The sequence below is a fragment of the Burkholderia pseudomultivorans genome (assembly GCF_902499075.1).
GTDB classification, from domain to species: domain Bacteria; phylum Pseudomonadota; class Gammaproteobacteria; order Burkholderiales; family Burkholderiaceae; genus Burkholderia; species Burkholderia pseudomultivorans.
In genome coordinates this window covers 166,878-223,640 of the sequence record NZ_CABVPP010000002.1, presented here as the reverse complement: position 1 = coordinate 223,640, position 56,763 = coordinate 166,878, and the positions used below count along the sequence as shown (strand labels likewise).

Annotated in this window: 50 protein-coding genes and 1 pseudogene (2 of these 51 running past the window's edge); 36 read left to right on the top strand and 15 right to left on the bottom strand. The window is 67.5% G+C overall.

The genetic code is table 11. The features are described 5' to 3' along the window. Positions 1-1,269, bottom strand: the 5' portion of a protein-coding gene (locus tag BST28156_RS03425; protein WP_174901487.1) for an ATP-binding cassette domain-containing protein. Its footprint begins 663 nt before the window's first position; only the first 1,269 of its 1,932 coding nucleotides appear in the window; its start codon is at positions 1,267-1,269; its stop codon lies beyond the left edge, outside the window. A gap of 135 nt (positions 1,270-1,404) precedes the next feature. Here BST28156_RS03425 and BST28156_RS03420 point away from each other — a divergent pair, with 135 nt between their 5' ends. Beyond that, on the top strand, positions 1,405-1,884 hold the full coding sequence (locus BST28156_RS03420; protein ID WP_060239975.1) for a glutathione peroxidase: 480 nt from the start codon (positions 1,405-1,407) through the stop codon (positions 1,882-1,884). Positions 1,885-1,929: 45 nt separating this feature from the next. On the opposite strand, the gene cls is transcribed toward BST28156_RS03420, so the two are convergent. The 6 genes from cls to dapC form a co-directional block, all read right to left on the bottom strand. Further along, the gene (gene cls, locus BST28156_RS03415; protein WP_174901486.1) at positions 1,930-3,369 is read right to left on the bottom strand and encodes a cardiolipin synthase; all 1,440 of its coding nucleotides are present in this window, start codon (positions 3,367-3,369) and stop codon (positions 1,930-1,932) included. 112 nt (positions 3,370-3,481) lie between these two features. Then, positions 3,482-4,390, bottom strand: coding sequence for a 50S ribosomal protein L3 N(5)-glutamine methyltransferase (gene prmB, locus BST28156_RS03410; RefSeq protein ID WP_060239981.1), 909 nt, complete (start codon positions 4,388-4,390; stop codon positions 3,482-3,484). A gap of 11 nt (positions 4,391-4,401) precedes the next feature. Next, positions 4,402-5,541 carry a succinyl-diaminopimelate desuccinylase gene (gene dapE, locus BST28156_RS03405; protein ID WP_009695702.1) on the bottom strand — a complete coding sequence of 380 codons (1,140 nt, stop codon included), beginning with the start codon at positions 5,539-5,541 and terminating at the stop codon, positions 4,402-4,404. Positions 5,542-5,638: 97 nt separating this feature from the next. Continuing rightward, the gene (locus BST28156_RS03400; RefSeq protein WP_009695701.1) at positions 5,639-6,007 is read right to left on the bottom strand and encodes an ArsC family reductase; all 369 of its coding nucleotides are present in this window, start codon (positions 6,005-6,007) and stop codon (positions 5,639-5,641) included. Beyond that, a complete protein-coding gene (gene dapD / locus BST28156_RS03395) occupies positions 6,007-6,834 on the bottom strand; it encodes a 2,3,4,5-tetrahydropyridine-2,6-dicarboxylate N-succinyltransferase (RefSeq protein WP_174901485.1) in 828 nt (275 codons plus the stop codon). The genes BST28156_RS03400 and dapD overlap by 1 nt, the downstream gene beginning before the upstream one ends. Positions 6,835-6,878: 44 nt before the next feature. Continuing rightward, positions 6,879-8,111, bottom strand: coding sequence for a succinyldiaminopimelate transaminase (dapC, locus tag BST28156_RS03390; RefSeq protein ID WP_174901484.1), 1,233 nt, complete (start codon positions 8,109-8,111; stop codon positions 6,879-6,881). Positions 8,112-8,268: 157 nt separating this feature from the next. Between dapC and BST28156_RS03385 the strand changes: the two genes are divergently transcribed. The 5 genes from BST28156_RS03385 to def all read left to right on the top strand — a co-directional run bounded on the left by BST28156_RS03385 (position 8,269) and on the right by def (position 17,044). Beyond that, entirely contained in the window at positions 8,269-9,210 is a 942-nt protein-coding gene (locus BST28156_RS03385; protein ID WP_059481221.1) for a DMT family transporter, read from the top strand. 139 nt (positions 9,211-9,349) lie between these two features. Further along, positions 9,350-12,862, top strand: coding sequence for a chromosome segregation protein SMC (gene smc, locus BST28156_RS03380; protein WP_174901483.1), 3,513 nt, complete (start codon positions 9,350-9,352; stop codon positions 12,860-12,862). 84 nt (positions 12,863-12,946) lie between these two features. Next, positions 12,947-14,272, top strand: a complete 1,326-nt coding sequence (locus BST28156_RS03375; protein WP_174901482.1) for a cell division protein ZipA C-terminal FtsZ-binding domain-containing protein — start codon at positions 12,947-12,949, stop codon at positions 14,270-14,272. Between the two features lie 166 nt (positions 14,273-14,438). After that, positions 14,439-16,514 (top strand): NAD-dependent DNA ligase LigA, encoded by a 2,076-nt coding sequence (gene ligA / locus BST28156_RS03370; RefSeq protein WP_060239991.1) that lies wholly within the window; start codon positions 14,439-14,441, stop codon positions 16,512-16,514. Next, positions 16,511-17,044, top strand: a complete 534-nt coding sequence (gene def / locus BST28156_RS03365) for a peptide deformylase (RefSeq protein ID WP_044847933.1) — start codon at positions 16,511-16,513, stop codon at positions 17,042-17,044. The genes ligA and def overlap by 4 nt, the downstream gene beginning before the upstream one ends. Positions 17,045-17,109: 65 nt before the next feature. Here the strand turns inward: def and BST28156_RS03360 are convergent, their stop codons facing one another. Genes BST28156_RS03360 through map form a run of 3 tightly spaced genes read right to left on the bottom strand, consistent with a single transcriptional unit; the run spans position 17,110 to position 22,503 of the window. Beyond that, entirely contained in the window at positions 17,110-19,050 is a 1,941-nt protein-coding gene (locus BST28156_RS03360) for a pseudouridine synthase (protein WP_174901481.1), read from the bottom strand. 16 nt (positions 19,051-19,066) lie between these two features. Beyond that, a complete protein-coding gene (locus BST28156_RS03355) occupies positions 19,067-21,643 on the bottom strand; it encodes a [protein-PII] uridylyltransferase (protein WP_174901480.1) in 2,577 nt (858 codons plus the stop codon). 44 nt (positions 21,644-21,687) lie between these two features. Continuing rightward, entirely contained in the window at positions 21,688-22,503 is an 816-nt protein-coding gene (map, locus tag BST28156_RS03350) for a type I methionyl aminopeptidase (RefSeq protein ID WP_060239995.1), read from the bottom strand. A 377-nt stretch (positions 22,504-22,880) separates the two neighbouring features. Here map and rpsB point away from each other — a divergent pair, with 377 nt between their 5' ends. The 16 genes from rpsB (at position 22,881) to BST28156_RS03270 (ending at position 38,563) form a co-directional block, all read left to right on the top strand. Next, positions 22,881-23,621 (top strand): 30S ribosomal protein S2, encoded by a 741-nt coding sequence (gene rpsB, locus BST28156_RS03345; RefSeq protein ID WP_174901479.1) that lies wholly within the window; start codon positions 22,881-22,883, stop codon positions 23,619-23,621. Positions 23,622-23,782: 161 nt separating this feature from the next. Next, a complete protein-coding gene (gene tsf / locus BST28156_RS03340; protein WP_060240118.1) occupies positions 23,783-24,664 on the top strand; it encodes a translation elongation factor Ts in 882 nt (293 codons plus the stop codon). A 156-nt stretch (positions 24,665-24,820) separates the two neighbouring features. Then, positions 24,821-25,534: a UMP kinase gene (gene pyrH, locus BST28156_RS03335; RefSeq protein WP_006402648.1), complete on the top strand. Its 714-nt coding sequence runs from the start codon at positions 24,821-24,823 to the stop codon at positions 25,532-25,534. 100 nt (positions 25,535-25,634) lie between these two features. Continuing rightward, the gene (gene frr, locus BST28156_RS03330; protein WP_009694978.1) at positions 25,635-26,195 is read left to right on the top strand and encodes a ribosome recycling factor; all 561 of its coding nucleotides are present in this window, start codon (positions 25,635-25,637) and stop codon (positions 26,193-26,195) included. A 49-nt stretch (positions 26,196-26,244) separates the two neighbouring features. Beyond that, positions 26,245-27,027, top strand: coding sequence for a polyprenyl diphosphate synthase (gene uppS / locus BST28156_RS03325; RefSeq protein ID WP_174901478.1), 783 nt, complete (start codon positions 26,245-26,247; stop codon positions 27,025-27,027). Next, entirely contained in the window at positions 27,021-27,842 is an 822-nt protein-coding gene (locus BST28156_RS03320; RefSeq protein ID WP_060239999.1) for a phosphatidate cytidylyltransferase, read from the top strand. The genes uppS and BST28156_RS03320 overlap by 7 nt, the downstream gene beginning before the upstream one ends. Positions 27,843-27,857: 15 nt before the next feature. Next, a complete protein-coding gene (locus BST28156_RS03315; protein WP_174901477.1) occupies positions 27,858-29,054 on the top strand; it encodes a 1-deoxy-D-xylulose-5-phosphate reductoisomerase in 1,197 nt (398 codons plus the stop codon). Between the two features lie 11 nt (positions 29,055-29,065). Continuing rightward, positions 29,066-30,436: an RIP metalloprotease RseP gene (rseP, locus tag BST28156_RS03310; protein ID WP_060240004.1), complete on the top strand. Its 1,371-nt coding sequence runs from the start codon at positions 29,066-29,068 to the stop codon at positions 30,434-30,436. Between the two features lie 61 nt (positions 30,437-30,497). Beyond that, the gene (bamA, locus tag BST28156_RS03305) at positions 30,498-32,807 is read left to right on the top strand and encodes an outer membrane protein assembly factor BamA (RefSeq protein ID WP_060240006.1); all 2,310 of its coding nucleotides are present in this window, start codon (positions 30,498-30,500) and stop codon (positions 32,805-32,807) included. A 34-nt stretch (positions 32,808-32,841) separates the two neighbouring features. Next, positions 32,842-33,369, top strand: a complete 528-nt coding sequence (locus BST28156_RS03300) for an OmpH/Skp family outer membrane protein (protein WP_040127705.1) — start codon at positions 32,842-32,844, stop codon at positions 33,367-33,369. Between the two features lie 16 nt (positions 33,370-33,385). Then, a complete protein-coding gene (lpxD, locus tag BST28156_RS03295; protein ID WP_174901476.1) occupies positions 33,386-34,531 on the top strand; it encodes a UDP-3-O-(3-hydroxymyristoyl)glucosamine N-acyltransferase in 1,146 nt (381 codons plus the stop codon). 129 nt (positions 34,532-34,660) lie between these two features. After that, on the top strand, positions 34,661-35,128 hold the full coding sequence (gene fabZ / locus BST28156_RS03290) for a 3-hydroxyacyl-ACP dehydratase FabZ (RefSeq protein ID WP_006402657.1): 468 nt from the start codon (positions 34,661-34,663) through the stop codon (positions 35,126-35,128). A gap of 53 nt (positions 35,129-35,181) precedes the next feature. After that, on the top strand, positions 35,182-35,970 hold the full coding sequence (lpxA, locus tag BST28156_RS03285; RefSeq protein WP_060240010.1) for an acyl-ACP--UDP-N-acetylglucosamine O-acyltransferase: 789 nt from the start codon (positions 35,182-35,184) through the stop codon (positions 35,968-35,970). Positions 35,971-35,973: 3 nt separating this feature from the next. Continuing rightward, positions 35,974-37,143 carry a lipid-A-disaccharide synthase gene (gene lpxB, locus BST28156_RS03280; protein WP_060240012.1) on the top strand — a complete coding sequence of 390 codons (1,170 nt, stop codon included), beginning with the start codon at positions 35,974-35,976 and terminating at the stop codon, positions 37,141-37,143. Continuing rightward, positions 37,140-37,784 (top strand): ribonuclease HII, encoded by a 645-nt coding sequence (rnhB, locus tag BST28156_RS03275; protein WP_060240014.1) that lies wholly within the window; start codon positions 37,140-37,142, stop codon positions 37,782-37,784. Before lpxB ends, rnhB begins: the two co-directional genes overlap by 4 nt. Continuing rightward, positions 37,781-38,563 carry a TrmH family RNA methyltransferase gene (locus BST28156_RS03270; RefSeq protein ID WP_174901475.1) on the top strand — a complete coding sequence of 261 codons (783 nt, stop codon included), beginning with the start codon at positions 37,781-37,783 and terminating at the stop codon, positions 38,561-38,563. Before rnhB ends, BST28156_RS03270 begins: the two co-directional genes overlap by 4 nt. Before the next feature lie 91 nt (positions 38,564-38,654). Here the strand turns inward: BST28156_RS03270 and ppsR are convergent, their stop codons facing one another. Then, a complete protein-coding gene (ppsR, locus tag BST28156_RS03265; RefSeq protein WP_040127701.1) occupies positions 38,655-39,470 on the bottom strand; it encodes a posphoenolpyruvate synthetase regulatory kinase/phosphorylase PpsR in 816 nt (271 codons plus the stop codon). 375 nt (positions 39,471-39,845) lie between these two features. On the opposite strand from ppsR, the gene ppsA reads away from it, so the two are divergent. The 3 genes from ppsA (at position 39,846) to BST28156_RS03250 (ending at position 43,783) form a co-directional block, all read left to right on the top strand. Continuing rightward, on the top strand, positions 39,846-42,245 hold the full coding sequence (gene ppsA, locus BST28156_RS03260) for a phosphoenolpyruvate synthase (RefSeq protein ID WP_060240020.1): 2,400 nt from the start codon (positions 39,846-39,848) through the stop codon (positions 42,243-42,245). A gap of 122 nt (positions 42,246-42,367) precedes the next feature. Further along, complete coding sequence (locus BST28156_RS03255; RefSeq protein ID WP_009688259.1) at positions 42,368-42,802, top strand: NfeD family protein; 435 nt, start codon at positions 42,368-42,370, stop codon at positions 42,800-42,802. Between the two features lie 33 nt (positions 42,803-42,835). Next, the gene (locus tag BST28156_RS03250; RefSeq protein WP_174901474.1) at positions 42,836-43,783 is read left to right on the top strand and encodes an SPFH domain-containing protein; all 948 of its coding nucleotides are present in this window, start codon (positions 42,836-42,838) and stop codon (positions 43,781-43,783) included. A 90-nt stretch (positions 43,784-43,873) separates the two neighbouring features. On the opposite strand, the gene smpB is transcribed toward BST28156_RS03250, so the two are convergent. Next, the gene (gene smpB, locus BST28156_RS03245) at positions 43,874-44,320 is read right to left on the bottom strand and encodes an SsrA-binding protein SmpB (RefSeq protein ID WP_009688257.1); all 447 of its coding nucleotides are present in this window, start codon (positions 44,318-44,320) and stop codon (positions 43,874-43,876) included. 98 nt (positions 44,321-44,418) lie between these two features. Here smpB and BST28156_RS03240 point away from each other — a divergent pair, with 98 nt between their 5' ends. Both BST28156_RS03240 and BST28156_RS03235 read left to right on the top strand, forming a co-directional pair. Beyond that, a complete protein-coding gene (locus BST28156_RS03240; protein ID WP_009688256.1) occupies positions 44,419-44,856 on the top strand; it encodes a type II toxin-antitoxin system RatA family toxin in 438 nt (145 codons plus the stop codon). 4 nt (positions 44,857-44,860) lie between these two features. Further along, on the top strand, positions 44,861-45,184 hold the full coding sequence (locus tag BST28156_RS03235) for an RnfH family protein (RefSeq protein WP_009688255.1): 324 nt from the start codon (positions 44,861-44,863) through the stop codon (positions 45,182-45,184). 58 nt (positions 45,185-45,242) lie between these two features. On the opposite strand, the gene BST28156_RS03230 is transcribed toward BST28156_RS03235, so the two are convergent. From BST28156_RS03230 to BST28156_RS03220, 3 genes are all read right to left on the bottom strand, one after another. After that, the gene (locus BST28156_RS03230) at positions 45,243-46,217 is read right to left on the bottom strand and encodes a DMT family transporter (RefSeq protein ID WP_174901473.1); all 975 of its coding nucleotides are present in this window, start codon (positions 46,215-46,217) and stop codon (positions 45,243-45,245) included. Between the two features lie 97 nt (positions 46,218-46,314). After that, the gene (locus tag BST28156_RS03225) at positions 46,315-47,001 is read right to left on the bottom strand and encodes a Vgb family protein (RefSeq protein ID WP_174901472.1); all 687 of its coding nucleotides are present in this window, start codon (positions 46,999-47,001) and stop codon (positions 46,315-46,317) included. A 58-nt stretch (positions 47,002-47,059) separates the two neighbouring features. Then, positions 47,060-48,280 (bottom strand): helix-turn-helix domain-containing protein, encoded by a 1,221-nt coding sequence (locus BST28156_RS03220; RefSeq protein ID WP_174901471.1) that lies wholly within the window; start codon positions 48,278-48,280, stop codon positions 47,060-47,062. A 114-nt stretch (positions 48,281-48,394) separates the two neighbouring features. On the opposite strand from BST28156_RS03220, the gene BST28156_RS03215 reads away from it, so the two are divergent. The 9 genes and pseudogenes from BST28156_RS03215 to BST28156_RS03175 form a co-directional block, all read left to right on the top strand. Further along, positions 48,395-49,159, top strand: a complete 765-nt coding sequence (locus BST28156_RS03215; protein ID WP_174901470.1) for a DUF899 domain-containing protein — start codon at positions 48,395-48,397, stop codon at positions 49,157-49,159. A 31-nt stretch (positions 49,160-49,190) separates the two neighbouring features. Beyond that, complete coding sequence (locus tag BST28156_RS03210) at positions 49,191-50,000, top strand: DUF2182 domain-containing protein (protein ID WP_174901469.1); 810 nt, start codon at positions 49,191-49,193, stop codon at positions 49,998-50,000. 347 nt (positions 50,001-50,347) lie between these two features. After that, on the top strand, positions 50,348-51,808 hold the full coding sequence (guaB, locus tag BST28156_RS03205; protein WP_060240035.1) for an IMP dehydrogenase: 1,461 nt from the start codon (positions 50,348-50,350) through the stop codon (positions 51,806-51,808). Positions 51,809-51,814: 6 nt separating this feature from the next. After that, positions 51,815-52,417, top strand: a complete 603-nt coding sequence (locus tag BST28156_RS03200) for a hypothetical protein (protein ID WP_174901468.1) — start codon at positions 51,815-51,817, stop codon at positions 52,415-52,417. A gap of 107 nt (positions 52,418-52,524) precedes the next feature. Continuing rightward, positions 52,525-54,144, top strand: a complete 1,620-nt coding sequence (guaA, locus tag BST28156_RS03195) for a glutamine-hydrolyzing GMP synthase (protein ID WP_060240037.1) — start codon at positions 52,525-52,527, stop codon at positions 54,142-54,144. Between the two features lie 133 nt (positions 54,145-54,277). Beyond that, positions 54,278-54,939, top strand: a pseudogene (locus tag BST28156_RS03190) (transposase family protein); the annotation flags it as partial. A 189-nt stretch (positions 54,940-55,128) separates the two neighbouring features. Beyond that, the gene (locus BST28156_RS03185) at positions 55,129-55,665 is read left to right on the top strand and encodes an ATP-binding protein (RefSeq protein ID WP_174901467.1); all 537 of its coding nucleotides are present in this window, start codon (positions 55,129-55,131) and stop codon (positions 55,663-55,665) included. A 222-nt stretch (positions 55,666-55,887) separates the two neighbouring features. Next, positions 55,888-56,226, top strand: a complete 339-nt coding sequence (locus tag BST28156_RS03180; RefSeq protein ID WP_174901466.1) for a helix-turn-helix domain-containing protein — start codon at positions 55,888-55,890, stop codon at positions 56,224-56,226. Continuing rightward, positions 56,219-56,763, top strand: partial view of a type II toxin-antitoxin system HipA family toxin gene (locus BST28156_RS03175; RefSeq protein ID WP_174901465.1) — the beginning only. 703 nt of this gene lie beyond the right edge of the window; the window shows 545 of its 1,248 coding nt (coding positions 1-545); it begins with the start codon at positions 56,219-56,221; its stop codon lies beyond the right edge, outside the window. Before BST28156_RS03180 ends, BST28156_RS03175 begins: the two co-directional genes overlap by 8 nt.

Below are 56,763 nucleotides of genomic sequence, written 5' to 3'. Positions count from 1 at the left end.
GTTGAAGCCGCCGAGGAAGTCGCGCAGCTCCTGCTCGCGCGTGTCGGGCGCGAGCCGCGCGAGATGCGCGAGCGGCGAATCGTCCTCGCGCAGCGTCTCGAGCTGATGCTGCGCGAAATAGCCGATCGTCAGCCCCTTGCCTTCGCGCACCTGCCCCGACAGCGGCGCGAGCGTGCCGGCCAGCGTCTTGATCAGCGTCGACTTGCCCTGGCCGTTCGCGCCGAGCAGGCCGATGCGCTGCCCGTTCTGGATCGACAGCGCGACGCGCTCGACGATCGGGATTTCCGCGCCGTCGTCGGCACGGTAGCCGCAGCGGACGTCTTCCATCACCATCATCGGGTTCGGCGCGGCGTCGGGCGTGCGGAACTCGAACGTGAACGGCGACGCGACGTGCGCGGGCGCGATCAGCTCCATCTTCTCGAGCGCCTTCATCCGGCTCTGCGCCTGCCGGGCCTTGGTCGCCTTGGCCTTGAAGCGGTCGATGAAGCTCTGCAGGTGCGCGACCGTCTTCTGCTGCTTTTCGTAGGCGCTTTGCTGCAGCGCGAGCTGCTGCGCGCGCAGCACTTCGAACTGCGAGTAGTTGCCGCCGTAGCGCTTCACCTGGCGGTTCTCGAGATGCAGCGTGACGTTGCAGATCGAGTCGAGGAATTCGCGATCGTGCGAGATCACGACGAGCGTGCCGGGGTAGCGGTGCAGCCAGTCTTCCAGCCAGACGATCGCGTCGAGGTCGAGGTGGTTGGTCGGTTCGTCGAGCAGCAGCAGGTCGGAGCGGCACATCAGCGCCTGCGCGAGGTTCAGGCGCATGCGCCAGCCGCCGGAGAAGCTCGCGACGCTCTCGCGCGTCTGCGCGAGCGTGAAGCCGAGGCCGAGCAGCAGCGCCTCGCCGCGCGCGGGCGCGGTGTAGCCGTCGGCGTCGGCGAATGCCGCGTGCGCTTCGGCCTCGGCCGCGCCGTCATGGGCGGCCGACGCGGCGGCGATGCGCGCCTCGATCTCGCGCAGCGCGGCGTCGCCGTCGAGCGTGTAGTCGAGCGCGGAGCGATCGACGGCCGGCGTTTCCTGCGACACATGGGCGATCCGCCACGACGGCGGCATCGAGAAATCGCCGGCGTCGGCGTGCAGCTCGCCGCGCAGGACCGCGAACAGCGTCGACTTGCCGGCGCCGTTCGCGCCGATCAGGCCGGCCTTCTCGCCGGGATTGAGCACGAACGACGCCGAGTCGAACAGCGGCTTGGTGCCGCGCGCAAGGCTGAACTGATTGAAACGGATCACGGCGGAAATGACTGGCCAAAACCGCTATTCTAGACCGCGCGCCGTGCGCGCACGCATCGGCCGTCCGGCAGATGCCGCACCGGCGCGATTTCGCCTAGACTCCCCGTCGATCCGGTTTCGAAAAAGGAGTATCCGATGTCCACCCTGTATTCGTTCAGCGCGCAGACGCTCGCCGGTGCGCCGGCGTCGCTCGATGCCTATCGCGGCAAGGTGCTGCTGATCGTCAATACCGCGAGCGAGTGCGGTTTCACGCCGCAGTACGCGGGGCTGCAGAAGCTGTACGACCAGTACGCGACGCGCGGCTTCTTCGTGCTCGGTTTTCCGTGCAACCAGTTCGGCAAGCAGGAACCCGGCGACGCCGCGCAGATCGGCGCGTTCTGCGAGCGCAATTACGGCGTCACGTTTCCGATGTTCGCGAAGATCGACGTGAAGGGCGAGCACGCGCATCCGCTGTACCGCTACCTGACCGACGAGGCGCCCGGCATCCTCGGCCTGAAGGCGATCAAATGGAATTTCACGAAGTTCCTGATCGACCGCGACGGGCGCATCGTCAAGCGCTATGCGCCGTCGACCAAGCCCGAGGAGATCGCCGCGGATATCGAAAAGCTGCTGTGACGGCGGGGCCGGGCGCCATCGCGCGGCCCGCGTCGCCACCCGCCGCTACAGAATCGGCGCAAATAACCGCGCGACGTGCATCGCGATCCGGCGCCACGCGGGCGATTGCCGGTATTCGTTCATGTCGACCTCGTACGCCTGCGCGAAGTCGGCGTCGAGCATTGCTTCGACTTCGTCGGCGAACGCGCGGTCGACGGTCAGCACCATGATCTCGAAGTTGAGCCGGAACGACCGGTTGTCGAGGTTCGCGCTGCCGATCGCGGCCGCGATACGGTCGACCAGCACGACTTTCTGGTGCAGGAAGCCCGGCCGGTAGCGGAACACCTTGACGCCGGCCTCGACGAGGTCGCGCGCGTAGAGCTTCGACGCCTCGAACACGACGTAGTGATCGCGCCGGCTCGGGATCAGGATGCGCACGTCGACACCGCGCATCACCGCGAGCTTCAGCGCCGCGATCACGGCTTCGTCCGGTACCAGATACGGCGTGGTGATCCATACCCGCTCGCGCGCCGCATTGATCGCCTCGACGAAGAACAGCGAGCCGGTCTCCTGCTTGTCGGCCGGCCCCATCGGCACCGCGAGGCAGTGCATGCCGTCGCCGGGCAGCGCGGCCGGCGGCGGGGCGAGTGGCGGCAGGTTCTGGGTCGCCCAGTGCCAGTCTTCCGCGAACACGTACTGGATGCTCGCGACGACGGGCCCGCGTATCTCGATGTGGGTGTCGCGCCACGGCGACAGGCGCGGCTTCGCGCCGAGATACTCGACGCCGACGTTGTGGCCGCCGACGAACGCGCGGTTGCCGTCGACGACGACGATCTTGCGGTGATTGCGGAAATTGAGCTGGAAGCGGTTGACGAACTTGCGGTTGGTCGCGAACGGATGGACTTCCACGCCGCCCCGGCGCAGCGTGTCGACGTAGCTGTGCGGCAGATCGAAGCTGCCGATGCTGTCGTACAGCAGATAGCAGCGCACGCCGGCCGCCGCGCGCGCGAGCAGCGCGTCACGCAGCATCTGGCCGAGCGCGTCGTCGCGCACGATGAAGAACTGGACGATCACGTAGTCGCGCGCGGCGTCGATCGCCGACAGGATCGCCGAGAACGTCGCGTCGCCGTTGACGAGCGTGCGCACCGCGTTGCCGCCGACGAACGGCATGCCGCCGAGCCGCGTGAGCGCAAGCACCGCCGACCGGCCGAGTGCGTCGCCGGCCGGCCCGTCGGTTGCGTCCGCATCGAGCCACGGCGCACGCGGCGTGTGCGTGCGCAGCGCTTCCGTCTCGTGGCGGCGCGCGTCGACGTAGCCGGAGAACTTGCTGCGGCCGAGGAACAGGTAGGGGATGAGCGTCAGGTACGGCATCGCGGCGAGCGAGACCGCCCATGCGATCGCGCCTTGCGAGGTGCGCGTGTTCAGGATCGCGTGGCATGCCGCGATGATCCCGAGCACGTGGACGGCCAGGATCAGCGTGCCGAGGTGTAGCCAGTCGAGGGTCATAGGCGCGTGACGGACTCCTGAAATCGTGCGGCGCGGCGGCCGCTTACGCGCATCTTACCCAACCGTGCGGCGCAGCGGTGTGCTGCGCCGCACGCAACGGTGCCGGCGCCCGTCAGGCCTTGCGGGGCAGGTCCGATGCCTGGATCAGGAACACGCTGTCTTCGCCCGCGCTGGTGGGCAGCCATGTGAGCTCGAGGCCGCCGAACGCGGCTTCGACGTGTTCGCGCTCGTTGCCGATTTCGACGACGAGCACGCCGTCGTCATGCAGCCAGCGGTGCGCGTCGGCGACGATGCGGCGCACGATGTCCATCCCGTCGTCGCCGCCGGCCAGCGCCATCTCGGGCTCGTGCCGGTATTCGGGCGGCAGCGCGGCCATCGACGCGGCATTCACGTACGGCGGGTTGGTCAGGATCACGTCGTAGCGCGCGTCGGGTTCGGCGCGGAACGCGGGCAGCGGCGCGTAAAGGTCGCCGCGGTGCAGCGTGATGCGGTCGTCGAGGCCGTAGTCGTGCACGTTGATCGCGGCGACTTCGAGCGCCTTGTCGGACAGGTCGACCGCGTCGATCTCGGCGTTCGGGAACGCGCTCGCCGCGAGGATCGCGAGGCAGCCGGAGCCCGTGCACAGTTCGAGCACCGCGCCGACCTGCTCGGGATCGGCAACATACGGCTGTAGCCCGTCGTCGAGCAGTTCGCCGATGAACGAGCGCGGCACGATCACGCGCTCGTCGACGTAGAAGCGGTGGCCGTGCATCCACGCTTCGTGCGTGAGGTAGGCGGCCGGCACGCGCTCGGTCGCGCGCCGTTCGATCACGGCGAGCACGGCCTCGATCTCGTCGGGCAGCAGGCGCGCGTCGAGGAACGGCTCGAGCGTGTCGAGCGGCAGGTCGAGCGTGCGCAGCACCAGGTAGGCCGCTTCGTCGTACGCGTTGTCCGAACCGTGGCCGAACGCGAGCTTCGCCTTGGAGAAGCGCGTGACCGCGTAGCGCAGCAGGTCGCGAACGGTTGCAAAAGGTGTCGTCATGCGAGGCTCCGTCAGGCGATCAGTTGTTCAAGCACGCGGCGGTACACGTTCTTCAGCGGGTCGATGAAGCGCAACTCGATGTGCTCGTCGATCTTGTGAATGCTGCCGTTCGGCGGGCCGAACTCGATCACCTGCGGGCAGATGCGCGCGATGAAGCGGCCGTCCGAGGTGCCGCCCGTCGTCGACAGCTCGGTCGTGAGGCCCGTCTCGGCGTGGATCGCATTCGACAGCGCGTTCGACAGCTCGCCGCGCGGCGTCAGGAACGGCAGGCCGCTCACCGACCACTTCAGCGTGTAGTCGAGGCCGTGCTTGTCGAGGATCGCGTGCACGCGCGCCTGCAGGCCTTCGACCGTGCTGGCCGTCGAGAAGCGGAAGTTGAACAGCAGCTCGGCGTGGCCGGGAATCACGTTGGTCGCGCCGGTGCCCGCGTGCAGGTTCGACACCTGCCAGGTGGTCGGCGGGAAGTATTCGTTGCCTTCGTCCCACCGTTCGGCGGCGAGCTCGGCCAGCGCCGGCGCGAGCAGGTGGATCGGGTTCTTCGCGAGATGCGGATACGCGATGTGGCCCTGCACGCCCTTGACGATCAGCTCGCCCGACATCGAGCCGCGGCGGCCGTTCTTGACGACGTCGCCGAGCTCGGCGGTCGACGTCGGCTCGCCGACGATGCAGTAGTCGACGCGTTCGCCGCGCGCCTCGAGCAGTTCGACGACCTTCACGGTGCCGTCGGTGGCCGGGCCTTCCTCGTCGCTCGTGATCAGGAACGCGATCGCGCCGCGGTGGCCGGGATGCGCGGCGACGAATTCCTCGGCGGCGACGACGAATGCCGCGAGCGAGGTCTTCATGTCGGCCGCGCCGCGGCCGTACAGCTTGCCGTCGCGATGCGCGGGGATGAACGGCGGCGAAGTCCACTGCTCGAGCGGGCCGGTCGGCACGACGTCGGTGTGGCCCGCGAACGCGAGCAGCTTGCCGTCGCGGCCGTCGGCGCCGCGCTTGACGGCCCACAGGTTGGTCACGCCGTGCGACGCGATGGTCTCGCATGCGAAACCGAGCGCGGCGAGGCGCTCGGTCATGATCTGCTGGCAATGCTGGTCGTCCGGCGTGACGGACGCGCGGGCGATCAGTTGTTCGGTAAGGGCTAGGGTGGCGGACATGGTTCGGACCACTTTCGATAAAAAATGCCGGCGCGGTGGCCGGCAGCGATGAGACGTCGGGCGCTGCGAGAACACACGCCGCGCCGCGCGGGCGCCGCTACGCGGCGAACAGCGCCGCGTACTGGTCGGCCGCGAAGCCGAGCGATTTCACGCGACCGTTGACGACGAGCACGGGGCGCTTGATGACCGACGGCTTGTGGATCATCAGCGCGACCGCGCCGGCCTGCGTTTCCGCGGCGGCCTTCATGGCGTCGTCGAGGCCGCGCCACGTGGTGCCGCGCTTGTTGACGAGCGCGTCGAGCGAGACGTCCTTCAGCCAGTCCTCGATCAGCGGCGCGCTGACGCCGGCCTTCTTGAAATCGTGGAACTCGAACTCGACGCCGTGATCGTCGAGCCACACACGGGCTTTCTTCACGGTGTCGCAGTTCGGAATGCCGTAGACGACCACGGTGCGCGGCTTGGCCATCAGTCGCCTCGCAGCAGCTCGTTCAGGCCGACCTTCGCGCGCGTCTTCGCGTCGACCTTCTTGACGATCACCGCGCAGTACAGGCTGTGCGTGCCGTCCTTCGACGGCAGGTTGCCCGCGACCACGACCGAGCCGGCCGGGATGCGGCCGTAGCTGACTTCGCCGGTTTCGCGATCGTAGATCTTGGTGCTCTGGCCGAGGTACACGCCCATCGAGATCACCGAGTTTTCCTCGACGATCACGCCTTCGACGACTTCCGAGCGCGCGCCGATGAAGCAGTTGTCCTCGATGATGACGGGGTTCGCCTGCAGCGGCTCGAGCACGCCGCCGATGCCGACGCCGCCCGACAGGTGCACGTTCTTGCCGATCTGCGCGCACGAGCCGACCGTGGCCCACGTGTCGACCATCGTGCCTTCGTCCACGTAGGCGCCGATGTTCGTGTACGACGGCATCAGCACGACGTTCTTCGCGATGAACGAGCCGCGGCGCGCGATCGCCGGCGGCACGACGCGGAAGCCGCCCGCGGCGAAGTCTTCGGCCGTGTAGTTCGCGAACTTCGACGGCACCTTGTCGTAGAACTGCGAGTAGCCGCCGGCCGGCATCGGCGCGTTGTCCTCCAGGCGGAACGACAGCAGCACGGCCTTCTTCAGCCACTGGTGCACGGTCCAGTTGCTGTCGATTTTCTCGGCGACGCGCAGCGCACCCTTGTCGAGTTGCTCGATCGCGTGAGCGACGGCTTCGCGGACTTCGGCGGGCGCGGCCTTCGGCGACAGCTCGGCGCGGTTTTCCCAGGCGGTATCGATGATTTGCTGAAGTTGTTGCGACATGTTCGTTTTCGCAGGAGATGGATGGAATTGATCGGGAAGGACGATTACCGCGCGAGACCGCGGCAGAAATCGACGATGCGTTGCGCGCCCTCGACGCATTCGGGGGTGCCCGCGACGAGCGCGATCCGGATGAAATCGCGGCCCGGATTCGTGCCGTGCGCGTCGCGCGCCAGGTACGAGCCGGGCAGAACCGTCACATTATAGTCGGCGTACAGGCGGCGGGCGAACTCGGTGTCCGACAGGCCGGTGCGCGCGACGTTCGCCCACAGGTAGAACGCGGCGTCCGGCAGCTTCACGTCGATCACGTCGGCGAGCATCGGCGTCACGGTGTTGAATTTCTGCAGATACAGCGCGCGGTTCTCGCGCACGTGCGCCTCGTCGTTCCACGCGGCGATGCTCGCGTGCTGCCACACGGGCGACAGCGCCGCGCCGTGGTACGTGCGGTACAGCAGGAATTTCTTCAGCAGCGCCGCGTCGCCGGCGACGAAGCCCGAGCGCATGCCCGGCACGTTCGAGCGCTTCGACAGGCTCGACAGCATCACCAGGCGCTCGAAGCCGCGGCCGAGGCGGTGCGCGGCCTCGAGGCCGCCGAGCGGCGGCGCGGCCTCGTCGAAGTAGATTTCCGAATAGCACTCGTCGGACGCGATCACGAAGCCGTGGCGGTCCGACAGCGCGAACAGCTCGCGCCAGTCGTCGAGCGTCAGCACCGCGCCGGTCGGGTTGCCGGGCGAGCAGACGTACAGCAGCTGGGTGCGCGCCCAGACTTCGTCGGGCACGGCCGCGTAGTCGCACGCGAAGTTGCGGGCCGGATCGCTGTTCGCGAAGTAGGGCTCGGCGCCGGCCAGCAGCGCCGCGCCTTCGTAAATTTGATAGAACGGATTCGGACAGAGTACGATCGCTTTCTTGCCGCTTTCGGCCGGACGCGCGTCGATCACCGTCTGCGCGAGCGAGAACAGCGCCTCGCGCGATCCCGACACGGGCAGCACCTGCGTGGCCGCGTCGATCGCCGGCAGCCCGTAGCGGCGTTCGAGCCAGCGTGCGATCGACGTGCGCAGCGCGTCCGAGCCGGCCGTGGCCGGATACGCGGCGAGGCCGTCGAGCGCGGCCACCACCGCGTCGCGGATCAGCGCCGGGGTCGGATGCTTGGGCTCGCCGATGCCGAAGCTGATCGGTTTCAGGCCGGCCTGGGGTGTCACGTCCTTGAACAGGGCGCGCAGCTTTTCGAAGGGATAGGGCTGGAGCGAGTCGAGTCGAGGGTTCACGGGCGAAGCGGCCATCGCGGCCGGTTGGAGCGAAAGGAGCGGCGGCGCGCCGCGCGGCTGCGAACGGGCGCCGGCGGCGCGCGAGTCGCAGCCGACGATTATAACGTGACGGAATGCGGTCACGGCCTGCCGGAACGGCGGCCGGCCGGACGAATAAAGGGTATCGAACCAAATGAATAACGCGGTACGCGGCAGCCTGCCGACACTGGCGATCCTGATCGGCGCTTCGGTATGGGGCCTGATCTGGTATCCGCTGCGGATCCTCGCGTCGCTCGGCGTGACGGGCACGCTGGCGAGCGCGCTGACGAGCGTCGTCGCGTTCCTGTTCGTGATCGTCGCGCGGCACCGCACCATCGCGACGCTGCGCTGGCACTGGGTGCTGCCCGGGATCGCGGTGACGGCCGGCGTGACGAACCTCGGCTTCGTATGGGGCACGATCCACGGCGAGGTGCTGCGCGTGATGCTGCTGTTCTACCTGACGCCCGCGTGGACCGCGATCTATGCGCACTTCCTGCTGCGCGAGCGGCTGACCTGGGCCGGCGCCGGGCTCGCGGCGCTGTCGATCGGCGGCGCGATGCTGATGCTGTGGTCGCCGCAGCTCGGCATGCCGCTGCCGGCCAACCCGGCCGAATGGGCGGGGCTGGCCGCCGGGCTGAGCTTCGCGATGAGCAACGTGCTGGTGATCAAGGCGAGCCGCGAGCTGCCGGAGATGCGCGCCGAGATGCGCACCGCGACGCTGTTCGGCGGCGCGGCCGTGTTCGGCGCGGTCGCGTCGCTGTTCGAAGGGCTGCCGGCCGTGCCGGCGGGCGGCCAGCTCGGCGTCGCAGCGCTGATCGTCGTCGCGATCGGCGTGACGATGGCGTCGAACAACCTGCTGGTGCAGTACGGGCTTGCGCGCGTGCCGGCCAACCGCGCGTCGATCATCATGCTGTTCGAGATCGTGATCACCGCGCTGTCGGCGTGGGTGTTCGCGCACGAGCTGCCGAGCGCGCGCGAGTGGGCGGGCGGTGCGTGCATCGTGCTCGCGACGCTGCTGTCGAGCCGGGTCCACCGCTCGGCGCCCGCGCAGGGCAAACCCGGCGACGGTCAGGACGGCGCACGCGCGATGGTATGATTGAAGCCGTTTGCGGGGCCCAACGCTTGAGTGCGCGGCCCCGTTTTTGAATTCCGGAGGCGCGCGGCGCGAACGGGCCGTCAGGTCCGGCGTCGCGCGCCGCTGTTCGTTTCACCTCTTCTTCACATCCGATACCGCCGTGCGTCTGAGCTCGATCAAACTCGCTGGCTTCAAATCCTTCGTCGATCCCACGCATTTCCAGGTTCCGGGCCAGCTTGTCGGCGTGGTCGGCCCGAACGGGTGCGGCAAGTCCAACATCATCGACGCCGTGCGCTGGGTGCTCGGCGAGTCGCGTGCCTCCGAGCTGCGCGGCGAGTCGATGCAGGACGTGATCTTCAACGGCTCGACCGCCCGCAAGCCCGGCAGCCGGGCGAGCGTCGAGCTGATCTTCGACAACTCCGACGGCCGCGCGGCCGGGCAGTGGGGCCAGTATGGCGAGATCGCCGTGAAGCGCGTGCTGACGCGCGACGGCACGTCGAGCTACTACATCAACAACCTGCCGGCGCGCCGCCGCGACATCCAGGACATCTTCCTCGGCACCGGCCTCGGCCCGCGCGCGTACGCGATCATCGGACAGGGCATGATCGCGCGGATCATCGAGGCGAAGCCCGAGGAGCTGCGCGTGTTCCTCGAGGAAGCCGCGGGCGTGTCGAAGTACAAGGAGCGCCGCCGCGAGACCGAGAACCGCCTGCACGACACGCGCGAGAACCTGACGCGCGTCGAGGACATCATCCGCGAGCTCGGCGCGAACCTCGAGAAGCTCGAGGCGCAGGCGGTCGTTGCGACCAGGTACAAGGAACTCGTCGCCGACGGCGAGGAGAAGCAGCGCCTGCTGTGGCTGCTGCGCAAGAACGAGGCCGCCGGCGAGCAGCAAAAGCAGCAGCGCGCGATCGAGCAGGCGCAGATCGACCTCGAGGCGCAGACCGCGAAGCTGCGCGAAGTCGAGTCGCAGCTCGAGACGCTGCGCGTCGCGCACTACGCGGCGAGCGACGCGATGCAGGGCGCACAGGGCGCGCTGTACGAGGCGAACGCCGAAGTCAGCCGCCTCGAGGCGGAGATCAAGTTCATCGTCGAATCGCGCAACCGCGTGCAGGCGCAGATCGCCGCGCTGAACGCGCAGCGCGAGCAGTGGCGCGCGCAGGCCGAGAAGTCGCAGGACGAACTCGAGGCAGCCGAAGAGGCGCGCGCGATGGCCGACGAGAAGGCCGCGCTCGCCGAAGACGACGCAGCGGCCAAGCACGACGCGCTGCCGGCGCTCGAGGCGAAGTGGCGCGATGCGCAAGCGCAGCTCAACGACGAGCGCGCGCGGATCGCGCAGACCGAACAGTCGCTTAAGCTCGAGGCCGCGCACCAGCGCAACGCCGACCAGCAGCTGCAGCAGCTGCAGCAGCGTCACGAACGGCTGAAGGCCGAAGCGGGCGGGCTCGACGCGCCGGACGAGGCGCAGCTCGAGGAACTGCGCATGCAGCTCGCCGAGCAGGAGGAAATCCTGGCCGAAGCGCAGGCGCGCCTCGCCGACGCGCAGGAGACGGTGCCGCGCCTCGACGGCGAGCGCCGCGCCGCGCAGGAGCGCGTGCAGGCCGAAAGCGCGCAGATCCACCAGCTCGAGGCGCGCCTCGCCGCACTGAAGCAGCTGCAGGAAAACGTGCAGACGGAAGGCAAGGTGCAGCCGTGGCTCGACAAGCACGAGCTCGGCGCGCTGCCGCGTCTGTGGAAGAAGCTGCACGTCGAGCCGGGCTGGGAAGCGGCGCTCGAAGCGGTGCTGCGCGAGCGCCTCGCCGCGCTCGAGGTGTCGAATCTCGACTGGGTGAAGGCGTTCGCGACCGACGCGCCGCCCGCGAAGCTCGCGTTCTACGCGCCGCCGGCCGCCGGCGAGCCGGCCGCGGCGGTGTCCGGGCTGCGCCCCGTGCTGTCGCTGGTGCGCATCGACGATGCGGGCATCCGTGCGGTGCTGAACGACTGGCTCGGCAACGTGTACGTCGCCGACGACGTCGCGCAGGCGCTCGCGACGCGCACGCAGCTGCCGGCAGGCGGCGCGTTCGTCGTGAAGGCCGGCCATATCGTCACGCGCGTCGGCGTGCAGCTGTACGCGGCCGATTCGGAGCAGGCCGGGATGCTGGCCCGCCAGCAGGAAATCGAGAACCTGACGCGCCAGGTGCGCGCGCAGGCGCTGCTCGCCGACGAGGCGCGCACCGCGGCGGTGCGCGCCGAAGCCGCGCATACGCAGGCCACGCAGGCGCTCGGCGACGTGCGTGCGCAGGCCGAACGCGCGACGCAGCGCGTGCATGCGCTGCAGATGGACGTGCTGAAGCTCGCGCAGGCGCACGAACGCTACACGCAGCGCAGCACGCAGATCCGCGAGGAACTCGAGGAAATCGGCGCGCAGATCGACGAGCAGCGCGCGCTGCGCGCGGAGTCAGAAGCGAATTTCGAGCGCTTCGACGGCGAGCTCGCGGAATTGCAGGCGCGCTTCGAGGACAACCAGCTCGCGTTCGAGGCGCTCGACGAGTCGCTGACGCAGGCGCGCCAGCAGGCGCGCGATCTCGAGCGCGGCGCGAACGACGCCCGCTTCGCCGCGCGCAACGCGGCGACCCGGATCGACGAGCTGAAGCGCAGCATCCAGGTCGCACACGAGCAGAGCGAGCGGGTCGCAGCATCGTTGGAAGACGCGCGCGCCGAACTCGAGACGATCAACGAGCAGACCGCGCACACGGGGCTGCAGGACGCGCTCGAGATTCGCGCGGTGAAGGAGGAGGCGCTGCAGGCCGCACGCATCGAGCTCGACGACCTGACGTCGAAGCTGCGTGCGTCGGACGAGCAGCGCCTGGTCGCCGAGCGTTCGCTGCAACCGCTGCGCGACCGCATCACCGAGCTGCAGCTGAAGGAGCAGGCCGCGCGCCTGTCCGTCGAGCAGTTCGCCGAGCAGCTCGCGGCGGCCGAGGTCGACGAGGCAGCGCTGCGCGAGAAGCTGACGCCGGACCTGAAGCCATCGTACCTGCAGGGCGAGGTCACGCGCCTGAACAACGCGATCAATGCGCTCGGCCCGGTGAACATGGCCGCGCTCGACGAGCTGAAGGCCGCGAGCGAGCGCAAGGTGTTCCTCGACGCGCAGTCGGCCGACCTGACCGACGCGATCACGACGCTCGAGGACGCGATCCACAAGATCGACCAGGAAACCCGCACGCTGCTGCAGGGAACCTTCGACGAGGTCAACCGTCATTTCAGCGATCTGTTCCCGCGCCTGTTCGGCGGCGGGCAGGCGAAGCTGATCATGACGGGCGACGAGATTCTCGATGCCGGCGTGCAGGTGATGGCGCAGCCGCCCGGCAAGAAGAACGCGACGATTCACCTGCTGTCGGGCGGCGAGAAGGCGCTGACGGCCACCGCGCTGGTGTTCGCGATGTTCCAGCTGAACCCGGCGCCGTTCTGTCTGCTCGACGAGGTCGACGCGCCGCTCGACGACGCGAACACCGAGCGTTTCGCGAATCTGGTGCGCGCGATGTCCGACAAGACGCAGTTCCTGTTCATTTCGCACAACAAGATCGCGATGGAGATGGCGCAGCAGCTGATCGGCGTGACGATGCAGGAGCAGGGCGTGTCGCGGATCGTCGCGGTGGACATGGAAACCGCCGCGGGTTTTGCCCAGAATTGACGTTTGACGAAACCGGACCGCGGGCGCGCGGCGCATGGGCGCCCGTTCGCGGATCCGATCAGAAGAATTGCTGATGGAGCGTGCATGGACGAGTTGACACTCGGTTTGATCGGCGCGGGCGCCGTCGTGGTGGGCGGCGTCGTGGTCTACAACGCATGGCAGGGCGCGAAGGTGCGGCGCAGGATGCCGCGGCCGATGCCGGAAGAGGCGGCGGAGGCGATGAATCGCCCTGAGCGCGACGAGGACCGGCCGTTCATCGAGCCGGTTCGCCAGCCCGTGCGGCGCGAGCCCGCCGCGCCTGCGGCCGCCGGCAGCGCGCCGGTCGAAGCCGCGCGCGTCGAGCCGACGTTCGGCGGCGCCGCGCCGGCCGACACGCCGGCTGACCTGCAGGCCGAGGCGACGGGCAGCGACGTGCCGGTCGATACGGCCGAACCGGCCGCGGCCGAGTCGACGCATTCGGTCGAGCCGGCCGAATCGACGGAACCGGCCGCCGACGGCGAAAGCGCGGCACCGGCGGAGCAGCCGGCATCGGCCGGCTCCGCCGAGCGTGCCGAGCCGGTGCTGCCGGCCGCGACGACGATTTCGTCGGCGCCGCCGACCGTCGTCGATCGCCGCATCGACTGCATCGTGCCGATCCGCCTCGGCGCGCCGCTGCCGGGCGACAAGATCCTGCCCGTCGCGCAGCGGCTGCGCCGCGCGGGCAGCAAGCCGGTGCATATCGAAGGCAAGCCGGAGGGCGGCCACTGGGAACTGCTGCAAAACGGCGTGCGCTACGAGGAACTGCGTGCGGCCGCCCAGCTCGCGAACCGCAGCGGCGCGCTGAACGAACTCGAGTTCTCCGAATTCGTGACGGGCGTCCAGCAGTTCGCCGACGCGATCGACGGCGCGCCCGAATTCCCGGACATGATGGAAACCGTCGCGATGGCGCGCGAACTCGACGGCTTCGCGGCGCAGTGCGACGCGCAACTGTCGATCAACGTGATGTCGGACGGCGCGCCGTGGTCGGCGAACTACGTGCAGGCCGTCGCATCGCAGGACGGGCTGCTGCTGTCGCGCGACGGCACGCGCTTCGTGAAGCTCGACGCGAAGCAGAACCCGGTGTTCATGCTGCAGTTCGGCGACACGAACTTCCTGCGCGACGACCTGACGTACAAGGGCGGCAACATGATCACGCTGGTGCTCGACGTGCCGGTCGCCGAAGAGGACATCCTGCCGTTCCGGCTGATGTGCGATTACGCGAAGTCGCTGTCCGAGCGGATCGGCGCGCGCGTCGTCGACGACTCGCGCCGGCCGCTGCCGGAGTCGACGCTGCTCGCGATCGAGCAGCAGCTGATGAAGCTGTACGCGAAGCTCGAGCAGGCGGGCATTCCGGCCGGTTCGCCGGTCACGCGCCGCCTCTTCAGCCAGTAACGCGAACGCGCGGGCGGCGGGCTTCGGCCGGCGTTGCCCGCGACTGCGCCGAACCGCGCATGCGGCACTGCAACGAGCCTTGCGCGTGCCGATTGCGCGCCCCCGCCATGGCGCCAAACTGAGATAATCTGACATTCGATTTTCTCAGAAGGCATCTGCCTCCAGCATGGCCCGAACCCCAGCCGAACCGCCAGCCAGCCAGCCCGACGCGCGCGCCGCGTGGCTGCGCGACCAACTTCAGCAGGCGAACTACGCCTACTACGTGCTCGACCAGCCCGATCTGCCGGACGCCGAATACGACCGGCTGTTCGCCGAGCTGCAGCAGCTCGAGGCCGATCATCCCGAATTCGTGACGCCCGATTCGCCGACGCAGCGCGTCGGCGGCGAGGTGGCGAGCGGCTTCACGCCGGTGGTTCACGATGCGCCGATGCTGTCGCTGAACAACGGCTTCGCGGACGACGACATCGTCGCGTTCGACAAGCGCGTCGCCGATGCGCTCGGCAAGGCCGTCGATCTGGCCGGCTCGGTGACGGATCCGGTCGAATACGCGTGCGAGCTGAAGTTCGACGGGCTCGCGATCTCGCTGCGCTACGAGCGCGGCGTGTTCGTGCAGGCGTCGACGCGCGGCGACGGCACGACCGGCGAGGACGTGACCGAGAATGTCCGCACCATCCGTTCGATTCCGCTGAAGCTGAAGGGCGCCGACGTGCCGGCCGTGCTCGACGTGCGCGGCGAGGTGCTGATGTTCAAGCGCGATTTCGCACGCCTGAACGAACGCCAGCGCGCGGCCGAGCAGCGCGAATTCGCGAATCCGCGCAATGCGGCGGCCGGCAGCCTGCGCCAGCTCGATCCGAAGATCACCGCGCAGCGGCCGCTGTCGTTCTTCGCGTACGGGATCGGCGTGCTCGACGGCATGCCGATGCCCGACACGCACAGCGGGCTGCTCGACTGGTACGAGACGCTCGGCCTGCCGGTGAACCGCGAGCGCGCGGTCGTGTACGGCGCGGACGGGCTGCTCGGCTTCTTCCGCAAGGTCGGCGAGAAGCGCGACGGGCTGCCGTACGATATCGACGGCGTCGTCTACAAGGTGAACCGGCGCGACGAGCAGGATCGTCTCGGCTTCGTGTCGCGCGCGCCGCGTTTCGCGCTCGCGCACAAATTCCCCGCGCAGGAAGCGCTGACCAGGCTCGTCGCGATCGACGTGCAGGTCGGCCGCACCGGCGCGATCACGCCGGTTGCGCGGCTCGAGCCGGTGTTCGTCGGCGGCGCGACCGTGACCAACGCGACGCTGCACAACGAGGACGAAGTCCGCCGCAAGGACATCCGCATCGGCGACACGGTGATCGTGCGGCGCGCGGGCGACGTGATTCCGGAGGTGGTGGGCGCGGTGCTCGACCGGCGTCCGGCCGACGCGGCCGAATTCGTGATGCCGACCGAGTGTCCGGTGTGCGGCTCGAAGATCGAACGCCTGCCCGACGAGGCGATCGCGCGTTGCACCGGCGGGCTGTTCTGCCCGGCGCAGCGCAAGCAGGCGCTGTGGCACTTCGCGCAGCGCCGCGCGCTCGACATCGACGGGCTCGGCGAAAAGATCATCGACCAGCTCGTCGAGCTGAATCTCGTGCGCACGCCGGCCGACCTGTTCAACCTCGGCTTCGCGACGCTCGCCGAGCTCGACCGCTTCGCCGAGAAGTCCGCGCAGAACCTGCTCGATTCGCTCGAGAAGGCGAAGCACACGACGCTCGCGCGCTTCATCTACGGGCTCGGCATCCGCCATGTCGGCGAGTCGACCGCGAAGGACCTCGCGAAGCACTTCGGCTCGCTGGATCCGATCATGAACGCGTCGATCGACGAGCTGCTCGAAGTCAACGACGTCGGGCCGATCGTCGCGGAGTCGCTGCACCAGTTCTTCGCGGAAGCGCACAACCGGACCGTGATCGAGCAGCTGCGCGCGCCGGGCAAGGTCACGTGGCCGGAAGGGCCGCCTGCGCCGAAGGCGCCGCAGGGCGTGCTGGCCGGCAAGACGGTCGTACTGACCGGCACGCTGCCGAACCTGACGCGCGATGCGGCGAAGGAGATGCTGGAGGCGGCGGGCGCGAAGGTGGCGGGCTCGGTGTCGAAGAAGACGGATTACGTGGTCGCGGGTGCCGAGGCCGGCAGCAAGCTGGCGAAGGCGGAGGAACTCGGTATTCCCGTGCTGGACGAAGAAGGGCTGCACCAACTCCTGGAGGGTCATGCGCGATGATTCGCGAAATCCTGAAGATGGGCGATCCGCGCCTGCTCGAAGTCGCCAAGCCGGTCGAGCGGTTCGACACGCCCGAGCTGCACGAGATCGTCGCGGACATGTTCGAGACGATGCATCACGCGAACGGCGCCGGGCTGGCCGCGCCGCAGATCGGCGTCGGGCTGCAGATCATCATCTTCGGCTTCGGCAGCAACAACCGTTATCCGGACGCGCCGCCGGTGCCGGAGACCGTGCTGATCAACCCGAAGCTCGAATACATGCCGCCGGACATGGAAGAGGGCTGGGAAGGCTGCCTGTCGGTGCCGGGTATGCGCGGTGTGGTCAGCCGCTACGCGAAGGTGCGCTATAGCGGCTTCGACCAGTTCGGCGCGAAGCTCGACCGCGTCGCCGAAGGTTTTCACGCGCGGGTCGTGCAGCATGAATACGATCATCTGATCGGCAAGCTGTATCCGATGCGGATCACCGACTTCACGCGCTTCGGCTTCACCGAGGTGCTGTTCCCGGGGCTCGATCCGGCCGCCGACGACTGAGCAGAAAAAAGCCCGCTTGCGCGGGCTTCGTCAAGGGCGTCGGCGCGGCGACGCGCCGGCGGCCGTCAGAACGACTCGTCGGCCGACAGGTAGCGCCACTGGCCCTGCGGCAGCGCGCCGAGCATCACGCGGCCCATGCGTACGCGCTTCAGGCCGACCACCTCGAGGCCGACCAGTTCGCACATGCGGCGGATCTGGCGCTTGCGGCCTTCGCGCAGCACGAAGCGCAACTGCTCGCCGTTCTGCCAGCTCACCATCGCGGGCTTCAGCGCGACGCCGTCGAGTTCGAGGCCGTGACGCAGTTTCGCGAGCGATTCGGCGGGGAAATGCTGGTCGATGTCGGTCAGGCGCTCGCCGAATTTCACGCGCACCAGGTATTCCTTGTCGACGTCCGACTGTTCGCCGATCAGCTGCTTCGCGATCCGGCCGTTCTGCGTGAGCACGAGCAGGCCCGTCGAGTCGATGTCGAGCCGACCGGCCGGCGCGAGCGTGCGCAGATGCTGCGGCGAGAAGCGCAGCGGCGAACGATCGCCGCTCCAGTGGTTGTCGCGCGTGATCAGCACGGCGGCCGGCTCGTAGCCGTCCTCGGCCTGGCCCGACACGTAGCCGACCGGCTTGTGCAGCAGGATCGTCACTTGAGCGGCCTGGGCGGCCTGCGCGCGTTCGTCGATTTCGATGCGCTGGTCGGCGCGCACCTTGGTGCCGAGCGTGTCGATGCGTTCGCCGTCGACGAGTACCCAGCCCTTTTCGATCCATTCGTCGGCTTCGCGGCGCGAGCACAGGCCGAGCTCGGACATGCGCTTCGACAGGCGCATCAGGCCGGTTTCGTCGCCATGGTCGACGTCGGCTGTGCGGCGCTTGACCGGTTGCGCGGTCTTGATGCCGGCACCGGGGCGGCGCTCGGCGCCGTCGCGTGCCGGGCGTGCGGGGCGCTCGCCGAAGCTGCGCTTCGTGCCTTCGCCGCCTGCCGTGTCGCGATAGGCCGGCCGCTTGCCGCCTTCCGTGCCGGCGCTGGCATGACGCGGGCGGGCCTCGTCATCGCTGCGACGCGCCGGACGATCGGACGGCGTGCGACGCTCGCCGAAGCTGCGCTTGGTGCCTTCGCTGCCTGCCGTGTCGCGGTAGGACGGGCGCTTGCCGCCTTCCGTGCCGGCGCTGGCGCGGCGCGGGCGGTCCTCGTCACCGCTGCGACGCGCCGGACGATCGGACGGCGTGTGACGCTCGCCGAAGCTGCGCTTGGTGCCTTCACCGCCGGCCGTGTCGCGGTAGGACGGGCGCTTGCCGCCTTCGCTGCCTGCCGAGTCGCGGTAGGGCGCGCGCTTGCCGCCTTCTGCGCCGGCACTGGCGCGACGCGGCCGTGCGTCGTCGTCGCTGCGACGCGCCGGACGATCGGACGGCGTGCGGCGCTCGCCGAAGCTGCGCTTCGCACCTTCACCGCCTGCCGTGTCGCGATAGGAGGGGCGCTTGCCGCCTTCCGCGCCGGCGCGATGCGGCCGGGCATCGTCATCGCTGCGACGCGCCGGACGATCGGACGACGTGCGGCGCTCGCCGAAACTGCGCTTCGCGCCTTCGCCGCCTGCCGTATCGCGATAGGCCGGACGCTTCGCGCCTTCCGCATCGGGCTTGCCACGGCCGAACGTGCGCTCGCCCGCAGGCTTCGCGTCCGCACCGCGGTACGAACGGGCTTCGCCGCGCGGTGCCGGCTTGCCGTCGGCGCTGCGCGACGGCCGGCCTTCGCCGGCACGTCCCGCGCCGCCGTCACGCGGTGCGCGCTTCGCCGTGGCCCGATCCGCGCCCGGGCGCGTTTCGCTCGCGGTGCCGCGCGGCTTGGACGCGCGCTCGCCGGCCGCCTTCGGGGCGGCCGCCGGCTTCGGACGGGCCGGCTTGTCTGCCGCGGCGGGCGCAGCGGGGCGCACCGGCTTGCGGGCGACGAGGCTGCCGGAGCGGACAGGTGCGCGGGTCGGCGACGCCGGCCGCGGATTCTTGACGGTCAATTTGGTGCGCATAAACGCTGGGATTCATTCAGACTGCGATCGCGCGCAGCAATTCGGTTTCGAGCTGGATCTGCAGGCGGTTGTCGGACAGGCCGGCACCGTCGAGCAGGAAGACGTCCTCGACGCGTTCGCCGAGCGTATTGATCCGCGCCGCATGGACGCCGACCCGGTGCTCGGCCAGCACGCGCGCGATCGAATAGAGAAGGCCCGGCCGGTCGTTGGCGGACACGGACAGGATGTAGTACTGGCCTCGCTCGTCGGCCCGCAGGTCGACGCGCGGCGTGATCGGAAACGTCCGCGACAGTCGCGACAGGCGCCCCTTGGACGGTTCCGGAAGCGGCGCGGCCTCGGCCAGGCGCGCCGTGAGCTGCTGCTCGACGAGGTTCGCGATATCGCGGTAGCGCACGTCCTGCTCGGTGCGCGTGACGATGAAGTTGTCGAGCGCATAGCCGTGCCGCGTCGTGCTGACGCGCGCATCGAGCACCGACAGCCCGTTGCGGTCGAAATACGCGCAGATGCCCGCGAACAGGTCGGGGCGGTCCTTCACGTAGACGAGCACCTGCAGCGCATCGCCGACCGGCGACGGCCGCGCGCGCACGATCGCGGTGTCGGCGTTCACGTGCCGGTACAGCACGCGGGTCTGCCACGCGATGTCGGCCGCGTCGTGGCGCAGGAAGAAGCCGATGTCGAGCTGGTCCCACAGCGCGCGGTGCGCGTCGTCGGGCACGGTCTCGAGGCGCAGCAGCGCGAGCGCCTGTTCCTGCCGCGACTTCAGTTCCGAATGCGCATCGGGGTTCGCGCCGCCGAGCACCGCCAGCGTGACGCGATACAGATCCTCGAGCAGCTTGCCCTTCCATGCGTTCCACACCTTCGGGCTGGTGCCGCGGATGTCGGCGACGGTCAGCAGGTAGAGCGCGGTGAGCCGGCGTTCGTTGCCGACGAGTTCGGCGAAGCGCTTGATGACTTCCGGATCGCTCGTGTCCTGCTTCTGCGCGACCTGGCTCATCGTCAGGTGATGCTGGACCAGCCAGACGATCAGCGCCGCGTCGTCGCCGGTGATGCCGTGTTCGCGGCAGAAGCGCCGCGCATCGGCCATGCCGAGCGTCGAGTGGTCGCCGCCGCGGCCCTTCGCGATGTCGTGGAACAGCGCCGCGACGTACAGCACCCACGGGCGCTCGAAGTTGCCGATCAACTGGCTGCAGAACGGGTATTCGTGCGCATGCTCGGCGACCGCGAAGCGGCGGATGTTGCGCAACACCATCAGGATGTGCTGGTCGACCGTGTACACGTGATACAGGTCGTGCTGCATCTGGCCGACGATGCGGCGGAAATTCAGCAGGTAGCGGCCCAGCACGCTCGTCTGGTTCATCAGCCGGAACGCATGCGTGATGCCTTCGGGCTGCTGCAGGATCTGCATGAACGTCTGGCGGTTCTGCGGATCGCGCCGCCACACGTTGTTCATGATCTCGCGCGAGTTGTACAGCGCGCGCAGCGTGCGCGCGGACAGCCCCTTCACGCCGCGGGTCGTCTCGTACAGCAGGAACGCTTCGAGGATCGCATCGGGGTGGCGCTCGAACACGCCGTCGTCGACGATTTCCAGCATCCCCTGCTTTTCGACGAAGCGATCGGGCGACAGCACGCGCGTGATGCCGCTGGTCGCCGGGAACAGCTGCGCCTCGATGTTCTGGATCAGGATCGTCGCGAGCTGCGTGACGGCCTTCGCCGCCCAGTAGTAGCGGCGCATCAACTGCTCGCTCGCGCGCTTGGCCGGCGTCGGCGCGTAGCCGAAGCTCTCGGCCGCCTGCGTCTGCAGGTCGAACACGAGCATGTCCTGGCGGCGACCCGCAATCACGTGCAGCCGCGCACGCAGCGTTTTCAGGAAGCCTTCGTTGCGGCGCAGCTCGCGCGCCTCGCGATCGGTGATCAGCCCGCGCGTGTCGAGTTCGCGCCAACTGCTGCCGAAGCCGGCCGCGCGCGCGATCCACAGGATCGTCTGCAGGTCGCGCAGCCCGCCCGGGCTTTCCTTCACGTTCGGCTCGAGGCTGTACGGCGTGTCCTGGAACTTCGCGTGGCGCTGGCGCATCTCGAGCACCTTCGCGGTGAAGAACGCGCGCGCGTCGAGCGCCTCGTGGTAGCGCACCGTGAAGCGCTCGAACAGCGCGGTGCTGCCGACGATGCGGCGCGCTTCCAGCAGCGAGGTCTGCACGGTGACGTCCTGCGACGCCTCCTCGATGCACTGCGCGACCGTGCGCACGCTGCTGCCGATTTCGAGGCCGAGATCCCACGCCATCCCGATGAAGCGCTCGATGCGCGCGTCGAGCGCTTCATCGTGCGGGTCGGGCAGCAGCACCAGGATGTCGACGTCGGAATAGGGCGCGAGCTCGCCGCGCCCATAGCCGCCGACGGCGACCAGCGCGAGCGTCGCGGGCAGCCCGCAGTCGTCCCACACGCGCCGCAGCGCGTCGTCGGTGAGCTTCGACAGCGCGTGCATCAGCGGCGCGACCTGGGTCGCGCCGCGGAAGCGTTCGAGCAGGTCGGCCTTCGCGGCCTTGAATTCGGCGCGCCGCGACAGCGCTTCGGTCGAGGGGGCGGCGTGAGCGCTCATGGGCGGGCGATCGGAGGCGGGCGGGGCGGGTGGAAGCGGCCGCGTCAGACGGCTGCGGCGGGTTGCGCGAACACCGGGCGCGCCGGCGTGCCGGCCGACACGGTCAGCACCTCGTAGCCGGTCTCGGTGACGAGCACCGTGTGCTCCCACTGCGCGGACAGGCTGCGGTCGCGCGTCTTGACCGTCCACTGGTCGGGCATCGTGCGGATGTCGCGCTTGCCGGCGTTGATCATCGGCTCGATCGTGAAGATCATGCCGGGCTTCAGTTCGACGCCGGTGCCCGGCCGGCCGTAGTGGACGACCTGCGGATCCTCGTGGAACACCGTGCCGATGCCGTGGCCGCAGTATTCGCGCACGACGCTGTAGCCCTGCGCTTCCGCATGCTTCTGGATCGCATGGCCGATGTCGCCGAGATGCGCGCCCGGCTTGACCTGGTCGATACCGAGCCACATGCACTCGTAGGTGGTCTGCACGAGGCGCTTCGCGAGGATCGACCCTTCGCCGACGATGAACATCCGGCTCGTGTCGCCGAAATAGCCGTTCTTGATCACGGTGATGTCGATGTTCAGCGCGTCGCCGTTCTTGAGCACCTTCTCGCCGGGGATGCCGTGACAAATCACGTCGTTGACCGAGATGCAGGTGGCCTTCGGGTACGGCGGATAGCCGGGCGGCTGGTAGTTCAGCGGCGCGGGGATCGTGCCCTGTTCGTTGAGCATGTACTCGTGGCAGAGGCGGTCGAGTTCGGCCGTCGTGATGCCGGCGGCGACATGCGGCGTGATGAAGTCGAGCACTTCGCTCGCGAGACGGCATGCGACGCGCATCTCGGCGATATCGTGTTCGTTTTTGAGCGTAATAGCCATCGAGGTGTGCCTGGAATGCGGTGAATTGACGGATTATCGCACCTTATGGCGGGCGTCGCAGCCCCTTGCGGCCGCGCGGATGCGGGTTTTCGCCGATTGTCGGGCCTGCCGGCCCACGGCAGGCGAAAGTGGCGGGCGACTTGAGGGGCGACAAATGGGCGTGCTATACTCTCTGGCTAAGTCGATATCCAAATGCCTTCGTGCCCGATGCGGGCGGCGGCATGTGGTGAAAGGCTTGCGGCACGGGCATTTCGCGCGTGCCGAATCGCAAGCCGGCGCAACCAGGGTGCCGGCCGCGCGAAACGAGGGCCTTTCGGGGCGCGTTCGCGCGGCGGTACGGCGACCGGCTTAAGACCCAACCCTCGTGGAGAATTTACATGGCAGTCACGATGCGCCAAATGCTGGAAGCGGGTGTCCACTTCGGTCACCAGACGCGCTTCTGGAACCCGAAGATGGCTCCGTTCATTTTCGGTCATCGCAACAAGATTCACATCATCAACCTCGAAAAGACGCTGCCGATGTACAACGACGCACTGAAGTACGTGCGTCAGCTGGCAGCGAACCGCGGCACGATCCTGTTCGTCGGCACGAAGCGCCAGTCGCGCGACACGATCGCGCAGGAAGCGCAGCGCGCAGGCATGCCGTACGTGAACGCACGCTGGCTCGGCGGCATGCTGACCAACTTCAAGACGCTGAAGGTTTCGATCAAGCGCCTGAAGGACATGGAAGCCGCAGTCGAGGCGGGCGAGCTCGAGAAGATGAGCAAGAAGGAAGCGCTGCTGTTCGAGCGTGAAATCGCCAAGCTGCAGAAGTCGATCGGCGGCGTGAAGGACATGGGCGGCATTCCGGACGCGATCTTCGTGGTCGACGTCGGCTACCACAAGATTGCGATCGCCGAAGCGACCAAGCTGGGCGTGCCGGTCATCGCCGTGGTCGATACCAACCACTCGCCGGAAGGCGTGGACTACGTGATCCCGGGTAACGACGACTCGAGCAAGGCTGTCGCGCTGTACGCGGAAGGCGTGGCCGACGCGATCCTCGAAGGCCGTGCGAACGCGGTCAACGAAGTGGTCCAGGCAGTGCGCGGCGACGACGAGTACGTCGAGGAAAACGCGTAATCGGCCCCGAGCCGGCGCAAAAAGGGGGCTCTCAACAGGCCCCCTTTTTTTAAGCTTTGCGCCGGACCCGATTGCGCCGAATCGGCGCGGGTCCGGAACCGAATCTCGGCCGTTCGCGTCCAAGCGGGCGGCGTTGTGAATACAGACTCAAGGAGCGAATGATGGCGGCAATTACCGCAAGCATGGTGGCAGAACTGCGCGCAAAGACCGACGCACCGATGATGGAGTGCAAGAAGGCGCTGACGGAAGCCGACGGCGATCTGGCCAAGGCTGAAGAGCTGCTGCGCGTCAAGCTCGGCAACAAGGCAAGCAAGGCGGCATCGCGCGTGACGGCCGAAGGCGTCGTCGCATCGTTCGTCGGCGGCAATGCCGGCGCGCTCGTCGAACTGAACTGCGAAACCGACTTCGTCGCGAAGAACGACGACTTCCTCGCCTTCTCGAAGACGGTCGCCGAACTCGTCGCGACGCAGAACCCGGCCGACGTGGCTGCGCTGTCGGCGCTGCCGCTCGACGGCAAGACGGTCGACGAAGTGCGCCTCGCGCTGGTCGGCAAGATCGGCGAGAACATCTCGATCCGCCGTTTCGTCCGCTTCGAGACCGCGAACAAGATCGCGACCTACCTGCACGGCGCGCGCATCGGCGTGATCGTCGAGTACACGGGCGCGGACGAGCAGGTCGGCAAGGATGTCGCGATGCACATCGCGGCGATGAAGCCGGTCGCGCTGTCGGCTGCCGACGTGCCGGCCGAGCTGATCGACACGGAACGCCGCGTGGCCGAGCAGAAGGCTGCGGAATCGGGCAAGCCGGCCGAGATCGTCGCGAAGATGGTCGACGGCAGCGTCCAGAAGTACCTGAAGGAAGTGTCGCTGCTGAACCAGACGTTCGTGAAGAACGACAAACAGACGATCGAGCAGATGCTGAAGGCGGCCAATGCGGCAGTGCAGAAGTTCGCGCTGTTCGTCGTCGGCGAAGGCATCGAGAAGCGCCAGGACGACTTCGCCGCCGAAGTGGCCGCGCAAGTCGCAGCAGCAAAGCAGCAGTAAGCAGTCAGGCAGTATCCGCGGCGGGCGTCCGCTCCGCCGCGGCCGGCGGTGCCGCCGGCCGGCCGGGAAACCCGGTCCGACCGGCGGCGCTTGCCCGAATCAGTATTTCGCCCCTACAGTTCGTGGTTGTCATCCTCTCGTCGCTCGGAAGCCCCTATGTCCAATGCCTATAAACGCGTCCTCCTCAAACTCTCCGGCGAAGCGCTGATGGGCGACGATGCCTTCGGCATCAATCGCGCGACGATCGAACGGATGGTGGCCGATATCGCCGAAGTCGTGCGTCTGGGCACGCAGCTGGCGGTCGTGATCGGCGGCGGTAACATTTTCCGCGGCGTCGCGGGCGGTGCGGCCGGCATGGACCGCGCGACGGCCGACTACATGGGGATGCTGGCGACGATGATGAACGCGCTGGCGCTGCAGGACGCGATGCGCCACGCCGGCATCGAGGCGCGCGTGCAGTCCGCGCTGCGCATGGACCAGGTCGTCGAGCCGTACATCCGGCCCCGCGCGATCCGCCAGCTCGAGGAAGGCCGCGTCGTGATCTTCGCGGCCGGCACCGGCAACCCGTTCTTCACGACCGACACGGCCGCGGCGCTGCGCGGTTCGGAAGTGGGCGCCGAGGTCGTGCTGAAGGCGACCAAGGTCGATGGCGTATATTCTGCCGATCCGAAGAAGGATCCGTCGGCCACGCGCTACACGACGATCAGCTTCGACGAGGCGATCAGCCGCAACCTGCAGGTGATGGACGCGACCGCGTTCGCGCTGTGCCGCGACCAGAAGCTGCCGATTCGCGTGTTTTCGATCAACAAGCCGGGCGCGCTCAAGCGCATCGTGCTGGGTGAGGACGAGGGGACGCTCGTCCACGTGTAAACTCCCGCGGATGCGGGTAGCCGGCGCGGGCATCCGGCCGCGGCGCGCGCAGCGCCGGGCGGTCCGCGTTATTTGAAGGTTTGAAGGTTCGGAGGTTGAAATGAGTGTCGCTGATGTCAAGAAGGGCGTCGAGCAGAAGATGCAGCGCTCGATCGAAGCGTTCAAGAACGATCTGGCGAAGATCCGCACGGGCCGTGCACACACCGGCCTGCTCGATCACGTGCAGGTCGACTACTACGGCTCGATGGTGCCGATTTCGCAGGTTGCGAACCTGACGCTCGTCGACGCGCGCACGATCGGCGTGCAGCCGTGGGAAAAGAACATGGTCGCGAAGGTCGAGAAGGCGATTCGCGAAGCCGACCTGGGCCTGAACCCGGCGACGGCCGGCGACCTGATCCGCGTGCCGATGCCGGCGCTGACGGAAGAGCGCCGCCGCGAACTGACCAAGGTCGTGAAGGGCGAAGGCGAGACCGCGAAGGTTGCGATCCGCAACCTGCGCCGCGACGCGAACGAAGCGCTGAAGAAGCTCGTGAAGGACAAGGAAATCTCCGAAGACGACGAGCGCCGCGCGGGCGACGACGTGCAGAAGCTGACCGACAAGCACGTGGCCGAGATCGACAAGCTCGTGCAGACCAAGGAAGCCGAGATCATGACGGTCTGACGACTGTCTTCGCGCGCCGCCTTCTTCCCGCATTCCTGTCTCAACGGCCATGACCTATACCAGCTCTACCGTTCGCGTGCCTGACGTCGGCGTCGTGCCGCGTCATATCGCGATCATCATGGACGGCAACGGCCGTTGGGCGACTGAACGCCGCTTGCCGCGCGTCGCGGGGCATACCCGCGGCGTCGACGCTTTGCGGGCAGTGGTCGAAGGCTGCGCGCGCGCCGGCGTCGAATACCTGACGCTGTTCGCGTTCAGCTCGGAAAACTGGCGCCGGCCGAACGACGAAGTGTCGTTCCTGATGCGCCTGTTCATCACCGCGCTCGAGCGCGAGGTCGGCAAGCTGCATGCGAACGGCATCCGCCTGCGTGTGGTCGGCGATCTCGAGCGCTTCGAGCCGCGCATCCGCGAGCTGATCCGCCGCGCCGAGACCAAGACGGCGCGCAATACCCGTCTTACGCTGACCATCGCCGCGAACTACGGCGGCCGGTGGGACATCCTGCAGGCGACCAGGAAGCTCGTCGAGCAGGCCGTGCGCGAGGGCCGCGAGGTCGAGGTGACCGAAGACGCCTTTGCGCCGCACCTGGCGATGGCCTATGCGCCGGAGCCCGACCTGTTCATCCGCACCGGCGGCGAGCAGCGCGTCAGCAACTTCCTGCTGTGGCAGCTCGCCTACGCCGAATTCTATTTCACCGACAAATACTGGCCGGACTTCGACGGCGCGGCGCTGGCCGACGCGCTGGCGTCGTATACCGAGCGCGAGCGCCGTTTCGGGCGCACGAGCGCACAGCTCGAACCGCAGTCGCAGAACGCCGACTCCCTTTCATGCTGAAAACCCGTGTGATCACGGCGATCGTGATGCTGGCCGTGCTGCTGCCGGTGACGCTGTTCGCGCCGCTGGCCGCGTTCGGCGCGCTGATCGGCGTCGTGCTCGTGTTCGCCGCGTGGGAATGGGCGCGCCTGCTGAAGCTCGGCGGCGCCGGCCCGATCGTCTATGCCGGGGTCGCGGCGCTGGCGCTCGCGGCCACCGCGCCGCTCGGCGTCGATACCGCAGCGTCCCGTCCCCTTTTTGCCGCGGCCGGCGTGTTCTGGCTGGCGGTCGGGCCGTTTGCGCTGCGTCGCAAGCCCGAGCTCGCCGGCGGCGTATGGCGCCCGTTCCTGCTTGCGGCCGGCCTGGTGATTTTCGCGGCCTGCTGGCATGCGCTGGTGGCCGCGCGCGCGCAGGGCGTGCCGTTCGTGCTGTCGCTGCTGCTGGTCGTCTGGCTGGCCGATATCGGCGCATATTTCGCGGGCAAGGCCTTCGGAAAGCGTAAACTGGCCATCACGATCAGTCCCGGCAAGAGCTGGGAAGGGGCGGTGGGCGGCTGGCTCGCGGTGATGATCGTCGCCGGCGTCGCGATGGTCGCGCACCTGTTCGAGCCGACCCTGTTTTCCGCATTCGCCGCGCGCTACGGGATGCCCGGCGCGCTGGCTGCGCTGACGCTGCTCGTCGCGTACAGCGTGATCGGCGACCTGTTCGAGTCGCTGCTCAAGCGTCAGGCGGGCGTGAAGGACTCGAGCGGACTGCTGCCGGGCCATGGCGGCGTGCTCGACCGCGTCGACGCGCTGCTGCCGGTGCTGCCGCTCGCGATGCTGCTGCTTGGTTAAACCACTATTTCTGTTATGCAAAAACGTCTGACATTGCTCGGTTCCACGGGCTCGATCGGAGACAGCACGCTCGACGTGGTCGCGCGCCACCCCGAGCGCTTCTCGGTCTACGCGCTGACCGCGCACCGCAACGGCGACAAGCTGGTCGAACAGTGCCTGCGCTTCTCGCCCGAAGTCGCGGTGGTCGGCGATGCGCAGACGGCTGCCCATGTCGAAGCGCGGCTGCGCGCGGCGGGCAGCAGGACGGCGGTGCTGTACGGGCCGCAGGCACTCGTCGACGTGTCGAAGAGCGACGGCTGCGACACGGTCGTCGCGGCGATCGTCGGCGCCGCGGGCCTCGCGCCGAGCCTCGCGGCCGCGCGGGCGGGCAAGCGCATCCTGCTCGCGAACAAGGAATCGCTCGTGATGTCGGGCGCGATCTTCATGGACGCGGTGCGCGACCATGGCGCGATCCTGCTGCCGGTCGACAGCGAGCACAACGCGATTTTCCAGTGCATGCCGCGCGACGCGGCCGAGCACGGCGGGATCGCGAAGATCATCCTGACCGCGTCGGGCGGCCCGTTCCGCACGCGCGAACCCGCGACGCTCGTCGACGTGACGCCGGACGAGGCCTGCAAGCACCCGAACTGGGTGATGGGCCGCAAGATCTCGGTCGATTCCGCGACGATGATGAACAAGGGTCTCGAGGTGATCGAGGCGCACTGGATCTTCGGGCTGCCGGGCGACCGGATCGACGTGCTGATCCATCCGCAGAGCGTGATCCACTCGCTGGTGTCGTATCGCGACGGTTCGGTGCTCGCGCAGCTCGGCAACCCCGACATGCGCACGCCGATCGCACACGCGCTCGCGTTCCCGGATCGCGTCGACGCGGGCGTCGATCAGCTCGACCTCGCGCAGATCGCGCAACTGTCGTTCGAAAAGCCCGACTACGCGCGCTTCCCGTGCCTCGCGCTCGCGCTGAAGGCGCTTGAAGAGGGCGGCATCGCGAGCGCCGCGTTGAACGCGGCGAACGAAGTCGCGGTCGAAGCGTTTCTCGAGCGCCGGATCGGCTTCATGACGATCGCGGCGACGGTCGACGCGGTGCTCGACGCGCTGCCGAACCGTTCGCCGAACGGCCTCGACGACGTTCTTGCGGCGGATGCCGAGGCGCGCCGCCTCGCCGCCGCGTTCATTGCGAAAGCGCCTGCGCCACGCGTGGAGCGTACTGTCTGAATGGGGTGCTCATGAACGTGCTGGTCGAACTGGTCGCGTTTGCAGTGGCGATCGGGGTGCTGGTCGTCGTGCATGAGTATGGACACTATCGCGTCGCGCGCTGGTGCGGCGTGAAGGTGCTGCGCTTCTCGATCGGTTTCGGCCAGCCCGTCGCCCGCTGGGTGAGCCGCCGGACCGGCACCGAATGGACGCTGTCCGCGCTGCCGCTCGGCGGCTACGTGAAGATGCTCGACGAGCGCGAGCCGGGGCCGGGCGTGAAGCCCGAGGAGCTCGACCAAGCGTTCAACCGGCAGTCGGTCGGCAAGCGCATCGCGATCGTCGCGGCCGGGCCGATTGCCAACTTCCTGTTGGCAATCGTGCTGTTTTCCGCCGTTTTCGCGACCGGCGTGACCGAGCCGGCCGCGATTCTTGCGCCGCCGGCCGCCGGCACGGCGGCCGCGCGCGCGGGCTTCGACGGCAACGAGACGATCGTGTCGCTGCGCAACGCGCAGGGCGGCGAGGCCGAGCCCGTGCGCTCGTGGTCGGACCTGCGCTGGAAGCTGCTGTCGGCCGCGTTCGACCATCGCGAGGTGGTGCTTGGCGCGCGCGACGGCGACACCACGTTCGATTTCCGCGTCGACCTGCGCAACGTGCCCGAAAGCGCGCTCGACGACGATTTCATGATGCATCTCGGCTTCGAGACGGGCGGCGGCACGCTGTCGGTCGCGTCGGTGCAGCCGGGCAGTGCGGCGCAGCAGGCGGGCCTGAAGCCCGGCGACAAGCTGCTCGCGCTCGACGGCGAGCGGATCGGCGGCGCGTCGCGTTTCATCGACGCGGTGAAACACGACGCGGGCAAGACGCTGCAGCTGCAGATCGAGCGCGACGGCGTCGCGCAGACGCTGACGATCGTGCCGCAGGTGCAGCGCGACGACGAGACGGGGCAGCAGATCGGCCGCATCGGCGCGGCGCTGTCGATGCACACGCCGAGCGTCGACGTGCGCTACGGGCCGCTCGAGAGCCTGAGGCTCGGCGCGCACCGCACCTGGGACATCGCCGTGTATTCGCTGCGGATGTTCGGGCGCATGATTACCGGCGACGCGTCGCTGAAGAACCTGTCCGGCCCGGTGACGATCGCCGACTACGCGGGCAAGAGCGCGCGGCTCGGCCCGTCGGCGTTCCTGTCGTTCCTCGCCCTTGTCAGCATTAGCCTCGGCGTGCTGAACTTGTTGCCGATTCCCGTTTTGGACGGGGGGCATCTGTTATATTATCTGGTTGAAGCCGCGACCGGGAAAGCTGTTTCGGAGCGCTGGCAGCTGATTCTGCAAAGAGCCGGGTTGATCTGCATCGTCGCGTTGTCGGCGATCGCATTGTTCAACGACCTGGCTCGGTTAATCCATTTCTGAAGCGTCAGGCGGCGGCCAGCGGGCAGTCGCCTGATTTGATGCAGCTAAATATTGGGGATGCATGTTGTTCAAACCTCATCGCTTTGTACCTAAGACAGTTGCAGCGGCCGCGCTCGCCGCTCACGGCCTCGCGGCGCATGCAGCGGCACCGTTCGTGGTGCAAGACATCAAGATCGAGGGGCTGCAGCGCGTCGAACCGGGTTCCGTATTCGCATACCTGCCGATCAAGCAAGGCGATACCTTCACCGACGACAAGGCATCCGAAGCAATCCGTGCGCTGTACGCGACGGGCTTTTTCAACGACGTGCGCATCGCCACCCAGGGCAACGTCGTGATCGTGCAGGTGCAGGAGCGTCCGGCCATCGCGTCGATCGACTTCACCGGCACGAAGGAATTCGACAAGGACAACCTGACCAAGGCGCTGCGCGCAGTCGGCCTCGCCGACGGCCGCTACTACGACAAGGCGCTCGTCGACAAGGCCGAGCAGGAGCTGAAGCGCCAGTACCTGACGCGCGGCTTCTACGCGGCCGAAGTCAAGACGACCGTAACGCCGGTCGACGCGAACCGCGTGTCGATCCTGTTCGCGGTCGCCGAAGGGCCGAGCGCGAAGATCCGCCAGATCAACTTCATCGGCAACAAGGCGTTCAGCACGAGCACGCTGCGCGACGAAATGCAGCTGTCGACGCCAAACTGGTTCTCCTGGTACACGAAGAACGACCTGTACTCGAAGGAAAAGCTCACGGGCGACCTCGAGGCGGTGCGCTCGTACTACCTGAACCGCGGCTACCTCGAATTCAACATCGAGTCGACCCAGGTGTCGATCTCGCCCGACAAGAAGGACATGTACCTGACGGTCACGCTGCACGAAGGCGAGCCGTACACGGTGTCGGGCATCAAGCTGTCGGGCAACCTGCTCGATCGCGAAGCCGAGCTGAACAAGCTGATCAAGATCAAGCCGGGCGACCGCTTCTCGGCCGAAAAGCTGCAGCAGACGACCAAGGCGATCGTCGACAAGCTCGGCGAATACGGCTACGCATTCGCGACCGTCAACGCGCAGCCGGACATCGACCAGGCGAACCACAAGGTGAACCTGAACCTCGTCGTCGATCCGAGCCGCCGCGTGTACGTGCGCCGCATCAACGTGATCGGCAACACGCGCACGCGCGACGAAGTGGTGCGCCGCGAAATGCGCCAGCTCGAGAGCTCGTGGTTCGATTCGAACCGCCTCGCGCTGTCGAAGGACCGCGTGAACCGCCTCGGCTACTTCACCGACGTCGACGTGACGACGGTGCCCGTCGAAGGCACCAACGACCAGGTCGACGTGAACGTCAAGGTCGCGGAAAAGCCGACCGGCGCGATCACGCTCGGTGCAGGCTTCTCGTCGACCGACAAGGTCGTGCTGTCGGCCGGCGTGTCGCAGGACAACGTGTTCGGCTCGGGCACCAGCCTCGCGGTGAACGTGAACACCGCGCGCAGCTACCGCACGCTGACCGTCACGCAGGTCGACCCGTACTTCACGGTCGACGGCATCAAGCGGATCACCGACGTCTACTACCGCACGTACCAGCCGCTCTACTATTCGACCAGCTCGAGCTTCCGGATCATCAGCGCGGGCGGCAACCTGAAGTTCGGCATCCCGTTCTCGGAAGTCGACACCGTTTACTTCGGCGCGGGCTTCGAGCAGAACCGCCTCGACGTCGACTCGAACACGCCGCAGAGCTACCAGGACTACGTGAACGAGTTCGGCCGCGTGTCGAACACGGTGCCGCTGACGGTCGCGTGGTCGCGCGATGCGCGCGACAGCGCGCTGATCCCGAGCCGCGGCTACTTCACGCAGGCGAACGTCGAGTACGGCGTGCCGGTCGGCAAGATCCAGTACTACAAGGCCGACCTGCAGGCGCAGTACTACTATTCGTTCTCGCGCGGCTTCATCCTGGGCCTGAACCTGCAGGGCGGCTACGGTAACGGCATCGGCAACCCGTACCCGATCTTCAAGAACTACTACGCGGGCGGTATCGGCTCGGTGCGTGGCTACGAGCCGAGCTCGCTGGGCCCGCGCGACACGAAGACGAACGACCCGATCGGCGGTTCGAAGATGGTGGTCGGCAACATCGAGCTGACGTTCCCGCTGCCGGGCACCGGCTACGATCGCACGCTGCGCGTGTTCACGTTCCTCGACGGCGGCAACGTGTGGGGCAATGCGCCGGGCGGCACGAGTACCGGTGCGAACGGCCTGCGCTACGGCTATGGCGTCGGTCTCGCGTGGATCTCGCCGATCGGCCCGCTGAAGCTGAGCCTCGGCTTCCCGCTGCAGAAGCACGAGGGCGACCAGTACCAGAAATTCCAGTTCCAGATCGGGACGGCGTTCTGATCGAACGCACAACAACAGCAACGAGAGGGTAATTTTGCTAACCGGTAAGTTTTCGAAACGAGTGTTGTGTGCGCTGACCGTTGCGCTGGCCTTGGGCGCGGCGACGGCACACGCACAGGACGTCGCCCGCATCGCGGCGGTCAATTCGGATCGGATCCTGCGCGAGTCGGCGCCCGCGAAGGCGGCGCAGACGAAGCTCGAAGCCGAGTTCGCGAAGCGCGACAAGGATCTGCAGGACATGGCGGCGCGCCTGAAGTCGTTGTCCGATTCGCTGGACAAGAACGGCACGTCGATGTCCGCGGCCGATCGCGCGCAGAAGCAGCGTGACCTTGCCCAGCTCGATACCGACTTCCAGCGCAAGCAGCGCGAGTTCCGCGAAGACCTGAACCAGCGTCGCAACGAGGAACTGGCAGCCGTGCTGGACAAGGCGAACAAGGTCATCAAGCAGATTGCCGAGCAGCAGAATTACGACCTGATCGTGCAGGAAGCCGTGTACGTCAGCCCGCGCATCGACATCACCGACAAGGTGCTCAAGGCGCTCGCGTCCGGCTCGACGAACTGAACGGAGCAGACGACGAATGGCATTGACGCTTGAGGAACTCGTAAAGCGGTTCGGCGGCGAGATCGTCGGCGATCCCCACTGCAAGGTGGCCGGCCTCGCGCCGCTCGACCAGGCAGGCCCGCAGCAGCTCGCGTTCCTCGCGAACCCGAAGTACCTGTCGCAGGTCAACGCGACCGGCGCCGGCGCGGTGCTGATCGCGCCGAAGGATCTGGAAAAGCTGGGCGCGACCGCTGGCGATGCCTCGACGGCCGGCCCCCGGATAGCCGGCCCCCGGATGGCCGGCCCCCGGATGGCCGGCCCCCGCAACTTCATCGTGACGCCGAATCCGTACGCGTACTTCGCGCGCGTCGCGCAGATGTTCATCGATCTCGCCACGCCGCCGCGCGCGGCCGGCATCCATCCGAGCGCGACGGTCGATCCGGCCGCGAAGATCGCCGCGAGCGCGGTGATCGGCCCGCACGTGACGGTCGAGGCGGGCGCCGTGATCGAGGACGGCGTGCAGCTCGACGCGAACGTCTTCGTCGGCCGCGGCACGACGATCGGCGCGGGCTCGCACCTGTATCCGAATGCATCGGTCTATCACGGCTGCAAGATCGGCCCGCGCGTGATCATCCATGCGGGCGCGGTGATCGGCTCCGACGGTTTCGGCTTCGCGCCGGATTTCGTCGGCGACGGCGATGCGCGCACCGGCAGCTGGGTCAAGATCCCGCAGGTCGGCGGCGTGACGATCGGCCCGGACGTCGAGATCGGCGCGAACACGACGATCGATCGCGGCGCGATGGCGGACACCGTGATCGAGGAATGCGTGAAGATCGACAACCAGGTCCAGATCGCGCACAACTGCCGGATCGGCGCCTATACGGTGATCGCCGGCAGCGCGGGCATCGCGGGCAGCACGACGATCGGCCGCCACTGCATGATCGGCGGCGCGGTCGGGATCGCCGGCCACGTGACGCTCGGCGACTACGTGATCATCACCGCGAAATCGGGCGTGTCGAAATCGCTGCCGAAGGCCGGCATCTACACGAGCGCATTCCCGGCCGTCGATCACGGCGAGTGGAACAGGAGCGCCGCGCTCGTGCGCAACCTCGACAAGCTGCGCGACCGCATCAAGGCGCTCGAAACCGCGCTCGCCGCCAAGGGCGGCGACACGGACGCCTGACCAGACCATGCGAGACCATGAACCGGGCACGGCCAGCGCATCCGGCCCGGTTCGCCAGACAGGGCCGCACGACGGCCCGCTCCAGCCTTTGCTTCACCACCGCGCAGCCTCTGCGTGAGACGAACCATCATGAGCACTGAAAAAATCAACCTCGACATTCACAAGATCCTCACGCTGCTGCCGCATCGCTATCCGATTCTGCTCGTCGATCGCGTGCTCGAACTCGAGCCGCACAAAGGCATCAAAGCGCTGAAGAACGTGTCGATCAACGAGCCGTTCTTCCAGGGGCATTTCCCGAAGCGGCCGGTGATGCCGGGCGTGCTGATTCTCGAGGCGCTCGCGCAGGCGGCCGCGCTGCTGACCTTCTCGGAAGAGCAGCCGAAGGACCCGGAAAACACGCTGTACTACTTCGTCGGGATCGACGGCGCGCGCTTCAAGCGCGTGGTCGAGCCGGGCGATCAACTGATTCTGAACGTGACGTTCGAACGCTACATCCGCGGCATCTGGAAGTTCAAGGCGGTGGCGGAAGTGGACGGCAAGGTGGCGGCGGAAGCCGAACTGATGTGCACGGTCAAGACGGCCGACGCGGCGCCCTGAGCGACGCGACACGCATCGGCAACGCAACCCATCACATCGAGAGGCAACGGCGCATGACCAGGATTCATCCCACCGCGATCGTCGAACCGGGCGCGCAGATCGACGAATCGGTCGAGATCGGTCCGTACGCGATCGTCGGTCCGCACGTCACGATCGGCGCGCGCACGACGATCGGTTCGCACAGCGTGATCGAAGGGCATACGACGCTCGGCGAAGACAACCGCATCGGTCATTACGCATCGGTCGGCGGTCGTCCGCAGGACATGAAGTACAACGACGAGCCGACCCGGCTCGTGATCGGCAACCGCAACACGATCCGCGAATTCACGACGATCCACACGGGTACCGTGCAGGACAGCGGCGTGACGACGCTGGGCGACGACAACTGGATCATGGCCTACGTGCATATCGGCCATGACTGCCGCGTCGGCAACCACGTGATCCTGTCGAGCAATGCGCAGATGGCGGGCCACGTCGAAATCGGCGACTGGGCGATCATCGGCGGGATGTCGGGCGTGCACCAGTTCGTGCGCATCGGCGCGCACGCGATGCTCGGCGGCGCGTCGGCGCTCGTGCAGGACGTGCCGCCGTTCGTGATTGCGGCCGGCAACAAGGCCGAACCGCACGGCATCAACATCGAGGGGCTGCGTCGCCGCGGTTTCTCGCCCGATGCGATCTCGGCGCTGCGCAGCGCATACCGGCTGCTGTACAAGAACGGCTTGTCGCTCGAGGAGGCGAAGACGCAGCTGCGCGAACTGGCGGAAGCCGGCGGCGACGGCGATGCGCCCGTCAAGGCGCTCGTCGCGTTCATCGACGCATCCCAGCGCGGCATCATCCGCTAAGCGATGACGCTTCCGACCACTCAGCTCCGGCTCGCGATGGTGGCGGGCGAGCCGTCGGGCGATCTGCTCGCGGCGTCGCTGCTCGGCGGGCTGCGCGAGCGGCTGCCCGCGTCCACGCAGTACTACGGGATCGGCGGGCAGCGGATGATCGCGCAGGGCTTCGACTCGCACTGGCAGATGGACAAGCTGACGGTGCGCGGCTACGTCGAGGCGCTGGGCCAGATCCCCGAGATCCTGCGGATTCGCGGCGAGCTGAAGCGCCAGCTGCTCGCGGAGCGGCCGGACGCGTTCATCGGCGTCGACGCGCCCGATTTCAACTTCAACGTCGAGCAGGCTGCGCGCGACGCGGGCATTCCGTCGATCCACTTCGTGTGCCCGTCGATCTGGGCGTGGCGCGGCGGTCGGATCAAGAAGATCGCGAAGTCGGTCGACCACATGCTGTGCCTGTTCCCGTTCGAGCCGGCGATTCTCGACAAGGCCGGCGTCGCGTCGACCTACGTCGGCCATCCGCTCGCCGACGACATCCCGCTCGAACCCGACACGCACGGCGCGCGCATCGCGCTCGGGCTGCCGGCCGACGGCCCCGTGATCGCGGTGCTGCCGGGCAGCCGGCGCTCGGAGATCGCACTGATCGGCCCGACCTTCTTCGCGGCGATGGCGCTGATGCAGCAGCGCGAGCCGGGCCTGCGTTTCGTGATGCCGGCTGCGACGCCCGCGCTGCGCGAGCTGCTGCAGCCGCTCGTCGATGCGCATCCGCAACTCGCGCTGACGATTACCGACGGCCGCTCGCAGGTCGCGATGACGGCCGCCGACGCGATCCTCGTGAAGAGCGGCACCGTTACGCTGGAAGCCGCGCTGCTGAAAAAGCCGATGGTGATCTCGTACAAGGTGCCCTGGCTGACCGGGCAGATCATGCGCCGGCAGGGCTATCTGCCGTACGTCGGGCTGCCGAACATCCTCGCGGGGCGCTTCGTGGTGCCCGAGCTGCTGCAGCATTTCGCGACGCCCGAGGCGCTCGCCGATGCGACGCTCACGCAACTGCGCGACGATGCGAATCGCCGCACGCTGACCGAAGTCTTTACCGAAATGCATCTTTCGCTGCGGCAAAACACGGCCGCGAAGGCGGCCGAAGCGGTCGCGCGCGTGCTCGAACAACGCAAGGGGCGCGCATGACCGCAGCCAGCACATCGCGGCGCCGCGCGTCGGGCGGCGCGCAGGGCGGCTTCGACTTCAGCCGACCCGACGAGATCGTCTGCGGCGTCGACGAAGCCGGGCGCGGCCCGCTCGCGGGGCCCGTGGTGGCCGCCGCGGTGATCCTCGATCCCGCGCGGCCGATCGAAGGCCTCGACGATTCGAAGGCGCTGTCCGCGAAGAAGCGCGACGCGCTGTACGAGCTGATCGTCGCGCGCTCGGTGTCGTACTGCGTCGCGTCGGCGAGCGTCGACGAGATCGATACGCTGAACATCCTGCACGCGACGATGCTCGCGATGAAGCGCGCCGTCGAAGGGCTGGCGGTGCTGCCTACGCTCGCGCAGATCGACGGCAACCGCTGCCCGACGCTGTCGGTTCGTGCGGAGGCGATCGTCAGCGGCGACGCGCTGGTGCCGAGCATCTCGGCCGCGTCGATCCTCGCGAAGGTCACGCGCGACCGCATGCTGGTCGACCTGCACGAACGTTTTCCGGTGTACGGCTTCAACGTGCATGCGGGCTACGGCACCGCGAAACACCTTGCCGCGCTGCGCGAGCACGGTCCGTGCGAAGCGCATCGGCGCTCGTTCGCACCGGTGCGCGCCGCACTCGACCTGATTCGATGAAAGTCATTACTTCCCGCGACAACCCGCTGTACAAGCGCCTGAAGGCGCTCGCGGGCTCGACGTCCCAACAGCGCCGCGGCGGCCAGGCGCTGCTCGAAGGTTTCCATCTCGCCAGCGCCTATCTCGATACGGGCGCCACGCCCGAGCTATGCGTCGCGACCGAAGGCGCGCTGGCGCACGCCGAGGCGCAGGCGATCGTCGCGCGCATCGACGCGCAGCGCGTCGTCACGCTGCCGGACGCGCTGTTCGGGCAACTGTCGAACGTCGTCAGCGGCGTCGGCTTCCTGCTGCTCGTCGATCGTCCGGCGCAGCCGCTGCCCGAGCGCGTCACGCAGTCGTCGGTCGTGCTCGACGGCGTGCAGGACGCCGGCAACGTCGGCTCGATCCTGCGCAGCGCGGCGGCCGCCGGCGTGCGGCACGTGTTCTGCGCGCCGGGCACCGCCTACGCGTGGTCGTCGAAGGTGCTGCGCTCGGGTATGGGCGCGCATTTCCTGCTGTCGATCCACGAGGACGTCGCACCCGACGCGCTGGCGGCGCGGCTCGACGTGCCGGTCGCGCTGACCGATTCGCACGGCGCGCAGGCGATCTACGACTGCGACCTGTCGGGGCCTGTGGCATGGGTGTTCGGCAACGAGGGCGCGGGCGTGTCGGCGTTCTGGCGCGACGCGGCCGCGCATCGCGTGACGATTCCGCAGCCGGGCGGCATGGAGTCGCTGAACGTCGCCGCGGCGGCGGCGGTGTGCCTGTTCGAGCAGGTCAGGCAGCAGCGGCGCGGGTGAGGTCGCACGCGCATCAGGAGCAAAGAACGAAAAAAGGCCGCGTCGAACGCGGCCTTTCTGCTTCCGGCGGGGCGATCCGACCGCGCGACGGTCAGTACGACTGCCGTTCGAGGCGGATTTCCTGCAGGATCGTCGTCGCGATTTCCTCGATCGACTTGTGCGTCGACGACAGCCACTTGATCCCTTCGCGGCGCATCATCGCCTCGGCCTCGTTGATCTCGTAGCGGCAGTTCTCGGGCGCCGCATACTTGCTGCCGGGCCGGCGCTCGTTGCGGATCTCCGACAGGCGCTGCGGGTCGATCGACAGCCCGAACAGCTTGTCGCGATGCGGCGACAGCGCCGACGGCAGCTTGCCGCGCTCGAAGTCTTCCGGAATCAGCGGATAGTTGGCGGCCTTCACGCCGTACTGCATCGCGAGATACAGGCTGGTCGGCGTCTTGCCGCTGCGCGACACGCCGACCAGGATCACGTCGGCCTCCGACAGGTTGCGGTTCGACTGGCCGTCGTCGTGCGCGAGCGAGAAGTTGATCGCCTCGATCCGCGTCTTGTATTCCTCGGTGTCCGCGTTCTGGTGGCCGCGGCCCATCGCGTGGCTCGACTTCAGCTGCAGTTCCTGTTCGAGCGGTTCGACGAAGCGCTGGAACATGTCGAGCACCAGCGCGTTCGAGCGCTTGACGATGTCGTTCGACTCGCTGTCGACGAGCGTCGTGAACACGATCGAGCGGCGGCCGTCGTGCACGGCGGCCTCGTTGATCTTCTCGACGGTCGAATATGCCTTGTCGAGCGAATCGACGAACGGCACGCGTACGAGGCGGAATTTCTGGTCGAACTGGGAGAGGATCGAATGCGCGAAGGTTTCGGCAGTGATCCCGGTGCCGTCGGACACGATGAAAACGGTAGGCAGCATGAATCTGGACGTCGAGCGTGAAGGGCGGGTGCACGGGTGGCTGGAGGGCCTCCTCCAGACGCGGTGACAAGGTCGCGCCACATCCGGCAGCCGGCACGGTAGAATAGCGGCAACCTGTTGGATAAGCAATTGCGGGGGCAGGGCGCGACCGGCGCCCGGAGCATGCCGCGATCGGTCAAAGATTCCCGGCAAGTTCGGCGATTCGTCTGAAAATATCGCCCTTCTGCCGGGATTTTTGCAAATCGGGTCGGAACAATGCCGCCGCTGCGATTGTTTATCTAACAGGTTGCGCAAGACGCGCCGCGCCTTTTTGCAAGCGCCCGCGTTCGAGCCCACTTGCGCGATCGAGCATTTTTTTCACACTTAGGGGCTTGTATGACTAACGCAGCAAACGTCGCAAAGGACCAGGCGTATGTAATTCCGTTCGAGCAGTTGCGGATGACCGATGTGGAGATCGTCGGCGGCAAGAATGCGTCGCTCGGCGAAATGATCAGCCAGCTTTCCGAGGCAGGCGTTCGCGTACCCACCGGTTTCGCCACGACCGCGCTCGCTTTCCGCGATTTCCTCACGCATAACGACCTCACCGACCGCATCGCCAAGCGTCTCGAGTCGCTCGACATCGACGACGTGAAGGCGCTCGCCGAAGCCGGCGCCGAAATCCGCAAGTGGATCGTCGATGCGCCGCTGCAGCCGCGTCTCGAGCAGGAAATCCGCGCGCAGTTCGAAGTCCTGCAGAACGGCTCGCCGGGCGAGCTGTCGTTCGCCGTGCGCTCGTCCGCGACCGCGGAAGACCTGCCCGACGCGTCGTTCGCGGGCCAGCAGGAGTCGTATCTGAACGTCGTCGGCATCGAGGACGTGCTCGACCGCATGAAGCACGTGTTCGCGTCGCTGTACAACGACCGCGCGATTTCGTATCGCGTGCACAAGGGCTTCACGCACGCCGAGGTCGCGCTGTCGGCCGGCGTGCAGCGCATGGTCCGCTCGGACGTCGGCGCGGCCGGCGTGATGTTCACGATCGACACCGAATCGGGCTTCAAGGACGCCGTGTTCGTCACGTCGAGCTACGGCCTCGGCGAAACCGTCGTGCAGGGCGCGGTGAACCCGGACGAGTTCTACGTGTTCAAGACCACGCTCGCCCAGGACAAGTACCCGATCATCCGCCGCTCGATCGGCTCGAAGCTGATCAAGATGGAGTTCACGCAGCCGGGCGAACCGGGCCGCGTGAAGACGGTCGACGTGCCGCACGAGCAGCGCAACCGCTACTCGATCACCGACGAAGACGTGATCGAGCTCGCGAAGTACGCGGTCATCATCGAGAAGCACTACCAGCGTCCGATGGACATCGAGTGGGGCAAGGACGGCCGCGACGGCAAGATCTTCATCCTGCAGGCGCGTCCGGAAACGGTGAAGAGTCAGGCGAGCGGCAAGGCCGAGCAGCGCTTCAAGCTGAAGGGCCAGTCGCAGGTGCTGGCGACGGGCCGTGCGATCGGCCAGAAGATCGGCGCGGGCCCCGTGCGCGTGATCCAGGATCCGTCTGAAATGGAACGCGTGCAGCCGGGCGACGTGCTGGTCGCCGACATGACCGACCCGAACTGGGAGCCGGTGATGAAGCGTGCGTCGGCGATCGTCACGAACCGTGGCGGCCGTACCTGCCACGCGGCGATCATCGCGCGCGAGCTCGGCGTGCCGGCGGTGGTCGGCTGCGGCGACGCGACCGACGTGCTGAAGGACGGCGCGCTCGTCACCGTGTCGTGCGCGGAAGGCGACGAAGGCAAGATCTACGACGGGCTGCTCGAGACGGAAGTCACCGAAGTGCAGCGCGGCGAACTGCCGGAAATCCCGGTCAAGATCATGATGAACGTCGGCAACCCGCAGCTCGCGTTCGACTTCTCGCAGCTGCCGAACGCCGGCGTCGGTCTCGCGCGTCTTGAGTTCATCATCAACAACAACATCGGCGTGCACCCGAAGGCGATCCTCGAGTACCCGAACATCGACCAGGATCTGAAGAAGGCGGTCGAGAGCGTCGCGCGCGGTCACGCGTCGCCGCGTGCGTTCTACGTCGACAAGCTGACGGAAGGCGTCGCGACGATCGCCGCGGCGTTCTACCCGAAGCCCGTGATCGTGCGTCTGTCCGACTTCAAGTCGAACGAGTACAAGAAGCTGATCGGCGGTTCGCGCTACGAGCCGGATGAAGAAAACCCGATGCTGGGCTTCCGCGGCGCGTCGCGTTACATCGCCGACGACTTCGCGCAGGCGTTCGAGATGGAGTGCCGCGCGCTGAAGCGCGTGCGCGACGAGATGGGCCTGACCAACGTCGAGATCATGGTGCCGTTCGTGCGGACCGTGAAGCAGGCGGAGCGCGTCGTCGGCCTGCTCGAGAAGTTCGGCCTGAAGCGCGGCGAAAACGGCCTGCGTCTCGTGATGATGTGCGAAGTCCCGACCAACGCGATCCTCGCCGAAGAGTTCCTGCAGTTCTTCGACGGCTTCTCGATCGGTTCGAACGACCTCACGCAGCTCACGCTCGGCCTCGATCGCGACTCGGGCATGGAACTGCTGGCAGCCGACTTCGACGAGCGCGATCCGGCGGTCAAGTTCCTGCTGAAGCGCGCGATCGATACCTGCCGCAAGATGGGCAAGTACGTCGGCATCTGCGGCCAGGGCCCGTCCGATCATCCGGACTTCGCGCAATGGCTGACCGACGAAGGCATCGTGTCGATCTCGCTGAACCCGGACACGATCATCGAGACGTGGCAGAACCTGGCGAACCGGAAGTAACGGTCGCTCATGCGCGTTCGACGAAAGGGCGGCTCGCCCGCACTTTCGTCGAAGGCAAAATGAAAGGTTTGTGATATAAACACCCCGGTAGCACCGGGGTGTTTTCGTTTGCAGGAGACCACATGATGTCGGGGCATCTGTTCTGGTGGGTCGCGGTGGGCGTGCTGGTGGTGGCCGAACTGTTGACGGGCACGTTCTATCTGCTGATGATCGCGCTCGGCTTTCTCGCGGGCGGGCTGCTGCAGCTCGCGGGGTTCGCGCCGCACGTGCAGTTCGGCGCGGCTGCCGCGGTCGCGCTCGTCGCGATGATCGTGTTGCGCCGCTCGGGGCTCGGGCGCCGGCAGAAGCGCGACACGTCGACCAATCCCGACGTCAATCTCGATATCGGCGCGACCGTCACGGTCGACGCGTGGCATGACGGCCGCGCGCGCGTGCAGTATCGCGGCGCCGACTGGGATGTCGAGCTCGCGCGCGGCGAGCGCGACGATGCGCGCGTGTACCAGGTAAGCGCCGTGCGCGGCAACTGTCTGGTGGTCGTGGCGAAACCCGCGGGCTGATCGTCCGCTGAAATAACAAGGAGGGAATGCTTGATGGATTCGCTGATCATCTGGGTTGTCCTGCTCGTCATCGCGATCGTGATCGTGTCGAAGACGGTGAAGATCGTGCCGCAGCAGCATGCATGGGTGCTCGAACGCTTCGGGCGCTATCACGCGACGCTGTCGCCGGGGCTGAACATCGTGCTGCCGTTCGTCGATCGCATCGCATACCGGCACGTGCTGAAGGAGATCCCGCTCGACGTGCCGAGCCAGATCTGCATCACGCGCGACAACACGCAGCTGCAGGTCGACGGCGTGCTGTACTTTCAGGTGACCGATCCGATGAAGGCATCGTACGGATCGAGCAACTTCGTGCTCGCGATCACGCAGCTCGCGCAGACGACCCTGCGCTCGGTGGTCGGCAAGCTCGAGCTCGACAAGACCTTCGAAGAGCGCGACTTCATCAACCACAACATCGTGTCGGCGCTCGACCAGGCCGCGGCGAACTGGGGCGTGAAGGTGCTGCGCTACGAGATCAAGGACCTCACGCCGCCGAAGGAGATCCTGCACGCGATGCAGGCGCAGATCACCGCGGAGCGCGAGAAGCGTGCGCTGATCGCCGCGTCCGAAGGCCGCAAGCAGGAGCAGATCAATCTCGCGTCGGGCGCGCGCGAGGCGGCGATCCAGAAGTCCGAAGGCGAGCGGCAGGCCGCGATCAACCAGGCGCAGGGCGAAGCCGCGGCGATTCTCGCGGTAGCCGAGGCCAATGCGCAGGCGATCCAGAAGATCGCGAGCGCGATCCAGTCGCAGGGCGGGATGGACGCGGTGAACCTGAAGGTGGCCGAGCAGTATGTCGGCGCGTTCTCGAATCTGGCGAAGCAGGGCAATACGCTGATCGTGCCGTCGGACCTGTCGGATCTCGGTACTGCGATCGCGTCGGCGCTGACGATCGTCAAGCGCGCGACGCCGGCCACGGGCGGTGCGCCGGGCGGGAAGGGCTGAGGCCTTCGCGTCGCGTTATCTTCAGTAGAAACAACAACGGCCCGCTTCGAGCGGGCCGTGTCATTTTGACGCGGGAGCGGACGTGAAGCGTCAGGCGCCTGCGCGCATGATGCGCGCCTTCTCGCGTTCCCAGTCGCGCTTCTTCTCGGTTTCGCGCTTGTCGTGCAGCTTCTTGCCCTTCGCGAGCGCGATGTCGCACTTCACGCGGCCGCCCTTGTAGTGGAAGTTCAGCGGCACGAGCGTATAGCCGCGCTGCTCGACCTTGCCGATCAGTTTCTTGATCTCGTCGCGGTGCAGCAGCAGCTTGCGCGTGCGCACGGGATCGGGCTTGATGTGCGTCGAGGCCTCGGGCAGCGGGCTGATGTGCGTGCCGATCAGGAAGATCTCCGCGTGCTTGATCACGACGTAGCCTTCCTTGATCTGGCCGCGCCCGGCGCGCAGCGCCTTGACTTCCCAGCCCTCGAGCACGAGCCCCGCTTCGTAGCGTTCCTCGATGTGATAATCGAAGTGCGCTTTCCTGTTGTCGATGATGCTCATGAAAGGATCGGGCCAACTCGTTTAAAATCACGATTTTAGCAAAGCGGGGCGGGAATCGCCCGGCTTGCTTTCCCACCTTCAGCGATGCCGCGCGATTTATGGCAGATGTCCAGAAAACCGTATTGATCCGTCATTCGGCGGAACAGATGTTCGACCTCGTCACCGACGTGGCCGACTACCCCAACTTCCTGCCCTGGTGCGGCGGCGTCGAGATTCGGCGCCAGGACGACAGCGGGATGGAAGCGCGCATCGACATCAACTTCAAGGGCATCAAGCAGCATTTCGCGACGCGCAACACGCAGCAGCGCCCGACGCGCATCGACATGGAGTTCGCGGACGGCCCGTTCAAGAAGTTCACCGGTTCGTGGCGCTTCACCGCGCTGCGCGCCGACGCGTGCAAGATCGAATTCGCGCTGCATTACGAGTTTTCGAGCATCCTGCTCGAGAAAATCATCGGCCCCGTGTTCAGCCATATCGCGAACACGTTCGTCGATTCGTTCGTCAAGCGCGCGGACCAGCGCTATGGCAAGGGGTAAGGCGATGTTGTCGATCGAAGTCTGCTATGCGCTGCCGGATCGCCAGACGCTGATTCCGGTGTCGTTGCCCGAAGGCGCGACCGTGCGCGCGGCGATCGAGGCGAGCGGCGTGCTGGCGATGCACCCGGAGATCGATCTCGCCCACGCGAAGACGGGCGTGTACGGCAAGCTCGCGCCGCTCGATGCGCCGCTCGCCGATCACGACCGCGTCGAGATCTACCGCCCGCTGATCGTCGATCCGAAAATCGCGCGCCAGCGGCGCGTCGACAAGTCGCGCCGCGACGGCTCCATCGAGGGCCGCAAGTGGATGCACAAGGACGCGCGCTGACGCGCGCTGACGCGCGGTCCGTTCTTTCCGACATTCGTCCGATCAAAGGTCGCCGCGCTCAGTGCGCGGTGGCGTTCGCGTTCGCCGCTGTATGGTCCGGCGTGTTCCCGGTATCGCCGTGCCGGCGCACCGATCCATAAACGCCCGCCAGCAGCAGCGCGAGCGCGGCGATCTCGAGCACGCGCGGCATCCGTTGGTCGTAGATGAACGCGTACAGCATCGCGAATGCGGTCTCGAACACGATCAGCTGGCCCGACAGCGTCAGCGGCAGGCGCTTCGACGCGGCGTTCCACAGCCCGTTGCCGAGCCACGACGCGCCGATCGCGAGCACCAGATTCAACAGCCAGAACAGTTGCCAGCGCGATGCCGGAACCGCGGCCTGCACGGTGCCGGCCGGCAGCGCGACGATCACGGCCCAGCAAAGCGCGCCGATCAGGCCTGTCACGACGCCCCACAGCACCGACCATTCGTTGCCGCTGAAACGATGGTGGCGCTGCAGGTAGCGCGCGTTGGCGACCGCATACCAGGTCCAGCTCGCCAGAGCGCCGCTGGCGCACGCGATGCCGGCGAGCTTCTGGCCGAGCGTCGTCGCGTGCGCGGCCGACGACGTGAACAGGTCGACGTTGATGCACGCGATGCCGGCGACGACCAGCGCGAGCGGCCCGGCGAGGCGCCGCAGCGGCATCGCGCCGTGGTCGCCGAGACCGACGAGCGTGACGGTCACGGGCAGCACGCCGACGATCAGCGACGTCGGCGCGATGCCGATCAGGTGCACCGCGCAGGCCAGCAGCAGGTAGTACGCGACGTTGCCGACCAGCGCGAGCCGCGCGAGCGCGACAAGATCGGCGCGGGTCAGGCGCGCGAGCAGCGAACGCGCGGCCGGCAGCGCGGCCGCGAACGACACGAGACCGTACATCGCGTAGCGGCCGACGCTCAGCAGCAGCGGCGAGAAGTCGGTCAGCAGCCGCGGAACGAGAAACACCATGCCCCATAGGGCACCGGCCAGGACACCATACACCACACCGCGCTGCATCGACTGCTCCGAACGAATCACTGACGAGCGCGCATCTTAGCGGCACGGGTGCCATCGCGTCTTGTTCATTCCTGCACTCGGCGCACTTGCGGGCCGGTCAGCGGCCGGCCTCATCGTCGTCCGCCGCGCCCCCGTCGTCATGCGATGCGTTGCGCGCGGGGCGGCGCACGGCGCGCAGCTTGCCGCTGTTGCCGCCGCCGCAGTAGAAGCGCTCGCCGCCGTCGGATTCCAGCCCCGACACGCCGACGCCGTCCGGCATGTCGAGTTGCTCCAGCACCTGTCCGGTTTGCGGATCGATGCGCCGCAATTCGCTCTGGTCGGCTTCCCAGGTGCCGTGCCACAACTCGCCGTCGACCCATGTCACGCCGGTGACGAAGCGATTCGATTCGATCGTGCGCAGCACCGCGCCCGATTGCGGATCGACCTGATGAATCTTGCGCTCGCGGTACTGGCCGACCCACAGCGTGCCTTCGGCCCACGCGAGCCCGGAATCGCCGCCGCCGCCGGGCGCGGGGATCGTCGCGAGCACGCGGCCCGATTGCGGATCGATTTTCTCGATCCGGTCTTCGACGATCTGGAACAGGTGGCGGCCGTCGAAGGCGGTGCCCGCGTGCGCGGCGATGTCGAGCGCGCGCAGCGTCGTGCCGCGCGCCGGATCGAGTGCGTTCAGCTTGTCGCCGGACGCGAACCACACGTGCCGTCCGTCGAACGTGACGCCGTGTACGCCGTCGACGCCCGGAAACGGGCCGTATTCGCGAATGATGTCTGCCCTGGATCGTTTCATCGTCGTCGCCTCGTCGTTCGGTAGGGAGTGCGTCGGGTGCTGCCTGCGTAAACGGATCCTAGTCGCCCGGTACCAGCGTGGGGAGTAACAAGGTCGTCGCGAATCCGGGCAGCGGCGGCATCATCCAGCGTCGCGCGCGGCCGCGCCCGATCGCCTGCACCTTGCCGGCTTCCGCGAGTGCGTCGAGTCCGCGCTGCACGGTGCGCTGGCTCGCGCCGAGCGCGAGCGCCAGCGCCGAACTCGACCACGCTTCGCCGTCGGCGAGCAGCGCGAGCACGGCGGCGTGGCGGTCGTCGACCGGGCGTGCGAGCACGACGGTCTCGCGCACGCCGAGCGGTTCGAGCGCGAAGCCGCGCGGCGTCGCGCTGAGATTCGCGAGCGGCCGCAGCACCGCGCGCAGCCGTCCGATCTCGACACGCAGCCGCGCACGATGCGACTCGTCCGCCTGTTTCGCGCGGAACGCGGCGGCCACCAGCGCGTGGCGCGACACGTCGGCCGGCCATGCTTCGCTGAGCAGGCGAGCGAGTTCGAACAGCACCGGGCGGCGCGCGAGCGACACGGTCGTGCGTGCGTCGCGCACCGTATGGCGGCACGCATTGACGACGAGCGCGTTCGATGCCAGCAGCGCCTCGACTTCGTCGAGCGACACGAGCCGCGATGCGCCGCGCGCGATGAGCCGCGCCGCCGGGGCGGCAAGCAGCCGGCATGCGGCGTCGACTTCGGCCGTCAGCGCGGCGATGCCGGCGTCGCGCGCGGCGTCGCGTGCGCGTGCCAGTGCCGCGCGGGCGGTGCGCGCGCGGATCCGGCGCATCGCGATGCCGGCCGCGATCAGTTCGTGGGTGGCGCGCGATGCTGCGGGCAGCGGCGCGGGATCGAGCGTCGCGAGCAGCCGTTCCGCTTCGTCGACGTGTCCGATCAGCAGCAGGCGGCGCACGCGCAGATAGCGCGCATGCGCGGCATTCGCCCGATCGCCGTGCGCGTCGAGCGTCGCGCATGCGGCGTCGAGCGCGCGCGACGGCCAGCCGAGGTCGCGCGACGCGAGCGCGATCTCGGCTTCCGCGACCACGCAGCGCGCACGGGCCACCGCTTCCTTCGCGCCGAACGCGCGTGCCGCGCCGCGGACCAGCACGCGCGCGCGCTCGAAGTCGCCGAGCTGCGCCATCGCGATGCCACGCAAGGCCAGCGCGGGCGCATCGTCGCGCAGCGCGACACGGTTCAGCGCGCCGAGCGCATCACCGGCCGCGAGCGCGCGCGCGGCCGCGGTGATCAGCGAATCCATTCGAATCCCGACACACTTGTCACTCCCTCCGGCTCGATGCCCGGCACTAATCTAGCACCACGCACACGGCCCGGTACGCCGTGCCCGGATACAGACCGAATGGAGGCACCCACGATGACGACTCACCCGACCGGAACGCGCGACGAATGGCTGGCTGCGCGGACCTCGCTGCTCGATGCCGAAAAGGCGTTGACGCGGCAAAGCGACGAACTCGCACGGCGGCGCCAGGCGCTGCCCTGGGTGCGGGTCGACAAGACCTACCGGTTCGACACCGCCGACGGGCCGGCGACGCTGGCGGACCTGTTTCTCGGCCGCTCGCAGCTGCTCGTCTATCACTTCATGTTCGGCCCCGACTACCGGACCGGATGCCCGTCCTGCTCGGCGCTTGCCGACGGCTTCGACGGCTTTGCCGTCCATCTGGCGAATCACGACGTGACGCTCGCGGCCGTGTCGCGCGCACCGCTCGCGAAGCTGCTGGCCTACCGGCAGCGGATGGGCTGGCGGTTTCCGTGGGCGTCGTCGGTCGGCAGCGATTTCAACTTCGACTTCAATGTGTCGTTCACCGAAACACAGCAGCGCGCAGGCGACGTCGAATACAACTACGCCCGCGCCGGCCACGCGATGGACATGGATCCGCCGCCGCCGGCCGTCGCGCAGTTCGCGGCGACGTGCGGCACCGATGCGGCCACGTACTCGCTCGACCGGCCGGGGATGAGCGCGTTCGTGTGCGAAGACGGCGTCGTCTATCACACGTACTCGACCTATGCGCGCGGCCTCGATGGCTTGTGGGGGATGTACCAGTGGCTCGACCGTGCGCCGCGCGGGCGCAACGAGACGGGGGTCTGGTGGCGCCGGCACGACGAGTACGCGCTCGGCTGAGCGCGGTCGGGCAAGACGAGCGGAGCGGACGATGAAACCCGTGGCCGTCAGGGCGGGCGTCGACTGGCGCGGATTCGGTGCCGTGCTCGCCGCGGTGTTCGCGGCCGCCGCCGCGGCGATGCTGGTGCAGCACGCATCGATGGACGCGATGGCCGGCATGCCGATGCACGGCGGCTGGACGATGTCGGCCGCCTGGCTGCGTCCGTGCGGCTCGCGGGTCGGCGACGCATTCGCGGCGTTCTCCGAAATGTGGGGCGCGATGATCGTGACGATGATGCTGCCCGTGCTCGCGCCGGCGCTGTGGCGCTACCGGCGGCGCCTCGGCGCGAGCGTGCCCGGCGGCATGCGCGCGAGCGCGTATGTCGCGGCGATGGCGGCCGGCTATTTCTCGGCGTGGATGGCCGTCGGCATGCTGGTATTTCCGCTCGGCGACGCGCTGATGGCGGCCACGGCGCGACTGCCGGCGCTCGCGCAGGCAGTGCCGTTCGCGGCCGGTGCGACGGTGCTCGGCGCGGGCGCGCTGCAATTCTCCGGATGGAAGGCGCGCCGGCTGGCATGCTGCCGGCATGCGGCGGCCGACGGGGACGTGCCGCGCGCGGGCGCCGGCGCCGCCTGGCGGCTCGGGATCCGGACCGCGCTGGATTGCGGCGCGTGCTGCGGGAACCTGATGGGCGTCGCGCTGGCGGCCGGCATCATGGACCTGCGCGCAATGGCCGCGGTGACGGTCGCGATCGCGGCCGAGCGGCTGATGCCGGCGGGCCGGCGCACCGCGCAGATCGTTGGCGGGATCGCCATCGGGGCGGGTATCGCGATGCTCGCCCGCGCGGCAGGCGTTGTGTAACGCGAGGAGGGTGCGTGACGTTCCTTCGGCCGGCCGCGGCGCGAAACGGCGCGCGCCAGCGCCCGACGCCGACGTAGCGCGGGTTGGCCGCCGTTGTCCCAGCGGCCTTGCGAAGCGGCCGGCGGCGCGTCCTGCGTTGCCCGGCAGCCACGGGCATTGGCGATCGGCGCGGCCCGTTGCGCGAACGGCTCCCTGCCGGGGTGAAACGAAAGGCGATCGAAAACGAACCGAACGACGATTCGAACGATTCGGCCCCCGAACGTCCGGAAACGGCTAACCCGTTGTTCGTGTTGTGAAAATTCACGGCGCTTCGCGTATAATTCGCTTTTGCGCCCATAGGATTTGCCATGCGTCTGATCCAAAAAGCACTCACTTTCGATGACGTGCTCCTCGTCCCGGCCTTCTCCGACGTTCTGCCGCGCGACACCAGCCTCAAGACCAGGCTGACCCGCAACATCTCCCTGAACATGCCGCTCGTGTCCGCCGCGATGGACACCGTCACCGAAGGTCGTCTCGCAATCGCGATGGCGCAGCAGGGTGGCGTCGGCATCGTCCACAAGAACCTCACGCCGGCCGAGCAGGCCCGCGAAGTCGCGAAGGTCAAGCGTTTCGAGTCGGGCGTCGTGCGCGACCCGATCACGGTGCCGCCGCAGATGAAGGTGCGCGATGTGATCGCGCTGTCGCGCCAGCATGGCATCTCGGGCTTCCCGGTCGTCGAGGGCCCGCAGCTCGTCGGCATCGTCACGAACCGCGACCTGCGTTTCGAAACGCGCCTCGACGAGCCGGTCAAGTCGATCATGACGCCGCGCGAGCGCCTCGTCACCGTCAAGGAAGGCACGCCGCTCGCCGAAGCGAAGGCGCTGATGCACAGCCACCGCCTCGAGCGCGTGCTGGTCGTCAACGACGCGTTCGAACTGCGCGGCCTGATGACCGTCAAGGACATCACGAAGCAGACCGAGCACCCGGACGCGTGCAAGGACGAGCACGGCAAGCTGCGCGCGGGCGCGGCGGTCGGCGTCGGCCCGGACAACGAAGAACGCGTCGAGCTGCTGGTGCAGGCCGGCGTCGACGTGATCGTCGTCGATACCGCGCACGGCCACAGCAAGGGCGTGCTCGAGCGCGTGCGCTGGGTCAAGCAGAACTTCCCGCACGTCGAGGTGATCGGCGGCAACATCGCGACGGCCGCCGCTGCGAAGGCGCTCGTCGAATACGGCGCGGACGCGGTCAAGGTCGGTATCGGCCCGGGCTCGATCTGCACGACGCGGATCGTCGCGGGCGTCGGCGTGCCGCAGATCAGCGCGATCGCGAACGTCGCCGAAGCGCTGAAGGGTACCGGCGTGCCGTGCATCGCCGACGGCGGCGTGCGTTTCTCGGGCGACGTGTCGAAGGCCCTCGCGGCCGGCGCGAACGCGGTGATGATGGGCAGCATGTTCGCGGGCACCGAAGAGGCGCCGGGCGACGTGTTCCTGTACCAGGGCCGCCAGTACAAGTCGTATCGCGGCATGGGTTCCGTCGGCGCGATGAAGGACGGCGCGGCCGATCGCTACTTCCAGGACAACTCGGCGAACATCGACAAGCTCGTGCCGGAAGGCATCGAAGGTCGCGTCGCGTACAAGGGTTCGGTCAACGCGATCCTGTTCCAGCTGGTCGGCGGCGTGCGCGCGAGCATGGGCTACTGCGGCTGCCGGACCATCGACGAGCTGCACGACAAGGCCGAATTCGTCCAGATCACCGCCGCGGGCATGCGCGAGTCGCACGTGCACGACGTGCAGATCACGAAGGAAGCCCCGAACTACCACGTGGACTGATTGCCGATGAAACCGCTGCTGCGAGCCGTGCTGATCATCGATGCCGTGCTGCTGCTGGCGTTCGGCGTGCTGTTCGTGCTGACGCCCTGGCAGGCGCTGTTCAACGCGCTGCAGCTGGCGAACGTCCAGCCGGCGATGCTCGGCCAGGCGTTCGGCATCGCGCTGCTCGGGCTCGCGTGGCTCGCGTTTCATGCGGCGATCAACGGCGACCTGACGGCGCCCGTCGCACGCGCGGTCGGCCATGTGAACTGGCTGACCGGCGTGTTGACGGTCGTGTGGTCGATCGGCACCGGCAACGGTCCCGCGCTCGCGGCCGCCGGCCGGGTGTTGTCGGCGGTTGCCGGCGTCGCGCTGATCGTGCTCGGTCTCGGCGGCGTGCGTCTCGCGTCGGCCGTGCGCCGGCGCGAGAAGGCGCAGGCGCTCGACGCGCGTATGCCGGCGAAGCCTGCGGGCGAACCGGCGATGCCGGCAGCCACGCCGCAGCGGGTCGAGCCGGTCGTCAGCCGTCCGGCGGCGCCTGTCGCACCGTCATCCTCCGCGGCCCCGGCCGCCTCCGACAGATCGTCAGGCACCGTCGCACTCGACGAGCGCCCGCCGATGCAGGATTGACCGGCCATGCGTCGCGCGTGCCGCCTGCCGCCCGACGCCGCTGTCCATGCTTTTGACGCAGCGCTCGATGCGCTGCTTTTCTTATTCTCTTCATCCCGTCCGCAGCCATGCACGACAAAATCCTGATTCTCGACTTCGGTTCGCAAGTCACCCAACTGATCGCGCGGCGCGTGCGCGAAGCGCACGTCTACTGCGAAATCCATCCGAACGACGTGTCCGACGACTTCGTCCGCGAGTTCGCGCCGAAGGCGGTGATCCTGTCGGGCAGCCACGCGAGCACGTATGAAGACCACCAGCTGCGCGCGCCGCAGGCCGTGTGGGATCTCGGCGTGCCGGTGCTCGGCATCTGCTACGGGATGCAGACGATGGCCGTGCAGCTCGGCGGCAAGGTCGAGTGGAGCGATCATCGCGAATTCGGTTACGCGGAAATGCGCGCGCACGGCCATACGCGCCTGCTCGACGGCATCGAGGATTTCAAGACGTCCGAAGGCCACGGGATGCTGAAGGTCTGGATGAGCCACGGCGACAAGGTCACCGAGCTGCCGCCGGGCTTCACGCTGCTCGCGTCGACGCCGAGCTGCCCGATCGCCGGCATGGCCGACGAGGCGCGCGGCTACTACGCGGTGCAGTTCCACCCGGAAGTCACGCATACGGTGAAGGGTCGCCAGATCATCGAGCGCTTCGTGCTGCAGATCGCCGGCGCGAAGGCCGACTGGATCATGCGCGACCACATCGAGGAAGCCGTCGCGAAGATTCGCGAGCAGGTCGGCGACGAGGAAGTGATTCTCGGCCTGTCGGGCGGCGTCGATTCGAGCGTCGCGGCTGCGCTGATTCATCGCGCGATCGGCGACCAGCTGACCTGCGTGTTCGTCGATCACGGCCTGCTGCGCCTGAACGAAGGCAAGATGGTGCTCGACATGTTCCAGGGCCGCCTGCATGCGAAGGTCGTGCACGTCGACGCGTCGGAGCAGTTCCTCGGCCACCTGGCCGGCGTGACCGACCCGGAGCAGAAGCGCAAGATCATCGGCCGCGAATTCGTCGAGGTGTTCCAGGCCGAGGCGAAGAAGCTGTCGAACGCGAAGTGGCTCGCGCAGGGCACGATCTATCCGGACGTGGTCGAGTCGGGCGGCACGAAGACCAAGAAGGCGACGACGATCAAGAGCCACCACAACGTCGGCGGCCTGCCGGAAACGCTCGGCCTGAAGCTGCTCGAGCCGCTGCGCGACCTGTTCAAGGACGAAGTGCGCGAGCTGGGCGTCGCGCTCGGCCTGCCGCCGGAGATGGTGTACCGCCATCCGTTCCCGGGCCCGGGTCTCGGCGTGCGGATCCTCGGCGAAGTGAAGCGCGAGTATGCGGACCTGCTGCGCCGCGCGGACGCGATTTTCATCGAGGAACTGCGCAACACGGTCGCGACCGCGCAGGATGCGGCGGCCGGGTTGTGCGGCGAAGCCGATGTCGGCAAGAGCTGGTACGACCTGACGAGCCAGGCATTCGCGGTGTTCCTGCCGGTGAAGTCGGTGGGCGTGATGGGCGACGGCCGCACGTACGACTACGTGACGTCGCTGCGCGCGGTGCAGACGACCGACTTCATGACCGCGCACTGGGCGCACCTGCCGTATGCGCTGCTCGGCCGCGCGTCGAACCGGATCATCAACGAGGTGCGCGGGATCAATCGGGTGGTGTACGACATCTCGGGGAAGCCGCCGGCGACGATTGAGTGGGAGTGATCCCGCGTCCGGCATAGGCCGGCACCAAAGAGTATTAAAACGCCTCAAAGCCCGCGTAGCTGCGGGCTTTTTTTTATTTTTTGACCCGTCCTGAAATAGGTCGACACTTTTTCGAGGATCGAAGGGGGGCCAAGTGGAGCAAGGGATCAAGCGGGCGCAGCGCGATTACAGTCTGGCTTTTAAGCTGTCGATGGTGGAGCAGGTCGAAAAAAGCGACCTGACGTACAAACAGGCGCAGCGGCGCTACGGCATCCAGGGCGCTCGACCGTGCTGGTATGGTTACGGAAGCACGGCTTGCAGGATTGGGCCGCTCCATCCGGACATGCCTCACCGGACGCCACCATGCCGAAGCAGGGGATCGAAGCCGCTCACGCCCGAGCAGCGCATCAACGAACTGGAAACGCAGTTGCGGGAGGCACAGGAGAAGGCGGCGCTGTTCGAGGCCGTGCTCGACGTGATGCGCAAGGATTACGGGATCACCGTAAAAATGCCTTCGGGCAGGTCGTCGCACAACAGCGGATCGAAAAGCTGAGCGTCGAGCGGATCCACCGCCATATGGGCATCAGCCGGCAAGCGTACTACAAGCGTTGCCAGAGCGAGTGCCGCTGCAGTTCAGCGGCCGGGGTCGTGACCGCCCTGGTCCGGGACGTCCGGCTTCGCCAGCCGAGGCTTGGGACACGAAAACTGCATCATCTGCTCGAGCCCGAACTCGCCGGGCGCGGCATCAAGCTGGGGCGAGACCGGCCGTTCGATATGCTGTGCGCCGCGCGCTTGCTGGTCGTGCCGCATCGTGCTGCTCGTCTCGGTCTTCGGGTTCGGGCCGCCAGCCTGCAAATATCGCGCGTCTGGTAGGCCGAAATTCAATATCGAATCGTTTGCTGACTGGCCATTTCGATATCTTCATATCACGCCTGTTACTCAGTCAGGCCATCATGCTGGAGGCTGCATACTGTATTGTTCGTTCGGAAGGGAGGGTGCCAAGTTATGGAACACGCAGGCGAAATACTTATTCTCACGGGGCCGCCCGGATCAGGGAAGACCACGACAGCGCAAGCCCTTGCCGAAGAACCCGGCTCGCCCAAGGTTCATCTGCACTCTGACGACTTCTGGCACTTCATCAAAAACGGTGCTATTCAGCCCTATCTGCCCGAGGCGCAACAACAAAACTCCGTCGTCATGAATGTGCTCGCAGGGGTGGCGGAAGGCTACGCCAAGGGCGGTTATTTTGTCGTTGTAGATGGCATTATCGGCCCATGGTTTTTGCCGCCTTTTAGAAGACTTGCCGCACCACTCCATTATGTTGTCCTGCGGCCGCCGCTGGATGTGGCCATTCTTCGCTGCCAGGAACGTGGAGGCGACACGTTGACCGACCCGGAACCAATCACCGCACTCCATCGCCAGTTCTCATCGTTGGAACAGCTTGAGAGGCATGTTCTAGCTACGGGTGGACAGACCCGTTATGAAACGCTTGGCGAGGTGATCGAAGCCGTAGAGCGCGGCAAGTTTCGATTGGATGCATAGAGGTCGCGCTAGCAAGGGGACGGGAGGCTTCGCGTTCTCTCGTAGGGATCTGCGGTGGAATTCAAATCAGAGGTTTCGACTGCCGTAATAGAGGCGGGAGCACGGGTAGCGGCGCGCTCCGTGTCCGTACGACGTCAACTGTTCAGTCAATTCAGGTGAGTTGGTCGGAAATGCTATCTTCGTGATACATTAAACCCCGTACGGGCTTACAGAGATAGCAAAATGCCGACCCCTCATGCTCCTTCAGCCGGCGTCCGGCGGGCACTGCGAAAACTGGGCGCCGACATTCACGACGCGCGCCGCCGTCGCCGTTTGACCATGGCTGTCATTGCCGAGCGTGCCTTCACGTCGCGGGCAACTTTGCAGCGCGTCGAGGCAGGCGATCCGAGCGTGAGCATCGGCATCTATGCGGCCGTGCTGCAGGCGCTCGGGCTTCTCGATGGGCTACAGGAGGTTGCCGATGCAGCCCGGGATACAGTGGGCCTGTCGCTCGCAACCGCCGCATTGCCTCAACGTGTCCGGTTGCGTCGTGGCGGCGGAGGAAAGGGCGATCATGGCTGATGTCGAGGTATATATCGATCTAGACGGCGTGCCGCGACCGGTGGGGCTGCTCAGGCGTCATGCGTCGCGTCGGGAGGCAACGGTCACGTTCGAATATGACGAGACCTGGCTCGTCGACGACGAGCGTTTCTCGATCGAGCCGGCGCTGGCGTTGACGCGCGGTGTTTTTCCGCCGCCGCCGGATCAGTCCGTCTTTGGTTCGATCGGCGATTCGGCGCCCGATACGTGGGGGCGCCGGCTCATGCAGCGCGCAGAGCGTCGACAGGCCGAACGGGAAGGGCGGCGCGTGCGGACGCTGGGTGAACTGGATTATCTGCTGGGCGTAGCGGATGAAACACGCCTTGGTGCATTGCGATTTCGCAGAAGCGGAGGAGACGAATTCCAGACGCCCGTGCCCGCCGGCGTCCCCGCATTGATCGAATTGGGCCGGCTGCTGCAAATCACCGAGCGCATCCTGCGGGACGAGGAAACCGATGAGGATCTGCAACTGATCTTCGCGCCGGGCTCGTCACTGGGTGGCGCGCGTCCCAAGGCATC

Bases quoted from the DNA above. Each gene is read 5' to 3' on its own strand.
- BST28156_RS03420 (WP_060239975.1), top strand. From the start codon at position 1,405: ATGTCCACCCTGTATTCGTTCAGCGCGCAGACGCTCGCCGGTGCGCCG.
- cls (WP_174901486.1), bottom strand. From the start codon at position 3,369: ATGACCCTCGACTGGCTACACCTCGGCACGCTGATCCTGGCCGTCCAC.
- prmB (WP_060239981.1), bottom strand. From the start codon at position 4,390: ATGACGACACCTTTTGCAACCGTTCGCGACCTGCTGCGCTACGCGGTC.
- dapE (WP_009695702.1), bottom strand. From the start codon at position 5,541: ATGTCCGCCACCCTAGCCCTTACCGAACAACTGATCGCCCGCGCGTCC.
- BST28156_RS03400 (WP_009695701.1), bottom strand. From the start codon at position 6,007: ATGGCCAAGCCGCGCACCGTGGTCGTCTACGGCATTCCGAACTGCGAC.
- dapD (WP_174901485.1), bottom strand. From the start codon at position 6,834: ATGTCGCAACAACTTCAGCAAATCATCGATACCGCCTGGGAAAACCGC.
- dapC (WP_174901484.1), bottom strand. From the start codon at position 8,111: ATGGCCGCTTCGCCCGTGAACCCTCGACTCGACTCGCTCCAGCCCTAT.
- BST28156_RS03385 (WP_059481221.1), top strand. From the start codon at position 8,269: ATGAATAACGCGGTACGCGGCAGCCTGCCGACACTGGCGATCCTGATC.
- BST28156_RS03375 (WP_174901482.1), top strand. From the start codon at position 12,947: ATGGACGAGTTGACACTCGGTTTGATCGGCGCGGGCGCCGTCGTGGTG.
- ligA (WP_060239991.1), top strand. From the start codon at position 14,439: ATGGCCCGAACCCCAGCCGAACCGCCAGCCAGCCAGCCCGACGCGCGC.
- def (WP_044847933.1), top strand. From the start codon at position 16,511: ATGATTCGCGAAATCCTGAAGATGGGCGATCCGCGCCTGCTCGAAGTC.
- BST28156_RS03360 (WP_174901481.1), bottom strand. From the start codon at position 19,050: ATGCGCACCAAATTGACCGTCAAGAATCCGCGGCCGGCGTCGCCGACC.
- BST28156_RS03355 (WP_174901480.1), bottom strand. From the start codon at position 21,643: ATGAGCGCTCACGCCGCCCCCTCGACCGAAGCGCTGTCGCGGCGCGCC.
- map (WP_060239995.1), bottom strand. From the start codon at position 22,503: ATGGCTATTACGCTCAAAAACGAACACGATATCGCCGAGATGCGCGTC.
- rpsB (WP_174901479.1), top strand. From the start codon at position 22,881: ATGGCAGTCACGATGCGCCAAATGCTGGAAGCGGGTGTCCACTTCGGT.
- tsf (WP_060240118.1), top strand. From the start codon at position 23,783: ATGGCGGCAATTACCGCAAGCATGGTGGCAGAACTGCGCGCAAAGACC.
- pyrH (WP_006402648.1), top strand. From the start codon at position 24,821: ATGTCCAATGCCTATAAACGCGTCCTCCTCAAACTCTCCGGCGAAGCG.
- frr (WP_009694978.1), top strand. From the start codon at position 25,635: ATGAGTGTCGCTGATGTCAAGAAGGGCGTCGAGCAGAAGATGCAGCGC.
- uppS (WP_174901478.1), top strand. From the start codon at position 26,245: ATGACCTATACCAGCTCTACCGTTCGCGTGCCTGACGTCGGCGTCGTG.
- BST28156_RS03320 (WP_060239999.1), top strand. From the start codon at position 27,021: ATGCTGAAAACCCGTGTGATCACGGCGATCGTGATGCTGGCCGTGCTG.
- BST28156_RS03315 (WP_174901477.1), top strand. From the start codon at position 27,858: ATGCAAAAACGTCTGACATTGCTCGGTTCCACGGGCTCGATCGGAGAC.
- rseP (WP_060240004.1), top strand. From the start codon at position 29,066: ATGAACGTGCTGGTCGAACTGGTCGCGTTTGCAGTGGCGATCGGGGTG.
- bamA (WP_060240006.1), top strand. From the start codon at position 30,498: ATGTTGTTCAAACCTCATCGCTTTGTACCTAAGACAGTTGCAGCGGCC.
- lpxD (WP_174901476.1), top strand. From the start codon at position 33,386: ATGGCATTGACGCTTGAGGAACTCGTAAAGCGGTTCGGCGGCGAGATC.
- fabZ (WP_006402657.1), top strand. From the start codon at position 34,661: ATGAGCACTGAAAAAATCAACCTCGACATTCACAAGATCCTCACGCTG.
- lpxA (WP_060240010.1), top strand. From the start codon at position 35,182: ATGACCAGGATTCATCCCACCGCGATCGTCGAACCGGGCGCGCAGATC.
- lpxB (WP_060240012.1), top strand. From the start codon at position 35,974: ATGACGCTTCCGACCACTCAGCTCCGGCTCGCGATGGTGGCGGGCGAG.
- rnhB (WP_060240014.1), top strand. From the start codon at position 37,140: ATGACCGCAGCCAGCACATCGCGGCGCCGCGCGTCGGGCGGCGCGCAG.
- BST28156_RS03270 (WP_174901475.1), top strand. From the start codon at position 37,781: ATGAAAGTCATTACTTCCCGCGACAACCCGCTGTACAAGCGCCTGAAG.
- ppsR (WP_040127701.1), bottom strand. From the start codon at position 39,470: ATGCTGCCTACCGTTTTCATCGTGTCCGACGGCACCGGGATCACTGCC.
- ppsA (WP_060240020.1), top strand. From the start codon at position 39,846: ATGACTAACGCAGCAAACGTCGCAAAGGACCAGGCGTATGTAATTCCG.
- BST28156_RS03255 (WP_009688259.1), top strand. From the start codon at position 42,368: ATGATGTCGGGGCATCTGTTCTGGTGGGTCGCGGTGGGCGTGCTGGTG.
- BST28156_RS03250 (WP_174901474.1), top strand. From the start codon at position 42,836: ATGGATTCGCTGATCATCTGGGTTGTCCTGCTCGTCATCGCGATCGTG.
- smpB (WP_009688257.1), bottom strand. From the start codon at position 44,320: ATGAGCATCATCGACAACAGGAAAGCGCACTTCGATTATCACATCGAG.
- BST28156_RS03240 (WP_009688256.1), top strand. From the start codon at position 44,419: ATGGCAGATGTCCAGAAAACCGTATTGATCCGTCATTCGGCGGAACAG.
- BST28156_RS03235 (WP_009688255.1), top strand. From the start codon at position 44,861: ATGTTGTCGATCGAAGTCTGCTATGCGCTGCCGGATCGCCAGACGCTG.
- BST28156_RS03230 (WP_174901473.1), bottom strand. From the start codon at position 46,217: ATGCAGCGCGGTGTGGTGTATGGTGTCCTGGCCGGTGCCCTATGGGGC.
- BST28156_RS03225 (WP_174901472.1), bottom strand. From the start codon at position 47,001: ATGAAACGATCCAGGGCAGACATCATTCGCGAATACGGCCCGTTTCCG.
- BST28156_RS03220 (WP_174901471.1), bottom strand. From the start codon at position 48,280: ATGGATTCGCTGATCACCGCGGCCGCGCGCGCGCTCGCGGCCGGTGAT.
- BST28156_RS03215 (WP_174901470.1), top strand. From the start codon at position 48,395: ATGACGACTCACCCGACCGGAACGCGCGACGAATGGCTGGCTGCGCGG.
- BST28156_RS03210 (WP_174901469.1), top strand. From the start codon at position 49,191: ATGAAACCCGTGGCCGTCAGGGCGGGCGTCGACTGGCGCGGATTCGGT.
- guaB (WP_060240035.1), top strand. From the start codon at position 50,348: ATGCGTCTGATCCAAAAAGCACTCACTTTCGATGACGTGCTCCTCGTC.
- BST28156_RS03200 (WP_174901468.1), top strand. From the start codon at position 51,815: ATGAAACCGCTGCTGCGAGCCGTGCTGATCATCGATGCCGTGCTGCTG.
- guaA (WP_060240037.1), top strand. From the start codon at position 52,525: ATGCACGACAAAATCCTGATTCTCGACTTCGGTTCGCAAGTCACCCAA.
- BST28156_RS03185 (WP_174901467.1), top strand. From the start codon at position 55,129: ATGGAACACGCAGGCGAAATACTTATTCTCACGGGGCCGCCCGGATCA.
- BST28156_RS03180 (WP_174901466.1), top strand. From the start codon at position 55,888: ATGCCGACCCCTCATGCTCCTTCAGCCGGCGTCCGGCGGGCACTGCGA.